The following is a 56,466-nucleotide window of genomic DNA, read 5'->3' as shown; positions in this document are numbered from 1 at the left end:
CCGCACGCGTAAGGACCCCCATGAAGTCATTCCACCAGACCCTGTTGTGTGCCCCGCTGGCCGGCCTGCTGCTGGCCGGCGCCCTGCTTGCCCCGCCTGCGCACGCGGCCGACGGCAAAGGCGTTTTCATGACCGAATGCGCCGAATGCCACAGCGCCGCCCAGGGCAAGAACAAGAAGGGCCCGTCGATGTTCGGCGTGGCCGGGCGCCCGGCCGCCAGCCTGGCCGACTACAGCAATTACTCCGATGCGCTCAAGGCAAGCAAGTGGCAGTGGACGCCTGCCCAGCTCAAGACCTATCTGTCGCAGTCGTCCTCCAAGGCCTTGCCGGGCACCAAGATGAAGTACGAAGGCCTGGAAGATCAAAAGGAACTCGACGCGCTGATCGCCTACCTCAACACCCTGCACTGATCGACACCGGCGCGCTGCCGGTTGGCATCCGGAAGCGCGCTCGCCGGCGCATACCGGCACAGGTGCGCGTTGCCTGTGCCGGTTCCTTCGCGTATACGGACGGAACAACCGCCGTCGCAGCGGTCTCGTCTTGCGTGATGGGTCACTATCGCGCCCCTGTTCCATGTAGACGCCTACCCCATTGCCGAATGCCTTGACTGCCAGGCCCTACCCGCTCCGGACGCGACGCAGCTGCGCCTGCGACGGGCAGCCGTGGCTCGCGAGCGGCCACTGGGCGGGCCGGCGACGCTGCCACACGCCCCGGGGCATGCCGCACTGCCGGCATGCCCAAGCCGCACGCCGACGCGCCGCGTTGCGCCACTGCCTGCTGCTGGCCCTGGTGTTGGGCCCGGGCAACGCCATCGCCGGCACGGTCGGCGGCGCGGTGGCGCTGACCTCGCAGTTGATCGACCGCGGCATCTCGATCGCGCCCAACAAGGCCACCCTGCAGACCGCCGGCTACTGGCTGCCCGCACCGGGCTGGTCGATGTCGGCGTCGGTCGCGCTGCAATCGCCCTCGCTGAGCAGGCCGGTGGCGGTGACCGCCCAGGCCGCACGCGCCTGGATGCTGGGCGACCGCTGGCAGATGCAGGCCAGCGCGCTGTATTACGGCTACCCCACCAACCAGGCCACGCGCACCTTCGACCGCCAGGAGGCCAGCCTGGCCTGGTCCTATCGCGACGTGCTGACCTTCTCGGTGTCGACCTTCAATTTCCCGCGCGCCGACCAGTCGCCGTGGAATATCGCCATCGACGTCACCGCCAATGTCCCGCTGCGCGACGACCTCAGCCTGACGGTCGGCGCCGGCTCATCACGTTTCCCGGCGATGGCCTACGGCGCCGCCCGGTCCGGCCGCTATCAGTATGGGCAATTCGGCCTGCGCTGGAGTCGGGACCGATGGACGCTGAAGCTGGAACGCATCGTCACCAGCGACAACACCCCACGCCTGCAGGGCGGCCCCGGCGAAACGCCCTGGCTGAGTACCGCGTCGGTCACCTTCTGATCCCCACGCAACCTTTTGCCCGCCCGCGTGCACTGACATGCGTCCTAAGCCGTGCCTGCCTCGATGAATGATTCCGACACCCTGGGTGATGCCACCGATCGCATGCTGCTGCGCCGCATGGCGGCGGGCGATCGCGCCGCGTTGTCCACCATGTACACCAGCTATCACGGCCGGCTGTGCCGCTTCCTGTCGCGCCTGACCCGGCGCCCGGACATCATCGAAGAAGCCATCAACGACTGTTTCTGGATCGCCTGGCAGAAGGCCGGCGACTTCCGCGGCGATTCGCAGGTTTCGACCTGGATCATGGGCATTGCCTATCGCTGCGGCCTCAAATGCCTGCGCCAGCACGACGGCGAGGCCATCGACGATACCGCGGTGGTGGAAGACCACGCCCCCAGCGCCGACGACAACGACGACCGCGAGCTGCGCGACTGGCTCGACAAGGGCATGGAACGGCTGTCGCCGGACCAGCGCCTGGTGATCGAACTGGTCTACGGCGTCGGCCACAAGCTGGAAGAAGTCGCCGAGATCATGCAGTGCCCGGTAGGCACCATCAAGGCCCGGCTGTTCCATGCGCGGGTCAAATTACGCAATGTGCTGCCCGGCCTGGCCGGCAGCGCCCCCTATACGGAGACCATGCAATGAAGACGTTTTTCATCGCGCCTGGCAAGGAATGCTCGCACGCCTGGGAACTGATGCCCGCGGTCCTGCTCGACAGCGCCACCGAGGAAGAGAACACCTGGCTGATCGCGCACGTGGCCAAGTGCGCCTCGTGCAGTGCCGAGTTCGCCCAGCAGAACCGCCTGCGCCAGGCGCTGGCGCTGCCGTCTGCGGTAAAGCTGGACGCCAACGCCGGCCTGCAGCGTCTGCTCGGCCGCCTGGACGCGCCGGAGCAGGCCAGCGCGCCCGCGCCGCCGGCAGCGCGCCGCTCCGGTAGCTGGACGGTGCGCGCGTTGGCGGCCGCGGCGCTGGTGCAGGCGATCGGCCTGGGCGTCATGGGCGTCAGGCTGGCCGCGCCTGCGCCCTCGCACGACTACCGCACGCTCAGCAGCGCCACCGCCCAGCCGGTGCCGCAAGGCGCCATCCGGGTGGTGCCGGACGCCAAGATGACCGTGGCCGACTGGGACCGCCTGCTGCATGCACAGCAGTTGCAGGTGATCGGCGGGCCCAACGAGATGGGCGCCTACACCGTGGTGCCGGCCCAGCCGCAACCGCCGGCCCAGCCGCAGCAGACCGTGCAGCAACTGCGCGCCAACCCGGGCATCCGCATGGCCGAGATCGTGTCCGCACCATGAAGCGCCTGCTCGCCATCGGCATCATCGCCGCCTGCATCGGCCTCGCTACGCAGGCCAGCGCGCAGGAGCCGGCACCCGTCGCCGCCAGCACCAGCACGCCACCGGCGGCCGATGCGCACACGCCCGACAGCAGCCGCGACATCCTGCTGGCGGTGGCCAATCCGCTCAGCGCACCGCCGGCCCGCGCCGGGTCCAGCCTGATCGGCTACGCCTCCAGCTATTACGGCGCCGGTCAGAAGGCCGCCGTGCGCATGGAAGCACTCAAGCAGCGCTACAAGCTGCGCGAAGTCTCCGGCTGGCCGATCACCTCGCTGGGCCTGTATTGCGCCGTGCTGCAGCCGCCGCCGGGCGTGTCGCGCGACGAACTGGTCAGCGCGCTGGCCGACGACGACGGCGTGGAGCTGGTGCAACCGGTGCAGGATTTCTCGGTGTTTTCCGCCGACGCATCGGAAAAGACCACCGCGCTGTCCGGCTACAACGACCCCTATGTGGATCTGCAGCGCGGCTTCATCGCCACCGATGCGGCCAGCGCGCAGACCGTCACCCAGGGCCGCGGCGTGGTGGTGGCGGTGGTCGACACCGGCGTGGACACCACGCATGCCGACCTGAAGGCGCGCATCCGCGACGTGCACGACCTGGTCGACGATTCGCCGGTGATGACCAGCAGCGACTCGCACGGCACCGAGGTGGCCGGCATCATCGCCGCCGGCAGCAACAACCATCAAGGCATCGTCGGCATGGCGCCCAAGGCCATGCTGAGCATCTACAAGGCCTGCTGGTATGCGCCCACGGTCGGCGCCACCGCACGCTGCAACACCTTCACCCTGGCCAAGGCGCTGGCGGCGATCAACAACAGCTCCGCGCGCGTGATCAACCTGAGCCTGGGCGGCCCAGCCGACCCGCTGCTGAGCAAGATGCTGCAGCACCTGGTGCAGCAGGGCCGCATCGTGGTCGCCGCGATGCCGCCCAACGGCCGGCTGGACGGTTTTCCCAACGATGTGCCGGGCGTGCTGGTGGTACGCAGCAGCAGCCCCACCGCGGCCATGCCCGGCGTGCTCAGCGCGCCCGGCAAGGACATCCTGACCACCCAGCCGAACGGCCGCTACGACTTCACCTCTGGCTCCTCGATGGCCACCGCGCATGTCAGCGGCGTGGTCGCGTTGCTGTTGTCGCTGTCGCCGTCGCTGGACGCCACCGCATTGCGCGAGCTGATGCAGCGCACCAGCAAGCTCTCCGACGGCCAGTTGCAGGTCAACGCCGGTGCCGCCGTGCAGGCGCTGGCGCCTCCCGCCAGACATTCCAACTGACGACACCGGCATGGCCAAGTGGATTCCCTTGTGGCTGCACAGACTCAGCTCGCCGCCGACCTTCTATCGCGTGGCCGGACGCGTGCGTCCGTGGGCGTTGGGCCTGGCGTTGTTGCTTGGTGCGGTGGCCGCCTACGGTGGGCTGGTGCTGGCGCCGCCGGATTACCAGCAGCACGATGCCTACCGCATCATCTTCATCCACGTGCCCAGCGGCTGGATGAGCCTGTTCATCTACGCGGCGATGGGCGTATCCGCGTTCATCGCACTGGTCTGGCGGATCAAGCTGGCCGAGGTGGTGACCATGGCCTCGGCGCCGATCGGCGCGGCCTTCACCTTCATCACCTTGTGCACCGGCTCGCTGTGGGGCAAGCCGATGTGGGGCACCTGGTGGACCTGGGATGCGCGGCTGACCTCCGAGTTGCTGCTGTTGTTCCTGTATCTAGGCGTGCTCGGCCTGTACCACGCGGTGGAAGACCGCCGCCAGGCAATGCGTGCGGCCGGCTTGCTGGCATTGGTGGGCCTGGTGAATCTGCCGATCGTGCATTACTCGGTGGTGTGGTGGAACACGTTGCACCAGGGCTCCACCGTGCGCCTGCTCGGCCCCTCCACGATGAGCGCGGACATGCTGTGGCCGCTGCTGACGATGACGCTGGCGACCAAGTGCTATTACCTGGCCAGCCTGTTCGGCCGCGTGCGCGTGGACCTGCTCGCCCTGGAAAGCGGCAAGGACTGGGCGCGCCGCATCGTGCTGACGGAGCGCACCGCATGACGACCCTGCTGGCGATGGGCGGTTACGGGCAATACGTGTGGACCGCATACGCGCTGTTCGTGTTGGTGCTGCTGGCCGACCTGGCATCGCCATGGTTGCGTCGCCGCCGCCTGCCGCGCGAGCTGCGCGGCCAGCTGCAACGGCAAACGCCGCGGCGCACGCGCGAATTGTCGGCAACAGCGCCGCTGGAGCGTGACGCCCCATGAACGCCACCCGCAAGCAACGCCTGTGGCTGGTGATCGGCGCACTCGCCGCTGCGGCATTGGCGGTCACACTGATCGTGCTCGCGCTGCAGCGGAACATGAGCTACCTGTTCACGCCCAGCCAGGTGCATGCCGGCGAGGCGGCCGGCTATCGGCAATTCCGCCTCGGCGGCATGGTCAAGGCCGGCTCGATCCAGCGCGCCAGCGACAGCCTCACCGTCCACTTCACCGTGATCGACAAGCACGCCGCGACGCAGGTCGAGTACACCGGCATTCTTCCGGACCTGTTCCGCGACAACCAGTCGGTGATCGCCAACGGGCGCATGCAGGGCGGGCGCTTCGTCGCCAACGAAGTGCTGGCCAAGCACGACGAAACCTATATGCCGAAGGAACTGAAGGATGCGATGGCCGAAGGCCATGTCGGCAAGCCGATTCCCGCCGCTGCGGTGCCGCTGCCTGCGCCGCGCTGATGCGGCGCGCAGCTTGTTCCTTCCCTCGATGATGCCTCTTCGCTGCAACGATGCGATTCGCCCATGACGCCTGAACTCGGCCAGATCGCACTGATCCTGGCGTTACTGCTCTCGCTCGCCCAGGGCGTGCTGCCGCTGATCGGCGCCTGGCGCGGCAATGGCGCGTTGATGGGCATTGCGCGGCCTGCCGCGGTCGGTCAGGCGCTGTTCGTGTGGATGGCGTTCAGCCTGCTCGTCTGGTCGCTGCTGTCGCTGGATTTTTCGGTGCGCCATGTCGCCGACAACGCCAACATCGCCCTGCCCTGGTACTACCGCTTTGCCGCGGTGTGGGGCGCGCACGAAGGCTCGTTGCTGCTGTGGATCGCGATCCTGTCGACCTGGACGCTGTTGCTGGCCGCCTTCAGCCGGCATCTGCCGCAGCATTTTGCCGCGCGCGTGCTGGCGGTGCTGGGGCTGGTGTCGGTGGGCTTTCTGGCCTTCATCCTGCTGACCTCCAATCCGTTCGCGCGGCTGTCGCCGATTCCGCTGGATGGTAACGAACTCAATCCGGTGCTGCAGGACCCGGGCATGACCTTCCACCCGCCGGTGCTGTACACCGGCTATGTCGGCTTCTCGGTGGCGTTTGCGTTCGCGGTGGCGGCCTTGCTGGGTGGCGAACTGGAGCAGGCCTGGGTGCGCTGGGCGCGGCCGTGGACCAATGTGGCCTGGGCCTGCCTCACCGCCGGTATCGTCGCCGGCAGCTGGTGGGCGTACGCGGAACTGGGCTGGGGCGGCTGGTGGTTCTGGGACCCGGTGGAAAACGCCAGCTTCATGCCGTGGCTGGTCGGCACCGCGCTGATCCACACCCAGGCGGTCACCGAAAAACGCGGCAGCCTGCGCGCCTGGACCATCCTGCTGTCGATCCTGGCGTTCTCGCTGTCGTTGCTGGGCACCTTCCTGGTGCGCTCGGGCGTGCTGACCTCGGTGCACGCCTTCGCCGCCGATCCGCGCCGCGGCCTGTACATCCTGATCTTTTTAATCGCGGTGGTCGGCGGCTCGTTGCTGCTGTACGCGCTGCGCGCGCCCCGGATCGCCAGCGGCAAACCGTTCGCCGCCGCCTCGCGCGAGACCGCCATCCTGATCGGCAACCTGCTGCTCACCGTGGCGGCGGCGATGGTGCTGCTGGGCACCTTGTTTCCGCTGGTGGCCGATGCCTTCGGCCTGGGCAAGGTGTCGGTGGGGCCGCCCTACTTCGGCTTGCTGTTCCCGCTGCTGATGTTGCCGGTGATGCTGTTGCTGCCGTTCGGCCCGTACCTGCGCTGGGGCAAGGCCGAGGCGGCGCCGTTGCAGGCACTGGGCACGCGCGCCGGCATCGCCGCGGTCGCCTGTGCGCTGGTCGGCAGCCTGTTTGCCGAGGGCCAGCCCAGGGCGATCGCCGGCATCGGCGTCGCCGCATGGGTGGCGGCCGGCACCGCGCTGTACATGTACAAGCGCTGGCGCGAGATGCCGCGCGGCCGGCGGTTTCCGGCGGAAATGGCCGGCATGCTGCTCGCGCATGCGGGCGTGGCGGTGTTCGTGGCCGGCGTGCTGGTGTCGGAAAGCCTGTCGGTCGAACGCGACGTGCGTCTGTCGCCCGGGCAGACCGCCGAGATCGCCGGTTACGCCTTCCGCTTCGACGGCGTGCAACTGATCGACGGGCCGAACTGGAAGGCCGAACAAGGCAGCGTGCAGGTCAGCCGCGATGGCCAGTTGGTCGCGCAACTGCATCCGCAAAAACGCCTGTACAGCAGCGAGCGCATCCAGACCGAATCGGCGATCGACCCCGGTATCACCCGCGATCTGTATGTCGCCCTCGGCGAGCCGCTGGACGATCAGCACATCGAATACGACTGGACGTTGCGGCTGTACTACAAACCCTTCATCCGCTGGATCTGGGCCGGCGGCCTGCTGATGATGCTGGGCGGCTTCGTCAGCGCCTGTGCCCGCCGGTTCCGTGCGCCGGCGCTCGCCACGACGGCGGCCACGGCACCGGCACACGGCACCAGTGTCACTGCGCAGGAATCGCACGCATGAACCGTCTGCTGCCCTTGCTGGGTTTTCTGTTGCTGGCGGCGCTGTTCGGCTTCGGCATTTACTGGACGATGCAGCACAACCCGCGCGATGTGCCCTCGCCGTTGATCGGCAAGCCGGCACCGGCGTTCTCGCTGCCGCGGCTGGATCGGCCCGAGCAACGCGTCAGCCGCGATCAGCTGCTGGGCAAGCCCTATGTCCTCAACGTGTTCGGCAGCTGGTGCGCCGAATGTGTGCACGAACATCCGGTGCTGATGGCGCAGGCCAGCCGGCTCGGGGTGGCGTTGATCGGCTACAACTACAAGGACGCGCCTGCCGACGCCACGGCCTGGCTTGCGCAGTACGGCAATCCGTATGCGTTGGTGATTGCCGACGAAGCCGGCCAGACCGCGATCGATTTCGGTGTCTACGGTGCGCCGGAGAGTTTCCTGATCGATGCGCAAGGCGTGATCCGCTACAAGCACATCGGCGTGCTCACGCCCGCGGTCATCAACGACGAGCTGCTGCCCGCCATCGCCGCACTGCCCGGGGGCACGCGCTGATGGCGGCGCGCTGGGTTTGGCGCTGGTACCGGCGCATGCACGGCCGGCAACTGCGTCTGCTGCTGGTGCTGCTGCTGGGCGTGCTGCTTGCGCCGCCGCTGGCGGCGCAGGCGGTGGACCCGCTGCCTTTCAAGAACCGCAGCGACGAAGCGCGTTATCAGCGCCTGACCGCGCAGTTGCGCTGCCTGGTGTGCCAGAACGAGAACCTGGCCGACTCCAATGCCGAGCTCGCGCGCGATCTGCGCCACCAGGTGTTCGCGCAGTTGCAGGCCGGCAGGAGCGATGCGCAGATCAAGCAGTACATGGTCGATCGCTATTCGGACTTCGTGCTGTACGACCCGCCGGTCAAGCGCGGCACCTGGCTGCTGTGGTTCGGTCCGTTGCTGCTGCTGGGTGCCGGTGCGGGCGTGGTGATCCATACCGTGCGCAAACGTGCGCGCGCCGGTACGCCGGTGGCGCCGCAACCGGAGGAAGAATGGTGATGACCGGTTTCTATATCGCAAGCGCCGCGCTGGTGGTCGTCGCCTTGCTGTTGATACTGGCGCCGTTGCTGCGCCAGCCCGCGCGCAAGGGCAATGCACGCTACAGCCTGCCGATTGTGCTGGTGCTCGGCTTGCCGATCGCCACGGCCGGCTTGTATCGGCTGGTCGGCGCGCCGGACGCGATCGCACGGCGTGTCTACGCGACGGCACAGCCGCCGCCGCAACCGGCAGACGCGCCTGCCGCCGCCGCGGGTGAGCAAGCCCGGGCCGCAGAGGCTAACGCCGACGCTGCGCAGGAGCAGGCGCTGGAGTCGTGGATGCAGCAAGCCAGGACCCACGAGCAGGACAACCGCCCCGCCGATGCGCGTGAGGCCTATGCGCAAGCGCTCAAAATCGCGCCGGATCTCAGCGCCGCCATCGTCGGCTGGGTGGCCGCGGACATGGCCACGCGCAGCGATTTCGCCATCGACGCCAACTCACGCAGCCGCCTGCAACAGGTGGTCGCACGCGAGCCGGACCATCAGCGCGGCCTGTGGCTGCTGGGCATCAGCGACTTTCAGCAGCAGGACTACCGCGCTGCCAGCGAGCACTGGCGGCATCTGCATGGCTTGCTCGACGCCGGCTCGCCGATGCAGAAGGCGGTGGCCGACAAGATCGCCGTGGCCGAGTCGCTGGCCAGCGCGCGGCAATCCGGGCGCGCAGCGCCCTGACGCCAACCTTGGACTGCACCCGCCTTCAAGGACACCACCACACCAGCCGATGGCAGCACCGTCGTAGTGTCAGGCGCGATTGACCGCGCACCCCGATCAGGCCGACGGCCCCAACACCTCGTGCAGCTTTCCGCTGAACTCGCCCAGCGTAAACGGCTTGGCGATCATGCTCATGCCGTCGGCAAGAAACTCGCCGCGATCGCGCGCGGTTTCCGCATAGCCGGTCATGAAGATCACCGGCAGATCCCGCCGCGACTGCCGCGCGATCTCCGCCAACTGGCGCCCGTTGAGCCCGGGCAGGCCCACGTCGGTCACCAGCAGATCGATGCGCCGTTGCGAAGCCAGGATCGGCAGCGCCGCATCGGCGTCGGCCACCACATCGGCTTCATAGCCCAACTCATTGAGCAGTTCGGTGACCAGCAGCCGCACCTGTTCGTCATCTTCCACCACCAGCACCTGCTGGCCGCGTCCGGACACCACGGCACCGGCTTGCGGTTGCGGCGACAGCGCCTGCGGATGGAGACCGGCGGGCAGATACAGGCTCACCGTGGTGCCCTTGCCCAGCTCGGACTCCACCCACACCTGCCCGTTGGACTGCTGCATGAAGCCGTAGATCATCGACATGCCCAGGCCGGTGCCCTGCCCGATCGGCTTGGTGGTGTAGAACGGTTCGAACACACGCTCCAGCACGTCGGCCGGCATACCCGCGCCGCTGTCGGTCACCGACACCACCACGTAATTGCCCGGCGCCAGCGTCACCCCGCGCCCGAGTTCCAGCGGCTGCGCTTGGACCTGCAACTGCCGGGTGGCGATGCGCAACTGCCCGCCGTCGGGCATGGCGTCGCGGGCATTGATCGCCAGATTGAGCAGCGCGCTTTCCAGCTGGTTTTCGTCGACATACGCCTGCGGCAGGTCGGCCTGCAGATCGGTTTCCAGATGCACCGATTCGCCCAGCGTGCGCGCCAGCAATTCCTGCAGCGATACCACCAGGTCGTTCAGATGCAGATGCCGCGCTTCCAGCGATTGCCGTCGCGAGAACGCCAGCAGCCGTTGCGTCAGTGCGGCCGCGCGCAGGGCCGAGGCCGACGCCACATCCAGAAAGCGGCCCAGCCCTTCGGTGCGGCCCTGGTCGATGCGCAGGCGCGCCAGATCCAGCGCCGACAGGATGCCGGTCAGCATGTTGTTGAAGTCGTGTGCGATGCCGCCGGTGAGCTGGCCTACCGCTTCCATCTTCTGCGCCTGGCGCAATGCCGCTTCGCTGGACTCGCGTGCCAGCATCTGCTGCTGCAGCTCGGCGGTGCGTTCGGCCACCTTGACCTCGAGCAGGCTGGCCTGCTGCTGGATCGATTCCAGCGCCAGCGCGCGCGCAGTGATGTCGGTGGCAAACACATGAAAGCCGTCCACCTGGCCGTCCGCATCCAGGCGCGGCATGTAGCGGATCTCCGCATCGCGCCGGCGTCCGTCGGTGTGCGGCCAACTGGCCTCCACCGTCAACGCCTGCCCGGCCAGTGCGGCCTCGATCCAGGCGCGGCGCTGCTGCACCATCGCCGGTCCCACCACATCCACCATGGACCGCCCGATCACCTCGGCAGGCGGGATGCCGATCCAGTCTTCATACGAGCGGTTGGCGAAGCGGTACACCAGATCCTTGTCGATGAAGGCAATCAGCACCGGCAGTGCGTCGGTGACGCGACGCAGCTCGGCCTCGCTCGACATCAGGGCCGTCTTGCTTTCGGCCAACTGCGCCATCTGGTCGCGAATCACGAACTGCTTCTGGCGCGAGCGCAACGCAGTGGAGATCGCGCTCAACAACGACGGCGAGCTCAGCGGCCGTTCCAATTCGATGACGTTGGTCACTTCCGCCGGCAGCGTGGCCTGGCGCCCGTTGTGGCTGCCGCGCGGCGCACGCAGCAGCACGAACGGAATATCCGACCAGGCGGCCTGGCTCTGCAGGGCATGCGAGAACTGACGCAGATCCCCGCCCACCGCTTCCTCGGTCAACACCACCACGCCGGAGGCATCGAGCAGGTCGTCCGCCAGCGCAGCCAGCGACCCGTACACCCGGCGCGTCAGTCCGCGCTGACCGACGATGCCGGCAATGCTCTCCGCATCGCGGCCGAACGGCGCGATGACGTGGACGATGGACCCATCCGGGTCACAGGTAGTCAAGTGGACGATCCAGCAACGGCGTGTCGTCCCCAACGAAATGCGGAGTACCGGTCAGCACGCCGTGGAATTTCTCCAGCGGCTCGCTCAGATGGATACCGCCCGTCCCGATGCGCAACTCGCGGATCGAATCCTCATGCGCGCCGCTGCGGTTCTTGATCACCGACACGGCCTTACGGATGCGCCCCTGCGCCTCGAAGAAGCGGAACAGGATGACGGTGTCGGCCATGTAGGAGATGTTGAGGTTGCCGGTGGACATGGTGCCGACCAGGCCGTGCTGCGGATTGACCAGGAACGTGGTCACGCCGCTCTGGTTGAGGTAGGACAGCAGCTCGTGCATCTGCAGCATCAGCTGCTTTTCCTGCGGCATCGAGGTGAGATAGCCGTTGAGGCTGTCGATCACCAGCACGCGGCAGTTGCGCTGTTCCACACTGGCGCGCACCGCCCAGGCGAACTCGCCCGGGGTCAGCTCGGCCGGGTCCATCTGATGCAGTTCCAGCAGGCCCGCGTCCAGATACTTGCGCAGATCCATGCCCAGGCTCTCGGCCCGCGTCAGCAAAGTGCCGGTGCGCTCGTCGAACTCCAGAATGCAGCAATGCTCGCCGCGCTCGCAGGCGGCGGTCACATACTGCAGCGCGATATTGGTCTTGCCCGAACCGGCAGGCCCGGTGAGCAGGGTGCTGGTGCCGCGCAGCGGCCCCCCGTGCAGCAGCGCATCGACACGCGCCACGCCACTGGACACCGCATCGCCGATGAACGGCACATGGTGATCGGAGGCGATCAGCCGCGGAAAGATCCGCATGCCGCCGGTGGTGATGGTGATGTCGTGGTAGCCGGCGATGAAATCCACGCCGCGCAACTTCTGCACCTGCATGCGCCGCCGCGCCGCGCCGAAATCCAGCGTCATGCGTTCCAGCGAAATCACCCCATGGCACAGGCTGTGCAGATGCGCATCGCGTTCGCCGTTCTCGCCGGTGAGGTCATCGACCAGGAACACGGTGATGTTGCGCGGCGCAAAGAACTGCTTGAGCGCCAACACCTGACGCCGGTAGCGCAGCGAATCCTGCGCCAGCAGGCGCAACTCGGACAACGAGTCGAACACCACACGCGTCGGCTTGACCCGGTCCACCTCGGCCTGGATCAGCTTGATGGTGCCGTCCAGCTCCATTTCCCACGGATGCAGGATGGACTGCTGGCGTCCATCGCCCAGAAACGCTTCGGCCGATGCCAGCTCGAAGATATGCAGCGCCTCCAGCGACCAGTTGTGCGAGGCGGCCACTTCGTTGAGCTCGTCGATGGTTTCCGACAAGGTCACGTACAGGCAGCTCTCGCCCTTGGCAGCGCCATCGAGCAGGAACTGCAGCGATGCGGTGGTCTTGCCCGAGCCCGGCTGGCCCTCCAGCAGGTACAGGCGATTGGGCGGCAGGCCGCCGCGCAGGATGGTGTCAAGCCCCGTCGTACCAGTCGTAATGCGGTTTGCGATCATCGGCTTCAGATTTTCCATAGGCTTAAATTTATCACGGGCGCATCACTGCCCGCTGCGCACCACTGAATCGATCAGCTTGCTTGGCGCGAGCTGAGCCCCCGCGATATCGGTAGCGTGCTGTGACCTGCGCCGCGCTTTATGACAGTTCCGACACGTTCGTCACGCGCGTGGGCCTAGCGTTGCACCTGAAGTGCATCGCATGGTTGCGATCGCTCGAGGACTGCGGTGAACCACGCATCATGTAACGCCCGTATCTTGCTGGTCGAAGACGACGATGCCATTCGTGCGATGACCGCAGATATCCTGGGTGACGAGGGCTACCAGGTCATCGTGTCGCCAGACGCCGAGCAGGCGCTGGAGCAGCTCAACCAGGCGCGTCCGTTCGATCTGCTGCTCTCCGATATCTGCCTGCCCGGTATGAACGGGCGCGACCTCGCCGACAATGCGCGCCGTCTGTATCCCGCCCTGCCCATCGTGTTCATGACCGGCTATGCCGGGTCCATCGCCAAGCGTGCGGATTTTCTCGATACCGGCATGCGTCTGTTGACCAAGCCGTTTTCGTTGCGCGACCTGCTGGGCATCGTGCAGACCGCGCTGTAAGCAACCCCGACCGAATCATCGCCAAGCCTGCACGCAGGCCTCAGTGCGATTTGCGTTCCAGCAACTGCGCCACGCGACGTTCCAGGTCCACGGCCAGAAACGGCTTGGTCAGCACCTCCATGCCGTCCTCCAATTGCCCGGCGCCCACCGCCGCGGTTGCCGCGTAGCCGGTGACGAACAGCACCGGCAGCGTCGGCCGCGACTGCCGCCCCGCGTCGGCGACCTGACGTCCGTTCAATCCACCGGTCAGCCCGACGTCGGTCACCAGCAGATCGATCGTCTCCTGCGAGCGCAGCCGCTCCACTGCGGCGCTGCCTTCGGCGGTCTCGATGACGCGGTAGCCCGCTTCGCTCAGCACTTCGGACATCAGCACGCGGATCGCGGTTTCGTCTTCCACCAGCAGTACCGTGCAGCTTGGCGCGGTCGAGCGCAGCGGTTGCTCGGTCGCCGGCACTGCCTCGTCCTGCGCCAGCACGCCATCGAAGCGCGGCAGGTACAGCGCCATGGTCGTGCCGACGCCCACCTCCGAATCGATGCGCACGTGGCCGCCGGACTGGCGGGTGAATCCGTAGATCATCGACAAGCCCAGACCGGTGCCCTGCCCGATCGGCTTGGTGGTGAAGAACGGCTCGAACACCTTGGACATCACGTCGGCGCTCATGCCGGTGCCGGTGTCCTGCACGCTCAGGCACACGTACTCGCCGATCGGCAGGTCCAGCTGCTGGGCGGCGCCGGCGTCCAGCACCCGGTTGGCGACGGCGATGGTGAGCTCGCCGCCATCGGGCATCGCGTCGCGCGCGTTGATGCACAGGTTCAATAGCGCGTTTTCCAGCTGCGGCGCATCCACCAGCACTTTCCACGGGTCGGCTGCAGGGCGCAGCTGCAAGGCGATCGAAGGCCCCAGCGTGCGCGCGATGATGTCGTGCATGCCCTGCACCAGCGCCTGTACCTCCAGCGCGGTGGGCGCCAGGGTCTGCCGGCGCGAAAACGCCAGCAGCCGCTGGGTCAGTGCGGTGGCGCGCGCGGCGCTGGACTGCGCCATTTCCACATAGCGCTCCAGGCGGTCGTACTTGCCCTGTTCGATGCGCGTCTGCAACAGCTCCAGACCGACGCTGATCGCCGTCAGCAGATTGTTGAAGTCGTGCGCCAGCCCGCCGGTCAGCTGGCCGACCGCCTCCATCTTCTGGCTCTGGCGCAGCTTTTCCTCGGCCAGCAGCAGCGCCGCGCTGCGTTCGCGCACGCGCTCTTCCAGCGTTTCGGTCAGCTGGCGCAGCTGCTGCTCGGCCAGCCGCTTGTCGGTGATGTCGGCCGCGGTGCCGAACCACTCCACGATCTGCTCGCCCTCGTCCAGCAAGGGGATCGCGCGCATCAGGGTCCAGCCCATCCGCTGATTGGCATCCAGCACGCGGTATTCCACGTCCAGCCCGGTCTTGTTGACGATCGAATGCGCAATGGCCTCGGCCAGCCGCGCGCGATCGTCCGGGTGCACCATCTCCAGCTGCCAGTTCAAGCTTGCCGAGAGCGCATCGCTCAGCGCCCCCTCGCCAACCAGTTGGCGAAGCTCGCGCCAGTCGGCGCTGGCCGAGAAGATCGACTGCGAGGACGCGCGCACCAGCGCATCCAGCCGACGCTCGCTCTCGCGCAGGGCTTCGCTGGCCAGCCGCTCGGCGGTGCGGTCGCGCAACACCTTGACAAATCCGATCGCCGCACCGGTTTCGTCGCGCAGCACCATCAGCGACCCGTTCGCCCAGAAACGCTGGCCGGACTTGCGCACATGCCAGCGCTCGTCCATGCCGCTGCCACTTTCCAGCGCCGCCGCCGCCTCGATCAGGATCTGCCGGCGCTCCACATCTTCCGGGGTGAAGGTGCGCTCCAGGGTCTGGCCCAGCATGTCGGCCTCGCTCCAGCCCAGAATGCGCTGCGCGCCCTCGTTCCAGGACGTGACCAGGCCGTGCAGGTCGGTGGCGATGATCGCGTAGTCCATCACGCTGTCCAGGATCTGCCGGTTGCGCACTTCCGCCTCGCGCACCGCGCGTTCCAGGCCGATGCGGTCGGTGATGTCCAGGCCCTGCACGAAGATGCCGGAGACGGTGCCATCGGCACCGGCGATCGGCTGGTAGACCAGATCCAGCAGGCGTCGCTCCACCGGGCCGCCCGGCTCGGCCTGCACGTTGTAGGCCAGCGCATTGGCCGCATAGGCGCGCCCGGACTGGTACACCTCGTCCAGGCGATGCAGATGCCCCTGCTCGACCAGATCCGGCAGGGCCTCGGCCAGCGGCTTGCCGATCACGTCGCGGTGCCCGATCAATCGCGAATAGCACGGGTTGGCGAACTCCACCCGATGCTGCGGACCGCTCAGAAACGCCATGAACATCGGCGCCTGCTCGAACAACCGGATCAGCCGCTCGTGCTCATCGGCAAGCCGGTTTTGCGCCACCTTGCGGTCGGTGACTTCGTTGGTGACGCAGAACGCGCCGCCCACACGCCCATCGTCCAGATAGATCGGCGAGAACGAGAATGTCCACCAGGTGTCTTCCGGCGTGCCGTAGCGGTTCATGCCGATCGGCACTTCCTCGAAGCGCGAGGCGCGCCCCGCGAACGCGGCCTCGATCGGCGCACGTACCGCCTCCCAGGCATCGGCCCACAATTCCCGCAGCGGCGCACCCAGCGCATGCGGCTGCCGCGGCCCAAGGATCGGCGTATAGGCATCGTTGTAGAAAAAGGTCAGCGCATCGCCCCACACCACATACATGCTTTCCGGCGAGCTGAGCATCAGGCTGACCGCATTGCGCAGCGGCGACGGCCACTGCGTGGTCGGCCCCAGCGGTGTTGCGGCCCAGTCGTAGGCGCGCACGGCCTGCGCCATGGCGCTGTCGCCATACGGAAACGGCGCGCTCACGTGGTGCCCAGGCGCGCTGCCGCCCAGCGGCAGTCGTCATGCGGACAATACGCAACGCGGTGCGCGGACGGCTTACCAATCACCCAAACAAGCATCTTTGACGAACCATTGAAGAAGAACCAGGATCAAACGCCGCGCAGCGCCGGCAGGCAGGAACGGAACGGGCCGAGATGCCGGCCGCACCTGCCAACGCCATCCGGCGTTGCCGGTGGCGCCCTGCAAGGCGTGCAGCGCCCGCCTACGTTACAACACTCAGGTGACGATGCCTGCCGACTGCGCGCCGGGCCCACCATGGCGCGCTGCCGCGGCAACCGGCATGGATGCCGCGCCGCGGCGCGCCGGCGATGCCCGGTGGTGCGCGTGCCCGGATAAAATCGCGAAATGGCCCAACGGCGTGGCACGATGACGCAAATGCAGGATCGCGATGCACTCATTCACCCGCTGGCTGCGGTGGCCCCGGGGTATCTGGCCAACCATGCTGCACGGGTCTTCAACCGTCTGGTGGATGCGCAACTGCGCCCGCATGGCATGTCGCTGGCACTGCTCGGGCCGATCATGCTGCTGTCCTGGAAAGGGCCGATGCTGCAACGCGACCTGGTGATCGACTCGGCGGTGAAGCAGCCGGCAATGGTGGCCCTGCTGGACAAGCTGGAGGGCCTGCAGCTGATCGAGCGCGCCCCGGCGCCGCAGGACCGCCGCGCCGCAGTGGTCTCGCTCACGCCGCGCGGGCGCAAGATCGCCGAGATCGGCGGCAAGATACTGATCGATCTCAATGCCGATGCGCTGAAGGACTTCTCCCCCGAGGAGGCGCAGCAGACTGTCGCGTTCATGCAGCGCCTGATCGCCAACCTGGAGCAGCGCGACCAGGGCATGTAATATCACTTCTGATATTTCTTCTTTCGGGTGATCTGTCATGCCGCGTCGCATCCTCATCACCGGCGCAAGCGTCGCCGGCAACACCGTGGCCTGGGCGCTCGCCCGGCAGGGATTCGACGTCAGCGTCGTCGAGCAGGCCGCGCAGTTTCGCGATGGCGGCCAGAACATCGACGTGCGCGGGGTCGGCCGCGAGGTCCTGCAGCGCATGGGCCTGGAGCAGGCCGCACTCGATCATGGCACCGGCGAGGAAGGTACTGCCTGGGTCGACGACCACGGCCATGCGGTGGCGACCTTCACGACCGACGACATCGATGGCGATGGCCCGACCGCAGAACTGGAAATCCTGCGCGGCGATCTCGCCCGCCTGCTCTACGACGCCGCACGCCAGACGGCCGAGTACCGGTTCGGCGACCGCATCGCCAGCATCGACGACGACGGCGAGGCTGCCACCGTCCGCTTCCAGAGCGGACGCAGCGACCACTTCGATGCCGTCATCGTCGCCGAAGGCGTCGGCTCGGCCACACGCGAGCTGGTGTTTCCCGGCGAGAACGACCCGCGCTGGATGGATCTGACCATTGCCTACTTCACCATCGCACGCACCGCCGACGACGACCGCCTGTGGCGTTGGTATCACACCACCGGCGGGCGCAGCATCTCGTTGCGCCCGGACCAGCACGGCACCACACGCGCGATGCTGTCGCTGCAGAAAGCCCCCGAGGGCGAGCAGGACTGGGACCTGGCAACCCAGAAGGCCTATCTGCGCGAACGCTTCGCCGACGCCGGCTGGCAGGCTGCGCGGGTACTGGACGGCATGGACACCACCGACGATTTCTACTTCGATGCCTTGCGGCAGGTGCGCATGCCGCGCTGGCACGCCGGCCGCGTCGTGCTGACCGGCGACGCCGCCTGGTGCGCAACCCCGCTGGCCGGCATCGGCGCCACTCTTGCGGTCACCGGCGGCTACGTGCTGGCCAACGAGATCGCACGTGCCGCGACACTGGAACAGGCCCTCACCGCCTACGCCGACGCCATGCGGCCGATGGTGGAACAGGGCCAGGGCGTGCCGAAGATCGGCCCGCGCCTGATGAATCCGCACAGCCGGCTCGGCATCCAGCTGCTGCACGGCGCACTGAAATTCGCCAGCCAGCCCAGCGTCCAGAACATTGCCGCCAAGCTGATGACGCCGTCGATGAAGGCGCCGGATCTGTCGCGCTATGACTGAGGCCGCCTGGATGGCGGCCGTGCTGCGGTGGCGGCACGATGCATGCCGATCGACGCCTGCCATCGGCCGCAGCACCGGCGCCGCGGCCGTCTCCACGCCTCGGTCACTTGCCGCGCCTGAATCCGCTTCTGCCCCCCGGCGCTGACCGGTACCAAAGCGCTGCGCTGGGGCCGCGACCGCTGGCTTGCGTTCTGATCGCCATGGCTGACGGCATTGCGAAGCCAACCGTGGATGAATCCTGCCACCGCCGGCGGTTTCATTTCCGCTGACGCAGGCCGCTAACGAACAGGTCGAGACATCCTTCGTGCAGCGGCAACGCTGCCGACCCCATCGGTGTCCCGGGCGCATCGCCTCCCAGCTGTTGCTGGGATTCTCCCCCGCTCTTCCGCTCGCCGGATCACCGATCAAACTCCCTATGTCCCTGCTTTCGAATCTGCGCATCGGTCAGCGCCTGGCCCTCGGCTTCCTCGCGATCATTGTCCTGATGGTGATCCTCACCGTCGTCGGCATCCAGCGCGTACGCAGCATCGACCAGCAGCTCACCGCCATCAACGAAGTGAACAGCGTCAAGCAACGCTATGCGATCAATTTCCGCGGCAGCGTGCACGACCGCGCGATCGCCCTGCGCGATGTCGTGCTGCTGGACGACCCGGCAGAGCGGCACACGGCAGAGCAATCGATCGACAAGCTCGCCGCGGACTACGCCCGCTCCGCCAAGCCACTGGACGACATGATCGCGGCCTCCACGGACGCGGAAGAAAAGGCCATCCTCCAGCGGATCAAGGCCATCGAGCAGCGCACCATGCCGTTGATCGCGCAGGTGCGCGCGTTCCGCGATGGCGCCGACAAGCCGCATGCCGAACAACGCCTGCTGCAGCAGGCGCGCCCTGCTTTCGTCGCCTGGCTGGCCAGCATCAACGCCTTCATCGACCTGCAGGAAGCCAAGAACCGCGCGGCCGCCAAGGACGCGGTGACCACCGCGCGCGGCTTTGCAATGCTGATGGTGGTCTCCACCGTCATCGCCTTGCTGCTGGGCGCCACCATTGCGTGGTTGCTGACCCGCAGCGTGGTGCTGCCCTTGCGCCAATCGCTGCGGTTGGCCGAGCGCATCAACGACGGCGACCTGCGCAGCCAGGACCTGCCCACCAGCAAGGACGAATCCGGCCAGTTGCTGCGCGCCATGCAACAGATGCAGCGCCGCCTGCAGGATGTGATCTCCGCCCAACGCAACATGGCGGCCCGCCACGATGCCGGCGAGATCAGCTACCGCACCGACGCCCAGCAGTTCCCCGGCGAATACGGGCACATGGTGCAGGACACCAACGCCCTGGTGCATGCGCACGTGCAGACCCAGCTGCGCATGACCGAGGTCATGGGCAGCTACGCCATCGGCGACCTGGCTCCCGAAATCGAGCAATACCCCGGCGAAAAGGCCGCCATCACCGCCACCATGCAGCAGGTCAAGCAGAACCTGCGCGCCATCAACGCGCAGATCCAGCAGCTCACCCAGGCTGCCTGCGCCGGCAACTTCGCGCTGCGCGGCCAGCCGGAAAAGTTCGAACACGACTTCCGCCTGATGGTCGAAAACCTCAACACCATGATGGCCACCTCCGACACCAACCTGGCCAGGTTTTCCGACCTGCTGCGGTGCATCGCCGATGGCGACCTGACCGTGCGCATGACCGGCAACTTCCACGGCGTGTTCGCCTCCATGCGCGACGATGCCAACAGCACCGTGCATCGCCTCACCGACATCGTCACGCATATCCAGACCACCTCCAACAGCATCGGTTTTGCCGCCGAAGACATCGCCAGCGGCAACCAGGAACTGTCCCGCCGCAGCGAACAACAGGCCGCCAGCCTGGAAGAAACCGCCGCCTCGATGGAAGAGCTGACCTCCACCGTCAAGCAGAATGCCGAGCACGCCGGCCGTGCCAATCAGCTCGCGCTGGGCGCCGCCGCCATCGCCTCGGAGGGACGCGACGTGGTTGGCCAGGTCATCGAACAGATGTCCGGCATCGAAGCCTCGTCCAGGCGCATCGCCGACATCATCTCGGTCATCGACGGCATCGCCTTCCAGACCAACATCCTCGCGCTCAATGCCGCCGTCGAGGCCGCACGCGCCGGCGAACAAGGCCGCGGTTTTGCCGTGGTGGCCTCGGAAGTGCGCACTCTCTCGCACCGCTCATCGGACGCCGCCAAGGAGATCAAACGCCTGATCGACGACTCCGTGCAGCGCGTCGCCGACGGTGCAACGCTGGTGCACAAGGCCGGCACCACCATGGGCGAGGTCGTCACCAGCGTCCAGCATGTCACCGACATCATGGGCCACATCTCCGCCGCCTCGCAAGAACAGGCCGGCGGCATCGAACAGGTCAACCTGACCATCGCCCAGATGGACGAAACCACCCAGCAGAACGTCAGCCTGGTCGAAGCCGCGAGCACGGCAGCCCGTTCGCTGGAAGCGCATTCGACCCAGCTGACGCAGGCGGTCGAGGTGTTCAAGGTCAATGCCTCGGTGATCTGACCGGCCGGGTAGTGCGATCCTTAGTGACTGGCCGTGTTGCTGCCTGCGCTCGCGCAATGCTGCGCACTTGCGCGAGCGCGTCACGGCGAAGTGACGCTGCATCGCATTGATGTGGTCGCTACATCCGCACAGCGCACCGAAGACATCAGCTTGCATCTCCACAACACACGGGCATGATTGCCGCAATGGAACGCCTCCGCCCCTTCCGCACGCTGATGCTTGCAACGCTTCTGGTCGCCTGGCTTGCCGCGTGCGCGGCAGCTGGGTCCATCACCAGCCAGCCCATCGAAGGCCCGGTGCGGCTGGGAGAAATCGCGGCGGTCGATGGCCCCAAGGTACGTCCCGACCGCGTCATCGAAGACAGCCGTTGCCCGGCCGAGGTGCAGTGCGTCGTGGCGGGCCGGCTGATCGTCAGGGCAACCGTGCTCGGCGGCGGCTGGTCCAAACAGATCGATCTCACGCTTGGCGTTCCGGTGGCTGTGGCCGATGGCCAGTTGACGTTGGTCGACGCCACTGCCCCACCAGCAGACTCGGCAACGGCCGCCGCGTCGAACATGCGCTTCACCTTCCGCTTTCAGGGTGGGCGTTGATCAAAGTGCTTCAGGCCCGGGGCGATGCAGCACGGACGCGATGCCCTGCAGGCGCCCACACGTCATCCAGTGCTGCTCGTAGCCGTTGAACCGAGGCATACGCTTGTTCTCGCGTTGCAAAGCCTGAGAATCCCATCAGCAAACCGCCCGACGATGAGGGGCGCATTCGCCACCTGCTCAATGCCTGGAGTGGCAGTCCGTGTGCTTGGGCGGCCTGCGCCAGCAGCGCATCGCTTTGCCCGGTGCTGGGGTAGGCCAACACCTGGAGTCCGCCTGCCTGGGGCTGGATCGCCATGCGGGAGCCAAAGATATCGCTGAGCGCATCGACCAAATAGCTGCGCCGCTGACTGTAGAGCACGCGCATCCTGCGCAAGTGACGGGAGAAGTGCCCTTGCTCCATGAACTCGGCGACCGTGGCCTGTGACACGAAGGATCCCACGCCGCCAAGCTGCCCGGCTGCATCGGTGAAACGTTCGGTCTTTGCCTTGGGGACGACCAGATAGGCCAGGCGTAGACCAGGGAAAAGCACCTTGCTGAAAGACCCCGTATCCGGCTCGCGCTGCCCCCTGTCACTCATGCCCTACTCGAATCTTCAATTCTTGCCCCATCCAGCCGGGACATCAGTCTCCTAAAGTAGGCGTTGTCGCACAAGATGCGGCTGAAGTTCCGCCGGGCACCCGAACATTGCTCGCCGCTCATCCCTGTTCTGCGGCCTCATTGGTGCAACGGCAGCATCAGCGGGTTTGCCCTCCGATCAACGGCTGCTTGCTGCCACTGACTCAAGACTGGATTCTGCGTGAACACACTTCGTTTGCCTTACCAAACCCTATCTCCAGATGCCTATAAGGGATTTGGCATCACCAAGAAGGCGCTGGAAAAGAGCAGCCTCGGCAAGCCCTTGATTGAACTTGTCTACCTGCGCGTTTCGCAACTCAATGGCGCGCCTTCTGCCTGGAAATGCACGCCGCTGCGTTACGCGCCGGCGGCATGCCCGACGCCAAGTTGGACAGCCTGGCAGGGTGGCGGGTGAGTCCGCATTTCAGCGACCGTGAGCGCGTGGCCCTGGGGTGGACCGAGTCATTGACAGATATCGCAAACAGCCGAGCCCCTGACGATGACTTTGCTCTTCTAAAAGCCCATTTCAGTGACGCCGAGATTGCTGACCTGAGTTTTGCCATCGCGCTGATGGCTGCATTCAATCGTTTGGCGATTGGCATGCGTCAGTAAGCTCCAGCACGTCGATGCAGACTGCCCGCTCTGTACGGCCGGCTAGCGTCCGGCGCCAGCACGCAGCATTGCTGGCGGCTGCTCATTGTTGCCTTCGCTGATCCAGGCGCGGCGTATGACTACGCTACGCACTGGATGGCCAGGTGCCGTGCATCGAGCGGGATGGCAAGCGCTGCCTTGCAGTAGCCCAGGCTAGGATTGCCCTCTGGCCTGGGGAAAACAGCGCTCCATTCGATCCGTCCACGCTGCCAACTGCTCAAGCGTATACGCCTCGATCGGCTTTGCCATTGTCGAGGAGGCCTTGTGTTGCGAAACGGTCGCAACCAAGGAGGAGGAAAGGCGATCCCAACAACGCATCAGCAGCACCGGGGATGGATGCGAAGCAACCAGGGCCTCAAGCACCGCGCCCTGCGCCACCCTTGCTGCCTGCAGGTCGCTCAAGGCATCCACAACCGCTGTCATCCATTGCTCGTTCAACTGCTCCATACCTTTCAACAACGCTGTGGGAAGCGCATAGCGTATCCGGATCCACATGTCCTTGGTGGTGCGTTTTGCCAGTCGGCGCAAACACAGCTGAACAAGCAAGGTGATGCCGAGTTCAAGCAGAGCACTGCATGACAGACGTCAGCGGTTACCACTAGCTAACCTAGTTTCTGCAACGTAGAACCATGGCTTGAAGAGATGCATGCCAGGACGAAACCACGCTGGTTGGTCGATGATCGATACCAGCTGACGTTGAGCCCGGCAATCAATGCTCAAGCTGTGATCAGGCAACTCAAGCCGGATGGCGAAGGCACCAAGGACATCGTCACTTCGAAGCGATGTGCAGTCCAACCTGAAACGAATCCCCAGCCACCACCAGAAAATGAAATGAGAGCGTGGAGCAGCTGCCAACTGAAAACTGGGCTGATGCAGACATTGCTTGAACTCAATGCAAACCATCAGTGATGAATATTGAAATCAGCCGCTGCCAGCAGCGTCTTCACCGCACACGGCGACATCGGCCGGCCCCACTTCAATGTGCGGATCACGGTCGAGCGCCTGAAACAGCGCATGTCTTTCCATCGTCGCAGTCAGCAACCCATGCCCTCTGGCACAGGACGCTTGCCGCTCCCGTGGTTACCGTTCGAGGACCCACTCGATCCTTCGTCCAGCATGTTTCAACAAGGCTCCTCAAGCGCACATCCCCGCCCGGGCATTCCTGCACTGGGACATCCTCTGGCACGCATCGCAGCAATCGCCGTCATCCTCGCACTGGCGCACTACCGCTGGGTGCAGTTTCCCTGGCGGATGCCGCTTGTCGGCATTCTAGGGATTGTCCTGGTCTGGCTGGAAACGCGCTCGCTGAGTGCCTGCGGATTAAAGCCTCAGTCGTCTCGCGCCTTGCTCGGCTGGACGCTGCTGCTGCTCGCGCTGGTCATCGGCGTCATCAATCCGTTCGTGCAACCGCTGATCGATGCGCTGACCGGGACCAAGGCCGACTACAGCGGCTACGGCGCACTGCTTGGCAACGTCAACGCGGCCGCCCACCTGGCAGGCGGCGCCTGGCTCAGCGCGGCGCTTGGCGAGGAACTGGTCTTCCGTGCGTTCCTGATGCACCACCTCGATCACCTGCTGGGCCGCCATCGTGGCGGACGCGTGATGGCGGCAGTGGCAGGGGGAGCCCTGTTTGGCGCGATGCACCTGACCCAAGGCATCTCGGGGGTGCTGCTGACCGGGCTTGTCGGCGTGTTGTTCGGCTATGTCTACCTGCGATCACGGCGCAACCTCTGGGCGATGATCCTGGCGCATGGCTTGGTCGACACCTGGGGCATTGCGACGCTGTATCTGGGTTGGTATTAGCAAGTACCTACCAGGACCCCGCTTGCTTCGGTGTGCCTCACTGCCAACAAATCCTTGTCACGTCATCCACGGATGCTGGACGATAGCGCCTTGCCCTCCGCTGCATGAGCAGACTGTCCAGACATGACCACCGATAGCCTGCTCTCGATCGTTCAAGCGCAGCTAGACGCCTACAACGCCAAGGATATCGACGCCTTGCTGGCCACCTATGCTGACGATGCCGAGCATTACACCTTGCACGGACCACAGCTGGCCAAGGGACATGCCATGCTTCGCGAGCGGTTTCTGGCCCGCTTTCAAGAGCCGGACCTGCATGCGCAGCTGTTGTCGCGGACCGTCGTCGGCAACATCGTCGCCGACGCAGAGCGCATCACCCGCAACTTTCCTGACGGGATCGGCCTTGTTGAGATGCTATGCCTCTACGAGGTGGTCGACGGAAAAATCCAGAGAGCCTCATTCGCGACCGGCGCACGCATCGACACCGCACCTGCTCGATGAAACATTTCAGGCGATCGGCCTAGACCGGGCGCCTTTTCAGGCCGAGCGTAGAAAAGCCATTGAACGCATTCTGGTTTCCAGTGCACCGCCCTGCTTGCCGGCATTACCAGGTCACAGGGCGGCACTGGCTACACGCGTTATGCAGCCAATGCGAGCTTCGTCTTGCCGGAGGCGCTGCGTGAGCTGTTGGCAACACTCTCCACCAACGCCGTCGCCTGATCCTCAAGTGCGCGGGCCGACGATGCCATGGTGTCAACCAGAGCGGAGTTTTGCTGGGTCGCTGCATCCATCTGCGAGATGGTTTGATTGATCTGCTCGATGCCAGCGCTCTGCTCATGACTGGCCGCGGCAATGCCGCTCATGATGTCGTTGACCTGCCGCACCGAGGAAAGCAGTTCTTCCATGGCCTTGCCCGCCACGTTGACCTGCTCCGCGCCCTGCCCCACCTTCGCACCCGAATCGGCGATCAGGTCGCGGATCTCCTTGGCCGCCATGGTGCAGCGCTGCGCGAGGCTGCGTACCTCGGACGCGACGACCGCAAAGCCACGCCCCTGCTCGCCAGCCCGCGCCGCTTCCACGGCAGCGTTCAAGGCAAGGATATTGGTCTGGAACGCGATGCCATCGATGACGGTGATGATTTCGCCGATCTTCCGCGACGACGCCTGGATTGCCGCCATGGTGCTGACGACACCATTGACCAGCTCACCGCCATGCAACGCGGTCTCTGCGGCCTTGCTCGCCAGCGAATTGGCCTGACGCGCACCTTCGGCGTTCTTGCGAACGATGCTGGTCATCTCCTCCATGGAGCTTGCAGTCTCCTCGAGCGCCGCCGCCTGCTGCTCCGTGCGCCGCGACAGGTCATCGTTGCTGCGCACGATATCGCCTGCCGCACTGCTGAGCGTATTTGCCACCTCGCCCAGCTGACGCCCGGCTTCCACGTCCATCAATGCTCCAACCGCGCGCAACGGCGTGCCATCGGCAGCGCGCTTGGTCAGGCCGCGTGCGCGGAACCAGCGGTACTGGCCGTTCTTGAGCTGCAGGCGATACTCGATATCGAAGTTGGTGCGGCCACTGCGGTCGTTCAAATGCGCCGCGAACGCGTTCAAAGAACGCTCCTTGTCTTCCGGGTGCAGCCGTGACGCCCAGCTATCGAGCACGTTGGGGAAGTCCTGCTCGGACTCGAAGCCGAGCAGATGGCGGAACTGCTGCGACCACCAGAATTCGTTGTTCGGATTGATCGGGTCACCCGCGATCACGCTCATGTCCCACAAGCCGTCGCTGAGCATCTGCGAGCCGAGCTCGAAGCGCGTCAGCGTGATGTCGAGGAACTGCTCCCGCGCGCGACGCTCGGTGATGTCGGTGAGCGAACCCGCCACCCGGAGCGGCAAGCCCTGTGCATCGCGCTCGGTAGTGCCAAATGCGCGGAACCAGCGATATTCGCCGGACTTCAGACGCAGGCGGTTTTCCACGTCGTAAGGGGTTCGACCGCTGCGATCGGCAAGGTGCGCCGCAAAGGCATCCAGCGTCGGCTGCTTGTCATCCGGGTGCAGGCATGCGACCCAACTGTCCAGGACATTGGGAAAATCCTGTTCAGAGGCAAAGCCCAGCAGCCGACGCATCTGCGGCGACCACCACACCGGGCTGTCGGGGTGGCTGGGATCCCCGGCAATGACACCAATATCCCAGAGCCCGTCGGTCGTACCACTGGCGACCAGATCGAAACGGCCCTCCAGATGGCGCAACGCGGTGGTCGCGTCTTCCGCCTCGGCCTTGGCCAGGTCACGCTCCTGCTGGGCCGCATACAAACGCTCAGCCATTTTCTTGAGCAGCAGAGCCGATCCGTTGTTGGGCCACTGCGCACTGCCACCTTTCAACGTGGCATCAACCGCCTTGGTCAGTGCGTCCACCTTGTGGCTGTCGGAGAAAAACATAGCGGCCTCTGCTGCTTGCGTTGGGGATGCGTCCCTAGCGGCAGCGATCGGTCGTTCTTGATGGTCCTTTCCCGATCCATCACCCTGGGTGAGTCGAGCATTCAGCTAGACAGCAGCAGTCCCGGTGGATCGAGTCCGCTTCTGCTACTCCTCGCCAAACGCAGCGGCGGTCACCCTGGCATGCCACGCGAGTCGACGCAGTCGCTCAACGACTGATCAAAATCCTCGCCTGGCAGCTGCGATCCAGGGGCACTCCGGCCCCCCGGATACAGGCGTGCTGCACGACACGGGCACGCAGCAGGAGCAGCTAGACGCCAGTCGGTTCATGGATCGGGCAGCGATTGAACTCGGAGCGGAATCGGCGCGAGGCTGCCATCACGATACGGCGCGCCCGGTTGATGGCGCCCAGCGGCCGGTGAGCGGCCAAGGCATGCCACGGCGAGAAGGCGATGCGGTCTTCCAGCTGCTGCGAGTTCTCTCCGTCCCAACCGGCCTGGCGCTCGACCACCACGCGCGCGACCGCCACAAAGGGGCTGATGGATTGCGGCCACTCTATCGACGCATCTTCGACCGGCATCTTTTCCACATCCCGGCACAGCTGCACGCGCAACTCCCACTCGGCCGGGCTGTCCAGGGTGCTGATGGCGTGATGGACGGCCTCGCGCTGCGCATCCGGCGAGTCGCCAACTTCCTGCCCATCGAGTTCAACGAGATTGCTGGACACCGGCGCCAGCGAGAACTTGGCGATGTAACGCCCGTAGAGGTACGGCACCTGCGAGAAAAACGTCTCGCCCAGCGGATGAACCTGCGGCTGTCCGCCCATCTGCTTGATGCTGCCGCTTCCCCCACCGATCTTTTCAAGCGTGTGTTCGACACCCCGAAGCACTTTTGAAAGCGCCGCCTTGGCGCCCGGCGCCTTTTCCGTGGTCGTCGCCAGCACCCGGAAATTACGCAAGAACCCGTCGGGACCGGGGGTGGCGAAGGAAGGGCCATTGACCATCAAGAAATCCTGGCTGTGCTTCTCGTCTCCGCCCTCGACGCGCTCGCCGCTGACACCCAACACCTTCAACGCCAGGGCACGCGGAGTCGACACAGCATCGCTCAGTTGTTCTGCAGGTGGCGATGACAGGCGGATGTAAGCATCGTATTGCCCAGGCCCTGCGAACAGGCCTTGTCGCAGCTCTTCAGGCAGATCGTTGAATACGCTAAAGCCTGGCGGTAAACAGGCCCTGCCCTTTCGCATGGACTGCGCGGTGCGCGTGCCCTTCCTTTTCCGCCACGGTTGTTGCCATGTCGACGAACAGCGCTTCCAGCGAGCGAATGGTTTCCTGCTCACTGACGCTGGGCGTTTCCAGATCGGGGCGATATTCGACGGGCGCGTTCATGGGGTTCCTGGCTTTATGGCTGGTCAGGCCAATGTGCTACACCCGCTGTTTACGCTCCGTCGAAGCCGTAGGCAGTCACTCGTCGAGGGCCGCACGCCTACTCTGGCCTGCCGTTGCAATGGCAATGGCTAATAGACGGGCGATGCAGCCCACGCCCGGCATTCCTTTCGCTTTTCTGGCCGAAGCTGCCGCTTCGTTGGAGAAACCCGCGGCAGTCCTCGCAGGCGGCTGATCTTGCTCATTTCATGAACAATTTATAGCCAGTCCACGCCCCTGATGTTTTTCCTCGTTCGCTGCCGCAAGGCTTAACTCCCATCAGCACACCAACACACAGTAATCACCGTTTGAAAGACGGCGGTGTTGTCGCACTGGCAGCCTGCACCTGCACCGAGGTCAGGGCACTCGCTCAAACGACACCATATCGCGTTGACCATGCAAGAGCAGCGAAAGCACGGCGCTGCCATCCGGACCCATCTGCATCCTGGCTTGGCTGTCGCTGAGCCCCCGGCAGTAGCCTCCATTGTTGGCACCGATCCAGGCAGTCAAAGCACCTGCCTCATGCCAGCATAGCGCAATTCCACTTGGCAGTCCCGAGGAGCGCCATAGCGCAGGCGACCGACCACATCACCCGGCCGGACCGCCGTCGCCACCAGGTCCAGCTGCGCCGACGTCAGGCCGTTTGAGCGCCAGCGCCCTGCTTCGGTCAACGCTGCATCGGCCTTCTGGTCCAGGGCAATGACAAGCGGCGCCTCGCGACCCAGCAGCGTGAGCTGAATGCCTGATGCCATCCCATCCCCTGCCTGGAGCTGGGCACGCCCGCCGGAGAGCGCATCGCAGAACTTGCCACCATTGCGCGACTGCAGCGCGTAATCGTCTGCTTGCGCACGCAGCTCCAGTGCGCAATTGAACGGGGGCCCGAATCGCAGGTCCGCACCCTGCATGCCATCGGCTCCTGCTGCACGCGCTCTCAGAACGACATAAGCCGGCCCGGTGCCGCCGCGGGTGGACAGGATTCCGCGCCAATCCCCAGGCGGAATGCTGTCAGCCGCAGCAGCCGGTGCTGCAGGCAGCACCAGGCAAAGCGCGAGCGCCGAAATCATGCGAAAGATGCGACGCAGACGATGATGTCGAGCAGACATTGGAAGCCCCCATGGCGAATTTGACCAAGTGAAAAGGCCGTCCCGGCGCTACCCGGCAATGGCCGCAGCGATCGCGGGGACGGCGAGCAGATGATGGCCATAAATCAGCTGCTGCGCCGAGACAGACGGCAGAGATTTGCACACGCGTTGGCCGCATCGGTTGGCGGCTGCCCCGCGCCTGATTCATACGATGGGCATGAACGTCGCTGATCGCCGCCCGGCGATCGGATGACACACACTTCAAGCCCCAACACACGCGAGCAGGCATCAACACACCGCAGTGCCCTGAAGAAACCCTCCGGCTGTCCACGGCTCGACAACTCAGTGACCGCGATGACGAAAAGACCGCGGCGCCGAGTATGGGACAGGAGATGGGACGAATCGGCGGGTCTTGAAAAAATCGGGCGCCTTAGTGCTCCAGCGACGTATGGCGGAGAGAGTGGGATTCGAACCCACGGAAGGTTTGACCCTTCGCCGGTTTTCAAGACCGGTGCCTTAAACCGCTCGGCCATCTCTCCGATGCTGCCTTGCGTGACCGCCGAAGGTGTCGGGTGATCACGCCTGCGCCACGCGCGATGCGGGTGACGCATGTCGATGGACGCCGCATTGCGCGCTGCCATCGACCCGGGATTGCTCCCGGGCGCGCATTCTCGCATGCCCGGACGCGCTTTGCTAAGCGCTGCGTCTTGCCGAGCTGCCAGGCTTTGCAAAGCGGTTCCGCTTGCCAGGTACGCAGCGTTCCCGACGACGCGGCCTTGCCAGGCGGCGCAGCGCTGATGTGCCAACGTCGACAACCAGGACCTCGACGACCAGGCGCAGCGCTTGGCCGGCTTCAGCCACGAACAGGCAAAGCGCTCAGCCGGCTTCCGCCACGGCCAGGCGCGGTGCGGTCGCGGCCGCACGCTTGAGCTTTTCGGCCAGCTCGGCGCAGTTGCCGCCGCAATCAAGGCGCGAACGCTCAATTTCCTGCGGCAGGTGCTCGGCCAGGAAGTCGATGAACACCCGCACCGCCGGCAGCAGGCCGCGGCGCGAGGCGAACACCGCGTGGCAGATGCCTTGCGGCAGCGACCAGTGCGGCAGCACCACTTCCAGCTCGCCGCTGCGCACTGCCTGGGCGCACACGGTTTCCGGCAGCATGGTGATGCCGAAGCCATCGCGCGCCATCGACTGCAGCAACGGGAAATCGAAGCCGGCCAGACGCGGCTGCAGGTCCACGCGGCGCATCTCGCCGTTGGGGCCGTGCAGTTCCCAGCGCTGGTGCGCTTCGTCTTCGCTGGTGCTCATGGTGGTGTGGTTGGCCAGCTCGCTCGGGTCCTTGGGACGCCCGGCGCGGTCCAGGTATTTGGGGCTGGCCACCAGCAACTCCTGCACCTGGCCAAAGCTGCGCATCACCAGGCTGCCGTCGTCGTCCAGGCGCGATCGCACGCGCAGCGCGATGTCGTAGCCCTCGTTGATGACGTCGACGCGGCGATTGCTGATGTTGAGCTGCAGCCGCACCTTGGGGTACTTGGCCAGGAATTCCGGCAACAGCTTGGGCAGCTGGATCTGCGCCAGCGAGACCGGAACGCTCACACGTACAAGACCGCGCGGCTCGGCACTGAGACGATCCACCACCTCGCGCGCGGCCTGGGCTTCGGCCAGCATGGTCTGCGCGTGCCGATGCACGCTGGTGCCGACGTCGGTGACCGCAAAGCGGCGCGTGGAGCGCTGCAGCAGGCGCACGCCAAGATCCGTTTCGAGCTGGCTGATACGACGGCTCAGGCGCGACTTGGGGATCCCGAGCGCACGCTCGGCCGCGGCGAAGCCGCCGTGGTCCACCACCATCGCGAAGTAGTACAGGTCATTCAGGTCGTGCATGGCGCAGGCATCCATGGATAGAACGATAAGTGACATTTAATCACCTTTATTCCAGCAGAGCAACGACCTGATACATCAGAAATGTAGTTCCTTGCAGCCAGACCATCGAACTCTTGCGCATGGAGCTTCATCTTTTTTACCAAAGCGACGCCAAGCACCCGGCACAGATGTCGGCAGGTAGCGCTCGCTAGATCCGCCGGGGTCTTCCAGGCGCCGCAACAGGCCATGCTCCATGAAAATGCAAACGGGGCCAGTGACGGCCCCGTTCTTGATCAATATGTCTAACAGCTACGCCATCGCAACCTGGGCAGCTGAGCGGCCGCGCGAGCAACACGCTCAACAAGGCTGACGAGCGAGCCGGAGCTGGCAGTCGCCAGTCGAGGCTGCCTGCCTGCCCGAAATCGCGCATGAAGATACACGCCCATTCCAGGCATCGGCCGCGCCCGCCTGGACACCGCGCAGCCGGAGCCTCCGCCGCTCTTATCCGATCCGCTCGAGCCCGCCCATGTATGGACGCAGCACCTCGGGCACATCGATCGAGCCGTCGGCGTTCTGGTAGTTCTCCATCACCGCGATCATCGCGCGTCCCACGGCAGTGCCGGAGCCGTTGAGTGTGTGCAGCAGCTCCGGCTTGCCGCTGGCCGGGTTGCGCCAGCGCGCATGCATGCGCCGCGCCTGGAAATCGCCGCAGTTCGAGCACGACGAAATCTCGCGGTAGGTGTCCTGCGACGGCAGCCACACCTCCAGATCGTAGGTCTTGATCGCCGAGAAGCCCATGTCGCCGGTGCACAGCAGCACCTTGCGATACGGCAGGCCGAGTTTTTCCAGCACCACTTCGGCGCAGCGGGTCATGCGCTGATGCTCGGCATCGCTGTGTTCCGGTGCGCAGGCGGTGACCAGTTCGACTTTTTCGAACTGGTGCTGGCGGATCATGCCGCGCGTGTCGCGGCCACCGCTGCCGGCTTCGGCGCGGAAGCACATCGAATGCGCGGTCATGCGCAATGGCAGACGCTCGGCATCGACGATTTCGTCGCGCACGATATTGGTCAGCGGCACTTCCGAGGTGGGGATCAGATAGCGGCGCGACTCGCCCACTTCGGTCTGAAACAGGTCGTCCTCGAATTTGGGCAGTTGCCCGGTGCCGCGCATCGATTCGGCATTGACCAGCAGCGGCACGTTGGTTTCTTCATAGCCATGCTCGCCGACATGCAGGTCGAGCATGAATTGCGCCAGCGCGCGGTGCAGCCGCGCGACCGGCCCGCGCAGCACAGTGAAACGCGCACCCGACAGCTTGGCGGCAGTCTCGCCGTCCAACCAGCCGTGCGGTGCACCGAGTTCCACATGGTCCTTGACTGGGAAGTCGAACTGGCGCGGCGTGCCCCAGCGCGACTGCTCGACATTCTCGCTCTCGTCCTTGCCCTGCGGCACGTCGTCGGCCGGCAGATTGGGCAGGCCCAGCGCGATGGTCTCCAGCTTGGCGCGAATCACCTCCAACGCGTCTTCGGAGGCCTTGAGCTCATCGCCGAAACCGGCCACTTCGGCCATCAGCGCAGTGACATCCTCGCCCTTGGCCTTGGCCTGCCCGATCGCCTTGGACTTGGAGTTGCGCTGACTCTGCAACTCCTGCGTGCGCACCTGGATGCGCTTGCGCTCGCTTTCCAGCGACTCCAGTTCCGCGGTGTCCAGGGAGAAACTGCGCGTGCTGCGCAGGCGCTCGGCAAGGTCGGCGGGATGTTGGCGAAGCAGGGCCGGATCTAGCATCGGGAGTCTGTGTGTCGGTAGGAAGCGCGAGATTATCGCCTGTTCCGCCACCTGCTGCGATCGATTCACCGCCGCTATGCCAGAATTGGCCCGATCCTTCAGGTGAGCCCTATGCCCGCGCCCCGCCCTGCGTCCGATCGGCAGATTGTCCTGCGACTGCCCCGCCACACCCTGAAAATTGCCGGTATCGCCTTCGTTGCCGGCCTGCTGCTGTTCCTGCTGGTGTGGGCCACCGGCCGCAAGGACGACTTCTACAAGGCCTCGCCGGCGCAACCGGCTGCGGGTGCGCAGGCCGACGACAACATCCAGCCGCTGCCCGCGCCGCTGCCGGCCCAGGACGGCGCCAGCGACATGCCACAGGCCAAACCACCCGAAGAAACCCCGACACTGGTGGAAACTGCACCGCCAGCCCCGCCCGCGCCGACGCCCTTGCCGGAGGACGCGGTTCCCGGCGCGCCGGGCGCAGCACCGGCAAACACCGCGGCGGCTGCAGGCGGAGATCGCCCGGTGCCGATGCAGGGCCAGATGCCGCCGCCGCGCTATCCCTCGGCTGCCCTGCGTCGCGGCGATGCCGGCGATGTGGTGGTGCGGGTGGACGTGGACGCGGCGGGCAATCCGGGCGGGGTGACGCTGGTGCAACGCAGCGGCTCGCGCGATCTGGACCGCGCCGCGATGGAAGCGGTGCGTCACTGGCGCTTCCATCCGGCGCAGCGCAACGGCCAGCCGATTGCCGGCAGTCTGGATATCCCGTTCGAGTTCAAGCCGGCGCAGTAAGCCCCGCCGATACGCCGCGTCGTGCGCACCGCACACGACGGCGGCCAGACTGCCGCAATCGACGAACACCACTGCGCGTTAACCGGACAAGGCGGGGCGAACCAGCCCCCGACTCGGCTTGACCAAGCTGAATGTCTACCGCCGTTTAAACCTTCCCGAGCGCCCTGCCTTAGCTGGCCCTCAGGCAAGGCCGACCAGACTGGCCACGTCATCCCAAAGATGCGCCAGGAGGCCGGCCATGTCCTTCATCTCCAATCCTTCGTCACACCCTACCCAGGCACTGCCGCAGCGCCCCGTGCATGCGCAAGACCGCGTGGGCGACGACACGGCCGACGGCGCCTCGCCATGGCTGTGGGCGACCCTGCTGGCGTTGCTGGTGGTGGTGCCGACCTGGTGGTGGGCCCGCCATAGCGATGAATCGTTTGCGACCGACACGCGCCCCGCGCCTGCGGCCAGTCGCCAGATCCTGCCGACCTCGGAGGGTCCGCGTGCGATGACCATGATCGCGCACCAACCCGCGCGCGCGGCGATCAGCACCCAAGAAGCGATTCCGCTGCCGGGCAATGCGGTGCCGAGCTACCCGTCGGACATCGCGCAGGCCGGGATCGCAGGCAGCCGCACCGCGCGACTGCAGCTGGACGTGCAAGGCCGGGTGAGCGATGTGAGCATCGTCGATCGCAGCGGCAGCAATGACCCGCGCCTGGATGCAGCGGTGATGGACAGCTTGCGTCAGTGGCGTTTCGAGCCAGCCACCCGCGATGGCCACGCCGTCGTCAGCAGCGTGCAGGTGCCGGTGGAGTTCACCGCCGAGCACTGAGCGGGATCATCAACCAAGTCGGATCGCAGTGGCGCCGTGCTGGCTGTAATGCGGTATCCAAGCGTCGACTGACAGGCGTTACGACGCCTTTGGTCGACCGCTCCTCATCCGAAGAGCAGTCCTCAACCAGCAAGAGAACTGCCGTCTTTCCTACCGAAGCCGTTTCACTACTCACGCCGTTTCAAGCCCGAAACCGGCGCCCCGCGCCAGGCTGTCGAAGCCCGGAAACGAGGTTGCGACATTGGCCACGTCATTGACCCGCACACTGCCGGTGGACAGCTGCCCGGCAATGGCAAACGCCATCGCGATGCGGTGGTCGCCATGGCTTTCGATCACGCCGCTGCCGACGCTGCCGCCGTGAATGGTGGCGCCATCCGGGGTTTCGTCCACACGCACGCCCAGCGCGCGCAGCCCGGTGGCCATGGCTGCAAGGCGGTCGGACTCCTTGACCCGCAGTTCGGCAGCGCCGGTGACCACCGTCTGCCCGGTTGCGGCAGCGGCGGCCACGAACAGCGCCGGGAATTCGTCGATCATGTCCGGCACCAGCGCTTCGGGAATCTGTGCGCCCCGCAACGGCGCGTAGCGCACGCGCAGATCGGCCACCGGCTCGCCACCATGTTCGGCATGACGTTCTTCGGCGATATCCGCGCCCATCAGCCGCAGTGCCGCCAGCAACCCGGTGCGACGTGGATTCAGGCCCACCGCACGCAGCAGCACGTCCGAACCGGGAATGATGCTGGCTGCCACGATGAAGAACGCCGCCGATGAAAAATCCGCAGGCACCGCGATATCGGTGGCGCGCAGACGCTGACCACCGCGCAACCGCGCCTTGCCGGGCGAGAAATCGATTTCCACACCAAACGCAGACAACATGCGCTCGGTGTAATCGCGGGTGGGATGCGGCTCGCTGACCGACGTCTCTCCCTGCGCATACAGGCCCGCCAGCAACACCGCGGATTTGACCTGCGCACTGGCCACCGGCGAGACGAAGTCAATGCCATGCAAGGCCTGACCACCATGCACACGCAGAGGCGGGGTGCCGTCGTCCTCGGTGTCGATGCGCGCGCCCATTTGTGCCAGCGGGCCGGTCACGCGCCGCATCGGGCGCTTGGACAGCGACGCATCGCCGACCAACTCGCTATCGAAAAGCTGCGCCGCCAGCAGGCCGGCGAGCAGACGCATGCCGGTGCCGGCGTTGCCACAGTCCAGCGCCTGGCTGGGCGGCTGCAGGCCATCCACGCCGACGCCGTGCACGATGCGCTGCGACGCCGACGGCGTGTCGATGCGCACACCGAGCTGGGCGAAAATGGCCGCGGTAGAGCGCGTGTCTTCGCCTTCGAGAAAGCCGTCGATCTGCGAGACGCCATCGGCCAGCGCGGCGAACATCACCGCGCGGTGCGAGACCGACTTGTCGCCGGGAATGGCCAGGCTGCCCTGCAATGCGCTGCCCTGCCGGGCGATCCAGTGGTGCGTGCTGCTGCTCATGCGTGTGATCCGATTGCTGCGGCATCGCCCTGTGCGGCGATGCGCGTTGAAGAGTGTCGTGGCGCTGCCGTCACCTCGGCCGGTGACGACGCGCCTGTCAGGACGGCGCTGGCGTGACGCCCGGCGCTCAGGGAATGGCGACCGGGTACGAGCCCAGCACCTTGATCTGCGCCGAGTGCACTTCCAGTTCGGCCAGCGCCTGCTTCATCGCCTCGTCTTCCACGTGGCCGGCCAGGTCGATGAAGAAGCCGTATTCCCACTTGGCCTGGTGCGAGGGACGCGACTCGATGCGGTTCATGCTGATGCCATGCCGCGCGAACGGGCTGAGCACGTCGAACAACGCACCTGGCTTGTCGTGGATGAACACCAGCACCGAGGTGCGGTCATGCCCGGAGGTGGGGAAGATCTGCCGGCCGATCACCAGAAAACGCGTGGTGTTGTCGTCGTCGTCTTCGATCGACTTCATGATGACTTTCTTCAAGCCATACACATGCGCGGCGCTCTCGCCGCCGATCGCCGCGGCATCCTCGGCATTGCGGGCGCGGCGTGCGCCTTCGGCATTGCTGGAGACGGCGATCTTCTCGACCTTAGGCAGGTGCGAACGCAGCCAACCGGCGGTCTGCGCAAACGACTGCGAATGCGCGTAGATGCGCTCGATGTCTTCCAGCCGGCCGTTGCGCGAGAGCAGGTACTGATGCACGCGCAGCTCGACTTCGCCACAGATTTTCAGGTTGGAAGTCAGGAACATGTCCAGGGTGACCTGGATGGTGCCCTGGCCGGAATTTTCCACCGGCACCACGCCGAAATCGGCATTGCCGGCTTCCACTTCCTGGAACACTTCCTCGATGGTTGCCATCGGCAGGCCGACTGCCGAACGGCCGAAGTGCTTGAGCACCGCCTGCTGGCTGAAGGTGCCTTCCGGGCCGAGATAGCCGATCTTCAACGGCTCCTGCTGGGCCAGGCACGCGGACATGATTTCGCGGTACACGTGCACCAGCACTTCATCGCTGAGCGGGCCCTCGTTGCGGTCCACCACCATGCGCAGCACCTGCGCCTCGCGCTCGGGCCGGTAGTAATCCACCGCTGCGGCGAGCTTGCCCTTGGCCTTGCCGACCTGGTGGGCAAAGTTGGCGCGTTCGGCGATCAACGCCTGGATGGTGCGGTCGATCTCGTCGATCTTGGCGCGCACATCGGCCAGCACCGGCGCAGCCGTGGCCGGCTTGGTCGCGCGCTTGTCTGAGGCGTTGGCCGCGGACTTGGCGGCGGACTTGCCTGCCGGTTTGGTCTTGCCGCCGGTGGCGGCACTGGGCTTGCTGGACTTGGGAGCCATCGCTCGGCATTCCTTGAAATTGCGGCGCATGCGCCTGCGCGGCACGCGCCGCGGTCGAATGAAAGACTCAGCCGTGACGCTGCTGGAAGTCGTGCATGAAGCTCGCCAGCGCCTGCGCGCCCGCCACCGGCATCGCGTTGTACAAGGACGCGCGAATGCCGCCGACCGCCTTGTGCCCCTTCAGCGCCAACAGACCGGCTGCCTTGGATTCGCTGACGAACAACGCATCCAGCTGCTCGTCGGCCAGGAAGAACGGGATGTTCATGCGCGAACGCACCGCCGGCTTGACCAGGTTGCGATAGAACCCGCCGGAGCCGTCGATCGCGCCATACACCAGCGCGGCCTTTTCGGCGTTGCGGCGGGCGAACTCGTCCACCCCGCCCTGCTCCAGCATCCACTTCACGGTGAGTCCGAGCAGATACCAGTTCCAGGTCGGCGGCGTGTTGAGCATCGAATCGCGGGCGGCATGCGAGGCGTAGTTGAAGATGTCCGCGCGCGGCTGGCCGGCGCGTTCGAGTAACTCGCGCCGCACGATCAGCACCGAGATCCCGACCGGGCCCAGATTCTTCTGCGCGCCGGCATAGATCAGACCGTAGCGCGAGACATCCAGTGGCTCGGAGGCGATCGACGAACTGAAATCGGCGAACAGCGGCAGCGTGCCCACTGCCGGGGTGTCGCGGAACTCGACGCCGTGGATGGTTTCGTTGGCGGTGATGTGTACGTAGGCCGAGTGCGGCGACAAGGTCCAGCTGGCCACCGGCGGAATGTCGGTGAAGCCGCCCGCCTGGCCGTCTGCGGCAATGCGCGCATCCACATAGGTGGCCGCCTGCTTGATCGCGGTCTTGCCCCAGTGGCCGGTGATCACGTAGTCGGCGGCCTGGCCGGGTGCGGCGAAATTCAGCGGCAGCAGCGCCTGGATGGTGGTGGCGCCACCGGCGGTGAACAGCACCGCGTAATCGTCGGGAATCGACAACAGGGTGCGCAGATCGGCTTCGGCCGCGGCCGCCACGGCCATGAAATCGGCGCTGCGGTGGCTGATTTCCACGATCGAGGCGCCGACGCCGTTCCACTCGACCATCTCTTCCTGCGCCTGGCGCAGGACCGATTCCGGCAATGTCGCAGGGCCGGCACTGAAATTGAACGCGCGTGTCATGGCACACCTTGGCGAGCTAGCCTTCTAGTATGCCGCAGCGCACCGGCCTTGGCAGCGTTGCAGAAAAGTTGCATGTGCATCCTTCTCACCCATGGCGACGTATGGTTTGCGTAGGCCATCGGCAGCGTCATCACCATGGTCCGGTATTCTCATCAGTAGCCACTGTCAGGAGCGAGCCATGTCCCTTCGCGATGTCTTGAAGACGCCGTCCAGCGAGATCACCCATGAGGCCGTCTACCGCGACCGACGCCGGCTGCTGCAGCTGTTTGCGCTGACCCCGGCGCTGGGCGTGGCCGGCTGCGCCGAGGCCGATCCGCCGCCTCCGCCCAAGACCGTGGTGACCCCGGCGCAGGCGCGCAGCGGCTTCCGTACCGCCGAGGAACTGACCCGGCTGGAAGACGTCACCAGCTACAACAACTTCTACGAGTTCGGCACCGACAAGACCGACCCGTCCAAAGCCGCCAAGACCCTGAAGCTGTCGCCGTGGTCGGTGAAGGTCAGCGGCGAATGCGAAAAGCCCGGCAGTCTGTCGCTGGACGAGTTGCTCAAGGGCATCAGCGCGGAGGAACGCATCTACCGGCTGCGCTGCGTGGAAGGCTGGTCGATGGTGATTCCGTGGACGGGCGTGCCGCTCGGCGAGGTGCTCAAGCGCTTCGCGCCGACCTCCAAGGCCAAGTACGTGGCATTCACCACGCTGGCTGATCCGCAGCAGATGCCCGGCGTGCGCTACCGCTCGATCAACTGGCCGTACCGCGAGGGCCTGCGCATCGACGAAGCGATGCATCCGCTGACCCTGCTGGCCACCGGCCTGTACGGCAAGCCGCTGCCGCAGCAGAACGGCGCGCCGCTGCGGCTGGTGGTGCCGTGGAAGTACGGCTTCAAAAGCATCAAGTCGATCGTGGAAATCCGCTTTGTCGAGAAGATGCCCGAAACCGCGTGGCACGATCTGCAGCCGTCCGAGTACGGCTTCTTTTCCAACGTCAATCCGGCGGTGGATCACCCACGCTGGAGCCAGAAGACCGAGCGCCGGATCGCCGGCACCGCGAGCAAGTTGTTCGCCGAGCGCATCGCGACCAAGCCGTTCAACGGCTATGCGGACCAGGTCGCCTCGCTGTACGCGGGGATGGACCTGAAGAAGTGGTTCTAGGCAGTGATGTCCCCCGCGTAGGAGCGCACCCGGGCGCGACGGGCGTTACCAGGAATGCCAGTCGCGCCCGGGTGCGCTCCTACGATGTATGTTGATGCCCGCGCGGCATCGCTCCCTTCTTCGAGATCGCATGGCCAAGACCTCCGCATCCCTGATCGCCGCCAAGACCCTGGTGCATGTCGCCGCGCTGACCCCGATCGCCTTGCTCGGCTGGCAGTTCTGGCAGGTATGGCAAACCGGCAGCGATGCGCTGGGCGCCGATCCGGTGGCCGAAATCGAGCACCGCACCGGGCTGTGGGCGCTGCGCTTCCTGTTGATCACCCTGGCGATCACGCCGCTGCGCCAGCTCACCGGCCAGGCGACGCTGATCCGATTCCGGCGCATGCTCGGGCTGTACGCATTCTTCTACGCCAGCGTGCATCTGGCGGCCTACCTGAGCCTGGATCTGCGCGGCTTCTGGACGCAGATCTTCGAGGAGATCCTCAAGCGCCCCTACATCACGGTCGGCTTTGCGGCATGGCTGCTGCTGGTGCCGCTGGCGATCACCTCCACCCAGGGCTGGATGCGGCGGCTCAAGCGCAACTGGGGCCGCCTGCACATGCTGATCTACCCGATCGGCTTGCTGGCGGTACTGCATTTCTGGTGGCTGGTGAAATCCGACATCCGCGAACCGGCGCTATATGCCGGCATTCTGGCGGTGCTGTTGGGCTGGCGGATCTGGAAGAAACTCAGCGCGCGCCGAACCACAGCAAGGCGCTCAACGCCGCCGCCAGCAACACCGCGCTGAGCAGCAGCCACGGCCAGCGCGCCACTTTGACAGGCGCACGTGCCGGTTCGCCGGGCGCGCGTGGTGGCGGCAACGGCTCCGACTCGGGAAGGTCCCAGGTGGTGCCGTGATGGGTGCGCGGCACCTCCACGACAAAGCGATGGCGGGCATCAAACACCACCTGGTCGCCGGCCTGCAGCCAGCCGTCGCGCACCTGCACGCCGTTGATCCAGCTGCCTTCTTCCGAACCCAGGTCGCGGATCAGCACGCGGTCGCCGTGGCGTTCCAGACGCGCGTGCTGCGCGGCGAAGGCTGGGTCGTCGATGACGATGTCCGCCGCCGGGTCGCTGCCGACCAGGCGTGAGCGGTCCAGGGTGAAGCTGCGCCCGTGATGGCGTCCGCCCAGCCCGCGTAACAACAGGCAGACCTCGCTCAGGCCGGCATCGTCGTCTGCAACGTCGTTGGCCGGCGCGCTCGACGGCGCACTGCGCAGCAGCATCTCCACGCCGTCGGCGTAGATCGCATCGCCGGGGCGCAACAGCGCCATGCGCCGCACCGGACGTCCGTTGACGTGGATGCCGCGGATCCCGTTGGCCACCTGCAGCCAAAGCCCGCGCTGGTCCAGGCAGAACTGCGCCAACAGCAACGCTCCCTGCGCATCGGCAACCACCCGCACACTGCCAGAGGCATGGCGGACGATCCGGTGGACGCCGGGCTTGAGGGAATGATCCGGCTGCTGCCGGTGGGTGAAATGAACTTGCAGATCGCGCACCCGCCGCAGCCTAGCAGGTTTGCCCCGCGCCGCGGCCAACAATGTGACCGGCGTCCGGCCGACGCAGGTACGGCACCGAGGTGCGTCGCTGCTCGGCCACACGCGCGCCGCACTTGGAGCCTGGCTCGCGCATGCGCACAATGCACGCTTCTTTCGTCTTCCCCATGGAACCCATGTCCAGCATCGATATCCGCCACGACCATGCCTTGTCGCCGGCCCAGGCCCGCGCAGCGATCGACGCGGCGGCGCGCAAGTTGACCGATCGCTATGGCGTCGCCTCGCACTGGGAAGGCGATACCTTGCGCATCGCGCGGGCTGGCGTGGATGGGGCAATCACCCTGCTGCCGCAGCAGGTACATGTCACCGCCGAGCTCGGCTTCCTGTTGTCGGCGATGCAGCCGATGGTGGAGTCGGAGATCCGTCGCCTGCTGGCCGAAAAACTCGCCTGAGCATGCCGTGTCGCTGGTCCGGGCCTGATCGCCTTGCCAGAGCCCGACCGCACCGGTGCTTCAGCGACAAGTCACCCGCACGGCCCTTGGCAGGCGGATGCTCTGGACGTGCTTCACCTGCTCGATGCAGTGCCGGGACTAGGGTGAAGGCAACGTCACTTTGGCAACCCACAGGAGCATTCCATGACGACCGGATACGATCAGAACGGCAAGCGCGACGATGCGGCGCACGGCTTCCAGGCGCAGGCGGAACAGATTTCGCGCCGGCTCGGCGAATCGGCGCAGACGGTGTGGCTAGCCGGGCTCGGTGCGCTGGGAAGGGTGCAGAGCGAGGGTGGCAAGTTGTTCGATTCGCTTGTGCGCGAAGGCGCAGCCTACGAGCGCAGCGGCCAGCGCAAGGCGGCCGAAAGCGTCGATGAGCTGCGCGAAGAGGTGGAAACCCAGTTCGAACAGGCACGCGACACTGCGGTGCGCGGCTGGGACAAGCTGGGCAAGGCCTTCGACGAACGCGTCAAGGGCGTGCTGCGCACGCTCAACATCCCCGAGCAGGACGAACTGGAAAACCTGCGTCGCGAGGTGGAATCGCTCAAGGCCCAGGTGCGCGCCAATACTGCCGCGACCAAGCGCGCCAACCGCACCGCCAATCAGGCCGCACAGGCTGCCAGCAGCGAAACCACCGGCGCGGGCTCGGCCGGCGGCAGCTCCAGTCCCAACAATGCTGCATTCGATGGTGAATAAGCCGGCCCGATGATGTTGCAAAGCAGCATGATTTTTTAGACAATCGGGAAGGACCCGCCAGTCCTGTAATACGAAGTCCGTTTGCTCCCCTCCCCTCACGGCTTCGGACTGGCGGGTCTTTCGCTATCTGGATCACGGTGCGTGGTATCGCCGCTCGCGATCCATTGACGAATCTGCGGCGAAAGATTCTTCTAGGCGTACCGCTTCGTCATACGTTCCATACCTTCGCTTGATGCTCATGCCTTCCTGGATTGTGGCGCTTGTGGCTTCCCTGCTGCTCTGGCTGGGAGTGTGTGCGTATGTGTGGCTGGTGCGCCGCCGTGCCAACGAAACCAGCGAGGGCGTGCGTGCCTTGGCGGCGATGCACTGGCGCGACTTTTCCGCCGTGGTGCAGCGCATGCTGCAGGAGCAACGCGGCTGGCAACCCACGCAGGTGCCGCAGGACGGCCTGCCGACGGCCGACTTCATGATGCAGACCGAGCACGGCACGCGCCTGGTGGCCTGCAAGCACGGGCGCGGCTACCGCATCGGCGTGGCAGCGGTGAACGAGCTGGGGGCGATGGCGCGGCTGGCCGGCGCGGGCGGCGGCGTGATGGTGACCGAGGGCCGCATGGAACGCGAAGGCCTGGCGGCCGCCGAGAAGCAGTCCATCGAAGTGCTGGATGGCGTGCGCCTGTGGCCCTTGCTCAAACCGTATCTGCCGGGCGATGTGGAAACCGGCGTGGTCGGCATGGCGCGCCGTCGCGCGATCCGTCACAGCCTTATTGCCGGTGCAGCGCTGGCGACCCTGGCGCTAGTCGCGGTGCTGGCCTTGCAACCGGTGCAGCCACCTGCGCCTGCGCAGCAGGCAGCGGTGGTGGCCGCCCCAGGCGCTGCCGCAGCGGTCGCCGCAACACCCCCACAGCAGGGCACAAGCTCGCCGCAGGCCGCGCCGCCATCAGCGGCGCCGCCTGCATCGACGCCACTGGCAGGCGATGCCGAACCGGATGCGGCAACCATGCAGGGCTATCAGCGCGAGGTGTCCAAGGCGCTGGCACAGACGCCCGGCCTGGTGCGCGGCATCTGGATCACCCAGGCAACGCTGGCGGTGGATCGCTCGGTTGACGATGCGGCGGCGTGGCCGTTGATCTGCCGCGAACTGCAGCGCTATCCCTACCTGCGCACCGTGCGCGTGCAACTCAATCCGCGCCCCGGCGTGGACGAAGCGGTGCGCTGGCGGCAGTGCACGACGATCTGATTCACGCATCGCCCCATGCGCCTGCGCGCGAGGCTTGAGGGTCAGCGCATTCCCGGTGCGAACCGCGCAACCAGGTCGTAGGATCCGCCCAGGAACAGCTGCCGCACATAGGTGACCGGCTGGTCGCCGCGCCAGGTGTGGCGGTCGATGACCAGGCAGGCCGCGCCATCGTCCACCTGCAGGCGTTCGGCTTGCGCGGCGTCCGCATTGACGGCGCTGATGCGGTGCTCGGCGCGCGTCCACGGCACGTTGCGCAACAACCAACTGCCCGGCGCCACGTCGGTGAACGCCTGCAGCAATGCCTCGGACACGGTGGTGATGTCGATCACCCGCTGCTCCAGCGCGAACGGGCGGCCGTCTGCCAGGTGCACGCTTTCCAGCGCCAGCACCTTGCCGCTGCTGCCCAGGGCGCGCTCCTGCGGCACGCGCAGGCGCGGGCTGCGCAGTCGACGCGACAGCAGCGCGAACCGGTAGAGGTGGCCGCGCGCGGTCATCTCCACTTCGATGTCGGGGATCGACAACGCGACCTGCTCCAGATGCGGATGCGGGCGCGCCACGAACGAGCCGGTGCGGCGCCGGCGTTCGATCATGCCGGCATCGGCAAGCAGGCCGAGTACCTTGTTCACGGTCATGCGCGAACAGCCGTATTGCGCCATCAGCTCGTGCTCGGGCGGCACCCGGTGACCGGGCGGCCAGTCGCCACTGTGGATGCGGCGTTCCAGATCCTGCCGGATGCGTTGATGCAGGGTGCCGGGCGCGGCGGTGGGGGTGGCGGTCAAAACAGGTCTCCGGTCAGACCCGCATTGTGCGCGCATCCACTCATTTGCTCAGCAGCGATCGCAGAACCCCGGCAAAACGCGCGGCAATCCGCGCGCGATCCACATGGCGCCCGTCGCGCACGACCGGTTGCCCGGCGCGCCAGACGGTGCGCACCGCACCGCCGCGCGCGGCGAACAGCCAACTGTCCAGCAGCGCATCGTCGTTGCGGGCCAGCAGCGCCGGATGGGTCGGGTCCAGTTCGAGCAGATCGGCCGATGCGCCGACCCGGATGCCGCTGCGCGCAATGCCCAGGGCCTGCGCCGCACCCTCGCCCGCCTGCTCGAACAACCAACGCCCGCTGGAGGCACCCGCCTGCGCCAGCACATTGCGTGCCTGCAGCTTCAGACGCTGGCCGTATTCGAGCAGGCGCAGTTCTTCGGCCGCGTCAATCAACACATTCGAATCCGAGCCGACACCAAAGCGCCCACCCGCAGCGGCAAATGCCTGCATCGGGAACAAGCCGTCGCCCAGATTCGCCTCGGTGATCGGGCACAGCCCGACCACCGCGCCGCTGCCGACGATGCCCTGCAGCTCGCTCGCGTCCACATGCGTGGCATGCACCAGGCACCAGCGCGCATCCACCGGCGCATTGGCCAGCAGCCACTGCAGCGGGCGCTGGCCGGACCAGGCCAGGCAGGCATGGACCTCGCGCTGCTGCTCGGCGATATGGATATGGATCGGGCCATCGGTGAGCGGCACCAACGCCGCCAACTGCTCCGGCGTGACCGCGCGCAGGCTGTGTGGCGCCAGCCCGAGCACGGCATCCGGCAATGGTTTCAGGCTGCCCTTGCAGTCGTCCAGCAACCGCGCGAAACCGTCGAGGTCGTGGATCAAACGACGCTGCGCTGCGCTGGGCGCGACGCCACCGAAATCCGCATGCGCATAGAACACCGGCAACAGCGTCAGCCCGATGCCGGTGTTGGCGGCGGCAGCAGCGATGCGCCCGGACATTTCGCCGGCCTGCGCATACGCCGCGCCGCCGGGGCTGTGGTGCAGGTAATGGAATTCGCCGACGCGGGTGAAGCCGCTTTCGAGCATTTCCACATAGGCCTGTTCGGCAATCGCCTGCAGGCTGTCCGGGTCCAGCCGGTCGACGAAGCGGTACATCAACTCGCGCCAGCTCCAGAAACTGTCGCCGCTGCGCCCGCCCACTTCGGTCAGCCCGGCCATGCCGCGCTGGAATGCGTGGCTATGCAGGTTGCCCAGCCCGGGCAGCAGCCGCTCGACCCGGCTGTCGCCGGCAGCGGGTGCGGTGCCGGGCTGCACCGAGGCGATGCGCCCCTGCGCCAGCGTGATCCGCACGTCGCCCGCCCAGCCATCGGGCAGGAGAGCCCGCGCCGTCCACAACGCCTGCACCTGTTGGTCTGCCACTGGACACCCTCGATTGCCGGTTCTATTGTATATACATATCAGACACCACGAGCCTGCGCCATGCATTGCGACGTCCTCTGGCACAACGCACAGCTGATGACCCTGGACGCAGCAGACGGTGGCCTGGGCATCGTGGACGATGGCGTTCTGGCCTGCCAGGACGGCCGCATCACCTACGCCGGCCCGGCCGCGCAGGCCCCGGCGGTGACGCCGGACGTTGCGCACGATTGCCGGCGCCGCTGGATCAGCCCCGGCCTGATCGATTGCCATACCCATCTGGTGTATGCAGGCAATCGCGCCAACGAATTCGAGCAACGCCTGCGCGGTGCCAGTTATGCCGAGATTGCCGCAGCCGGCGGCGGCATCGTGGCCACGGTGCGCGCCACCCGCGCCGCCGACGACGCAGCGCTGCTGGCCGCCAGCCTGCCGCGCCTGGACGCCATGCTCGCCGAAGGCGTGACCACGCTGGAAATCAAATCCGGCTACGGGCTGACGCTGGAGGACGAAACCAAGCAGCTGCGCGTGGCACGCCAGCTCGCGGCACTGCGCAAGGTCGAAGTGGTTCCGACCTTCCTCGGTGCGCATGCGGTGCCGCCGGGCGGCGATGCGCAGAGCTATATCGACGCCGTTTGCACGCAGATGATTCCGGCGATCGCCGCGCAAGGGCTTGCCGAGGCGGTGGACGTGTTCTGCGAGCATCTGGCGTTCTCGCCCGCGCAGGCCGAACAGGTCTTCCGTGCCGCGCAGGCACATGGCCTGGACATCAAGATCCATGCCGAGCAACTGAGCAATCAGCATGGCGCGCAACTGGCCGCACGCCATGGCGCGTTGTCGGCCGATCACATCGAATACCTGGATGACGCCGGCATTGCGGCGATGGCCGGCGCCGGCACCGTCGCGGTGCTGTTGCCGGGCGCGTTCTATTTCACCCGCGACACCCAGCTGCCGCCGATCGCGGCGTTGCGCGCCGCCGGCGTGCCGCTGGCCTTGGCCACCGACTGCAACCCGGGCACCTCGCCGCTGACCAGCCCGCTGCTGGCGATGAACATGGCCGCCACGCTGTTCCGCATGACCGTGGACGAGTGCATCGCCGGGTTCACCCGCGAAGCCGCACGCGCACTCGGGCGCGGCGAGCGACTGGGCCGGCTGCGCGCCGGCCTGCACTGCGACCTGGCGATCTGGGACATCGATGCGCCGGCCGACCTGGTCTACCGCATGGGCTTCAACCCTCTTCATGCCCGCGTCTGGCGCGGGCATTCCTGCTGAATCCGGAGTCGTCATGAGTGCTTCTATTGTCTTGCAGCCCGGCCAGGTCACGCTGGCGCAGTGGCGTGCGCTGTATCGCGGCGCCGACGTCGTGCTGGACGACGCCTGCGCGGCCGCGGTGCTGCGCAGCGCGCAGACGGTGGAGGCCATCGTGGCGCGCGGCGAGCCGGTGTATGGGGTCAATACCGGCTTCGGCAAGCTGGCCAGCGTGCGCATCGAACGCGAGGACCTGCAGACCCTGCAGCGCAATATCGTGCTCTCGCACGCCGCCGGCGTCGGCGAGCCCACGCCGGTGCCGGTGGTGCGGCTGATGATGGCGCTCAAGCTCACCAGCCTGGCCCAGGGTGCTTCCGGGGTACAGCCGCAGACGCTGGCATTGCTGGACGCGATGCTGCGCCTGGGCATCACACCGGTGGTGCCGTGCCAGGGCTCGGTCGGTGCCTCCGGCGATCTGGCACCGCTTTCGCACCTGGCCGCGGTGATGATCGGCGTCGGCGAAGCCTTCGTCGGCGGGCAACGCCTGCCTGCCGCCGACGCGCTGGCGCAGGCGCAGCTGCAGCCGCGCGTGCTGGGCGCCAAGGAAGGCCTGGCGCTGCTCAACGGCACCCAGTTCTCCACCGCCTGCGCCTTGGCCGGCCTGTTCGAGATCGAAACCGTGTTGCAGGCCGCGTTGGTCACCGGCGCGCTGTCGGTGGAAGCGGCCAAGGGCTCGGACACGCCGTTCGATGCGCGCATCCATGCCTTGCGTGGCCAGCCGGGGCAGATCGCCACCGCTGCCGCGCTGCGCGCGCTGATGGCCGATTCGAGCATCCGCGAATCGCACCGGCTCGGCGATGTGCGCGTGCAGGATCCGTACTGCCTGCGCTGCCAGCCGCAGGTGATGGGCGCGGCGCTGGACATCATGCGTCAGGCCGCACGCACGCTGGAGATTGAGGCCAATGGTGTCTCGGATAACCCGCTGGTGTTCAGCGATACCGGCGAGGCCTTGTCCGGCGGCAACTTCCACGCCGAGCCGGTGGCCTTCGCAGCCGACATGCTGGCGATGGCGGTCTGCGAAATCGGCTCGATCAGCGAACGCCGCACCGCGATGCTGGTCGACCCGGCCTTGTCGGGCCTGCCGGCGTTCCTCACCCCGCGCCCGGGCCTGAATTCCGGCTTCATGATTCCGCAGGTCACCGCTGCGGCCCTGGTGTCGGAAAACAAGCAACGCGCGTATCCGGCCAGTGTCGATTCGATTCCGACCTCGGCCAATCAGGAAGATCATGTGTCGATGGCCGCGCATGGCGCGCGGCGTCTGCTGGCGATGGCCGAGAACGCCGCGCACGTGATCGGCATCGAATTGCTGGCGGCCGTGCAAGGCTGCGACTTCCATGCGCCGCTGCGCTCCAGCGCCGCGCTGGAAGCCGCGCGCGCCCTGCTGCGCGCGCAGGTGCCGACCCTGCAGGACGACCGCTATTTCCATCCCGACATGCTGGCGGCCAGTGCGTTGGTGCGTTCGGGCGCGCTCGCGCAGGCGGTCGCCATTGCCTTGCCAGGCGTGGAGCAGCACGCATGACGCGCCACGTCGCAGCTGCTGGAATGACCTCGGCAGCGTGGTGTCCGCACGCGCAAGGTCTCGCGTCACCGCCGAGCGCGCATCTGCGCGACGACCATGCACTGCGGCCGATACGCGCGCGCGGACTGCTTGCGCGTCAGGCCGTGGTGCGCGCCGGCCGGACGCAGGCGCGACATCGTCGCGCCTTGACGATCGCACCAGCACAAGGCGCACCGCGATGAGCGCCCTGCCCTGGCTCGAGATCCACCGCGGCGATGCGCCGCTGATCCTCAGCTTCCCGCATACCGGCACCGAGCTGCCCGAGGAGATGGTCGACCAGTTCGTCTCGCCCTGGCTGGCACGCCGCGATGCCGATTGGTGGGTGCATCAGCTGTACGACTTCGCGCAATCGCTCGGCGCCACCACCGTGCGCACCGCGATCTCGCGCTCGGTGATCGACGTCAACCGCGACCCCAGCGGAGCGTCCCTGTACCCGGGCCAGAACACCACCGGCCTGTGTCCGCTGACCACCTTCGACAACCAGCCGCTGTATGCCGACGGCGCCGAACCCGACCAAGCGCAGATCGCCTGGCGCCGCACGCAGTGGTTCGACCCTTATCACGCTGCGCTCGCTGCCGAGATCGCGCGCCTGCGCACGCAGCACGCCAGCATCGTGGTCTACGACGCGCATTCGATCCGCTCGCATATTCCGCATCTGTTCGATGGCGAGCTGCCGCAGTTCAACATCGGCAGCAACGACGACCGCAGTTGCGATCCGGCCCTGGCCGATGCCGTGGAGCAGCTATGCCGCAGCAGCGGCTCGAGCACCGTGCGCAACGGGCGCTTCAAGGGCGGCTGGATCACCCGCCATTACGCGCAGCCCGGGCATGGCGTGCATACGCTGCAGATGGAGCTGGCGTGCCGCGGCTACATGCGCGAGCCGGACACCATCACCCCGCAGAACTGGCCCACGCCCTGGCTCCCCGCGCATGCGGTCGCACTACGCGCGGTGCTGCGTCACGTGCTGCTGGCCTGCCTGCAGTTTGCCAATACCACCGCTCACTCCTCCGCCACCACGCCGCCTGCGGCGCACCGTTGATTGCAAGGAAACCGGCATGACCCGTCACGATGCAACCCGCGTCATCCGCGCCGCCACCGGCACCACGCTCACCGCAAAAAGCTGGCTCACCGAAGCGCCGCTGCGCATGCTGATGAACAACCTGGACCCGGACGTGGCCGAGCGCCCGCAGGAACTGGTGGTCTATGGCGGGATCGGCCGCGCCGCGCGCGACTGGGAATCCTTCGATGCGATCGTCGCCGCGCTAACGCGCCTGGACGACGACCAGACCCTGCTGGTGCAGTCCGGCAAGCCGGTCGGGGTGTTCCGCACGCATGCCGATGCGCCGCGCGTGCTGATCGCCAACTCCAACCTGGTGCCGCGCTGGGCCAGCTGGGAGCATTTCAACGAACTCGATCGCAAGGGCCTGGCGATGTACGGCCAGATGACCGCCGGCAGCTGGATCTACATCGGCGCGCAGGGCATCGTGCAAGGCACCTACGAAACCTTCGTGGAAATGGGCCGCCAGCATTACGGCGGCAGCCTGGCCGGCAAGTGGCTGTTTACCGGTGGCCTGGGCGGCATGGGCGGCGCGCAGCCGCTGGCCGCGGTAATGGCCGGCGCCTCGTGCCTGGCGGTGGAATGCCGCCGTTCCAGCATCGACATGCGCCTGCGCACCGGCTACCTGGACACCTGGACCGACGACCTGGACGAAGCGCTGCGCCTGATCGAGGAATCGTGCACGGCGAAGAAGCCGCTGTCGGTCGGCCTGCTCGGCAATGTCGCAGACGTGCTGGACGAGCTGCTGCTACGCGGGGTCAAGCCGGACCTGCTGACCGACCAGACCTCCGCGCACGACCCGATCAACGGCTACCTGCCGCAGGGCTGGACGGTGGAGGAATGGGACGCGAAACGCGTGAGCGCACCGAAAGAAGTGGAAGCGGCCGCGCGCGACTCGATGGCCAACCACATCCGCGCCATGCTCACCTTCCACGCACTCGGCGTGCCCACCGTCGATTACGGCAACAACCTGCGCCAGATGGCGCTGGAAGCAGGCGTCGACAATGCGTTCGACTTCCCCGGCTTCGTGCCCGCCTACATCCGGCCGCTGTTCTGCCGCGGTATCGGTCCGTTTCGCTGGGTCGCGCTCAGTGGCGATCCGGACGACATCGCCAAGACCGATGCCAAGGTCAAGGAGCTCATTCCCGACGATGCGCATCTGCATCGCTGGCTGGACATGGCTGCCGAAAAGATCGCCTTCCAGGGCCTGCCTGCACGGATCTGCTGGGTCGGTCTGGGCGACCGCCATCGGCTCGGCCTGGCCTTCAATGCGATGGTGCGCAGCGGTGAATTGAAGGCGCCGGTGGTGATCGGCCGCGATCATCTGGATTCGGGCAGCGTCGCCTCGCCCAACCGCGAAACCGAGGCCATGGCCGACGGCTCGGATGCGGTCTCCGACTGGCCGCTGCTCAATGCCCTGCTCAACACCGCGTCCGGTGCGACCTGGGTGTCGCTGCATCACGGCGGCGGCGTCGGCATGGGCTTCTCGCAGCACGCCGGCATGGTCATCGTCTGCGACGGCAGCGAGGCAGCCGACAGACGCCTGGAGCGCGTGCTCTGGAACGACCCGGCCACCGGCGTGATGCGCCACGCCGATGCCGGCTACGCCATCGCCACCGACTGCGCGAAGCAAAAAGGCCTGGATTTGCCCGGCATTCTCGGCTGAGGATTCTCGGCCCCGGCTGTTTCGCCGACCGCGTGCACGCCGTATGCGGTCGGCATGCAGCACGCGGACATCACCGGTTGTGGGCGCAGCGTCCGCAGCAGGCGACGACGATCCGCCGCGTTCTGCCGGCGGCTTCCAGCTCCATCACGGTCTACTTGCAGGCCGATGCAGCAGCGGCCAGCAATGCGTTGTCATCGAGCACCGGTGCCGCCCCGCTTGCGGGATAGGCCGCTGCGATCGCCTTCGCCGCGCGATCGGCGTCCGCCTGGATATACCACTGCGACGACGGCGGCAGCAAACGCCCGCGCACCGCCTGCTCGAAGCGATACTGTCCCCAGTAGACCGCCAACGGCTCTTCCAGCGCGTTGAGCGGATTACGCAAGGTAGCCGCACCCGGACACAGCCGCACAAAGTTGGCAGCGAGCATGCGTTTGCGCGCCGATGGCTGCCCCGCAGACAGGTAGTGACTCAATTCATGCAACACGATCGGCGCCCAGTCCATCGAGGCCGTGCCGGCACGCGCATCATGCTGCGAATACAGCAGCATGGTGCGTCCGCGCACCTTGGCCTGGGTGGTGTCCGGCTCCGGCCACCAGACGAATCTTGCCTGGAATACCGCAGGCTCCGGCACTGCAAAGAACGCCCGCATCTGCGCTGCCAACCGCGAGACGGCGGGGTTGGACAGTTCTTCGCCCAGCTCGCGCGCCTGTTGCTCGAAACGCGGTGCAACGGCGACCAGCCGCCTGGCGCGCGGAACGAAGCGGGCAAAATACGCGCGCAACATCGCCTGGTCGTCTGCCGACTGCTCGGTAATGGCGGCGTCCGCTGAGGCCTCGAATCCCGCATTCCCGAGGAAATGCCGGGAAAAAGGATCCACCTCACGGGTGGCATCTGGCGCAAACACACGGTCGAGCACCTCCAGATCGTCGTCCTTTGCCAGCCCCGAGGTGCGCCGACGGAAATCTGCGTAGGCCACAAGTGCTGCACGATCGGCCGGGTCCAGCCCACCATGGGTTTCGAAATAGCTGCGATACACGGGCGCCGTATAGCCCGGCAACCAGTCCGACAGGTTATCCAGCAGGTTGAACAGGTCCGTGGCCTCGCTGTAATCCACCTGCACGGGTGCCGATGACGGCATGGCTGGCACGGCTGGCGCGGCATGCACGGTGGCACACATCACGACCCAGATCAGTCCGGCGGAGCGGACGCGCCGCAGCGTTGGCGGCCAGCGATCGATCCATCTGCGCATGCAAGGCTCCGGGCTGGCGAGTGCGCTGATTCGAGCATGCCGGGATACCGCCCGCCACGTGCCTTTGGTCAGGGGGCGCGAAAGCTTCCGGCTTCGGGTTGCAAGCGAGGACATCGTTGCCCATCACATTCTCGGCGATTGCCCTCAAGTCCGCCGCGTGCGGGCCGACAAGGTATGCAACGTTTCGAGGACTCTCCATGGGCATCTTGATCTACCTGGTGCCTGCATTCGCGCTCTGGGCGCTGATTGCCACCGTGCTGGCGTTCGTGCGTGGCAGGCAGCTGCGCGCCGAATCCGGCCAGCTCGCCAGCACCCAGGACAGCCTTGCCCGCTACCAGGCCGCGCTCTCGCAGGCGAAGGCGCGTGCGGCCGCCAGCTTGCTGGAACTGGAATCGCTGCAGCGCAGCTACACCGTCCTCAAGCAATCGCTGGAGCAGCAGGAACAAACCGCCGCCGAACAGGCGCCGGCTGCCGACAGCCAGGTGATTCCGATGGTGATGGTGCAGCGGCTGGATATCGCCAACGAGATCGGCACGTTGTTCGCGCACGTCGCACGGGTGGCACGCAGCCTGCGCCGCTACAGCGCCTACAGCCGCGGCCACACTGCGCCGGAACCGGCCACCGCCCGTTACGACCTGCACTGGCTGGCCGATTGCCTGCACAGCTTCGACCAGATCGGCTATGCCCTGTTGCGCGGCAACGTCGCGGCGCTGATCACCGCCTGCCAGGATCTGCTGTCGATGTACGACCACTATCTGAAGGACGGGTCTGGCTACAACAGCCGCGACACCTTCCAGCGCCTGAGCAGCGATGTGCCGCTGTCGGATGCCACCGATGCCATCCGTTCGATCATCGTCAAGGCGACGCTGGCGCAGGATGTGCGCGATGCGGTGATGGAGGATGCGGTTGCGGCTAATGTTGGGTGAGTCGGGAATCGGGAATCGGGAATCGGGAATCGGGAATCGGGAATCGCAAGAGCGTGGGTGCGGGGTTCTGTTAGGTCAACGGGTAATTGACCGCTACTCGGTGCAGGGTGTTTGGCGAGTGCTGTGATGCGATTGCCCATAAAAAAAGCGCACCGCTTGGGGTGCGCTTTTTCGTTTCAGGCCTCGGGAATGGCCGGCTTGCCTTGGTTGGCGAGCTTGGTCCCTGCCTGCGTCATGGTGCCTGCTGCGGCAGCGCGTAGGCCACCACGGCATCGCCTGCGGGCGTTTCCATGAAGTGGTGCCCGCCGGCCATGATCACCAGATACTCGCGGCCGTTGTAGGCGTAGACCATCGGGTTGGCCTGGCCGCCGGCCGGCAGCTTGGCATGCCACAGCTCCTTGCCGGTGGCCAGATCGATGGCGCGGATCAGGTCGTCGGTGGCTGCGGCAATGAAGATCAAGCCACTGGCCGTCACCACCGAACCGCCGTTGTTGGGCGTGCCAATCTCGATCGGCAGACCCGAGCGGATGCCGAACGGACCATTGCCGCGTGCGCTGCCGAACGGGCGGTCCCAAAGGGTCTTGCCGCTGGCCAGATCGATCGCACGGATGCCGCCATACGGCGGCTGCTTGCACAGCAGCTTGGTGAACGGCAGGCGCCAGCCGGCGTTGACGTTGATCGCATACGGCGTACCGGCCTGCGGATCGCCCGCACCTTCCGCGCCACCTGCATCGCCGCGCGCTTCATCGCGCGGTGCCCAGCCCAGTTTGTCGGCCTTGGCGCGCGGCACCAGCAGGTTGTAGTTGGGCATGTCGTTGTAGTTGGCCACGATCACGCCGTGCTGCGGATCCACCGACACGCTGCCCCAGTCCGAACCACCGTTGTAGCCGGGGTATTCGATCGAATGGCGGTCGGCTTCCGGCGGCGTGTAGATGCCCTTGTAGCTGGCCTTGCGGAACTGGATACGGCAGACCAGCTGATCGATCGGCGTCATCCCCCACATGTCGCGCTCGGTCAGATCCGGCTTGCGCAGCGTGTGGTACAGCGAAAACGGCTGCGTCTTGGCACGCATCTGCGGCTCCACGCCACCGCCTGGCACTGCGCGTTCTTCCACGCCCACCAGCGGCTTGCCGGTACGCCGATCCAGCACGTACAACTCGCCCTGCTTGCTCGGCAACAACACTGCCGGCACGTTGACGCCGTTCTTGGGGAAGTCGATCAGGCTCGGCTGCGAGCCCAGGTCGTAATCCCACGCATCGATATGCGTGGTCTGGAAATTCCACACCGGCTTGCCGGTGGTGACATCCAGCGCCACCAGCGAGGTCGCGTAGCGATTCTCCTGCGGCGTGCGCGAGCTGCTCCAGTAATCGGCGGTGGAGTTGCCCATCGGCAGATACACATAGCCCAGCTGTTCGTCGGCCGCGGCGGTGGTCCACATGTTCGGCGTGCCACGCGTCCAGGTCTGGCCCGGCGGCGGTGCGCCGTTCCAGTCCGGATGGGTCATATCCCAGGCCCAGCGCAATTGGCCGGTCACCGCATCGAAGCCCTCGATCACACCGGACGGCTCGTAACGCTTCTGCCCGTCCAGCACCTGATGGCCGGTGACCACCACCCCGCGCACGATGGCGGGCGGCGAATTGATCGACACATAGCCCGGCGGCGTCTGCCCCATGCCGACGGTGATGTCGACCTGGCCGTTGTTGCCGAAATCCGTGCACGGCTTGCCGCTACGCGCATCCAGCGCGATCAGGCGGCCATCCAGCGTGCCTTCGATGATGCGCGTGCGGCACAGCGGCGCCCCCTCCGCTGCCACTGCTGCGGCGGCGTCGTTGGCCGCCACCGGCACCTGGTAGTACGACACACCACGGCAGGCGGCCGTATACGGAATCGCCTCGTCCTTGACCTTGGGATCGTAACGCCAACGCTCCTTGCCACTGGCGGCATCCAGCGCGATCACCTGATTGCGCGCAGTACACAGATACAGGCTGTCGCCCACCTTCAGCGGCGTGGTTTCCGCACCCCAGCGCTTGCTCGGCAGGTCGCCGGTGTGGAAGACCCAGGCCTGCTTCAATTGCGCAACGTTGTCGCGGTTGATCTGCTGCAGCGGCGAATAGCGCTGCCCGGCCTGGCTGCGTCCATATGCGGCCCAGTCGTCGTCGGCAGGCGCATTGCCCGGCTGCCCGTCGGCGGCGGCCGGCGCTGCAGACGCGCTGCGCTTGACCAGGCCCGCGGCCATGCCGGCGGCGTGTGCCAGCGCGCCATCGGCCTCGGTCACCCCAAACGGCACGAAGGCGAGCGCGAAGGCCACCACGAACACCGCCGCCAGAACGCCGGCCACGCTGCGCGACATCGCACGCGACACCGGGCGCTCCAGCTTAGGCAGCAGCAGCGCCAGCACGAATGCCAAGCCGACGATCAAGCCTAGCCGCGGTACCCAACGCCAGTAGTCGCTGCCCGATTCCCACCACGTCCACGGCAACGTCGCCGCCACCACTGCGGCAAACCACCACGCGCCCGCATTGCGACCGCGAAACAGCAATACGCCGGCGATCAGCAAGGCCACGC

52 protein-coding genes, 1 tRNA gene and 1 pseudogene (1 of these 54 running past the window's edge) are annotated in these 56,466 nt (G+C 66.4%); 34 read left to right on the top strand and 20 right to left on the bottom strand.

Going from position 1 to position 56,466, the window contains the following annotated elements; genetic code table 11:
* Positions 1–20 precede the first annotated feature (20 nt).
* From DYQ94_RS02960 to DYQ94_RS02905, 12 genes are all read left to right on the top strand, one after another.
* Entirely contained in the window at positions 21–410 is a 390-nt protein-coding gene (locus DYQ94_RS02960; RefSeq protein ID WP_016902092.1) for a c-type cytochrome, read from the top strand.
* A 307-nt stretch (positions 411–717) separates the two neighbouring features.
* Positions 718–1,452, top strand: a complete 735-nt coding sequence (locus DYQ94_RS02955) for a hypothetical protein (RefSeq protein WP_160954975.1) — start codon at positions 718–720, stop codon at positions 1,450–1,452.
* A 63-nt stretch (positions 1,453–1,515) separates the two neighbouring features.
* Positions 1,516–2,097 carry a sigma-70 family RNA polymerase sigma factor gene (locus tag DYQ94_RS02950; RefSeq protein WP_065032352.1) on the top strand — a complete coding sequence of 194 codons (582 nt, stop codon included), beginning with the start codon at positions 1,516–1,518 and terminating at the stop codon, positions 2,095–2,097.
* Complete coding sequence (locus DYQ94_RS02945) at positions 2,094–2,747, top strand: zf-HC2 domain-containing protein (RefSeq protein WP_024940346.1); 654 nt, start codon at positions 2,094–2,096, stop codon at positions 2,745–2,747. The genes DYQ94_RS02950 and DYQ94_RS02945 overlap by 4 nt, the downstream gene beginning before the upstream one ends.
* On the top strand, positions 2,744–4,054 hold the full coding sequence (locus DYQ94_RS02940; RefSeq protein WP_104575163.1) for a S8 family serine peptidase: 1,311 nt from the start codon (positions 2,744–2,746) through the stop codon (positions 4,052–4,054). The genes DYQ94_RS02945 and DYQ94_RS02940 overlap by 4 nt, the downstream gene beginning before the upstream one ends.
* Positions 4,055–4,064: 10 nt before the next feature.
* Entirely contained in the window at positions 4,065–4,823 is a 759-nt protein-coding gene (gene ccmC / locus DYQ94_RS02935) for a heme ABC transporter permease CcmC (RefSeq protein ID WP_160954976.1), read from the top strand.
* Entirely contained in the window at positions 4,820–5,029 is a 210-nt protein-coding gene (ccmD, locus tag DYQ94_RS02930; protein WP_024940343.1) for a heme exporter protein CcmD, read from the top strand. The genes ccmC and ccmD overlap by 4 nt, the downstream gene beginning before the upstream one ends.
* Positions 5,026–5,496 carry a cytochrome c maturation protein CcmE gene (gene ccmE / locus DYQ94_RS02925; protein WP_160954977.1) on the top strand — a complete coding sequence of 157 codons (471 nt, stop codon included), beginning with the start codon at positions 5,026–5,028 and terminating at the stop codon, positions 5,494–5,496. The genes ccmD and ccmE overlap by 4 nt, the downstream gene beginning before the upstream one ends.
* Positions 5,497–5,559: 63 nt before the next feature.
* Complete coding sequence (locus tag DYQ94_RS02920; RefSeq protein WP_160954978.1) at positions 5,560–7,548, top strand: heme lyase CcmF/NrfE family subunit; 1,989 nt, start codon at positions 5,560–5,562, stop codon at positions 7,546–7,548.
* Positions 7,545–8,087 (top strand): DsbE family thiol:disulfide interchange protein, encoded by a 543-nt coding sequence (locus tag DYQ94_RS02915; protein WP_065049065.1) that lies wholly within the window; start codon positions 7,545–7,547, stop codon positions 8,085–8,087. Before DYQ94_RS02920 ends, DYQ94_RS02915 begins: the two co-directional genes overlap by 4 nt.
* Positions 8,087–8,569: a cytochrome c-type biogenesis protein gene (locus DYQ94_RS02910; RefSeq protein WP_047125549.1), complete on the top strand. Its 483-nt coding sequence runs from the start codon at positions 8,087–8,089 to the stop codon at positions 8,567–8,569. The genes DYQ94_RS02915 and DYQ94_RS02910 overlap by 1 nt, the downstream gene beginning before the upstream one ends.
* Complete coding sequence (locus tag DYQ94_RS02905; protein WP_164738879.1) at positions 8,563–9,279, top strand: tetratricopeptide repeat protein; 717 nt, start codon at positions 8,563–8,565, stop codon at positions 9,277–9,279. The genes DYQ94_RS02910 and DYQ94_RS02905 overlap by 7 nt, the downstream gene beginning before the upstream one ends.
* Positions 9,280–9,375: 96 nt before the next feature.
* Here the strand turns inward: DYQ94_RS02905 and DYQ94_RS02900 are convergent, their stop codons facing one another.
* Both DYQ94_RS02900 and DYQ94_RS02895 read right to left on the bottom strand, forming a co-directional pair.
* Entirely contained in the window at positions 9,376–11,448 is a 2,073-nt protein-coding gene (locus DYQ94_RS02900; protein ID WP_126965636.1) for a PAS domain-containing hybrid sensor histidine kinase/response regulator family protein, read from the bottom strand.
* Entirely contained in the window at positions 11,435–12,949 is a 1,515-nt protein-coding gene (locus DYQ94_RS02895; protein ID WP_160954980.1) for an ATPase domain-containing protein, read from the bottom strand. Before DYQ94_RS02895 ends, DYQ94_RS02900 begins: the two co-directional genes overlap by 14 nt.
* Before the next feature lie 237 nt (positions 12,950–13,186).
* Between DYQ94_RS02895 and DYQ94_RS02890 the strand changes: the two genes are divergently transcribed.
* Complete coding sequence (locus DYQ94_RS02890; protein ID WP_102252252.1) at positions 13,187–13,531, top strand: response regulator; 345 nt, start codon at positions 13,187–13,189, stop codon at positions 13,529–13,531.
* 40 nt (positions 13,532–13,571) lie between these two features.
* Here DYQ94_RS02890 and DYQ94_RS02885 read toward each other — a convergent pair whose 3' ends face one another.
* Complete coding sequence (locus DYQ94_RS02885) at positions 13,572–16,397, bottom strand: PAS domain-containing hybrid sensor histidine kinase/response regulator (RefSeq protein WP_202397524.1); 2,826 nt, start codon at positions 16,395–16,397, stop codon at positions 13,572–13,574.
* 444 nt (positions 16,398–16,841) lie between these two features.
* Between DYQ94_RS02885 and DYQ94_RS02880 the strand changes: the two genes are divergently transcribed.
* The 4 genes from DYQ94_RS02880 (at position 16,842) to DYQ94_RS02865 (ending at position 21,645) form a co-directional block, all read left to right on the top strand.
* On the top strand, positions 16,842–17,306 hold the full coding sequence (locus DYQ94_RS02880; protein ID WP_102580913.1) for a MarR family winged helix-turn-helix transcriptional regulator: 465 nt from the start codon (positions 16,842–16,844) through the stop codon (positions 17,304–17,306).
* 37 nt (positions 17,307–17,343) lie between these two features.
* Positions 17,344–18,528 carry an FAD-dependent monooxygenase gene (locus DYQ94_RS02875; RefSeq protein ID WP_126965634.1) on the top strand — a complete coding sequence of 395 codons (1,185 nt, stop codon included), beginning with the start codon at positions 17,344–17,346 and terminating at the stop codon, positions 18,526–18,528.
* Between the two features lie 415 nt (positions 18,529–18,943).
* Positions 18,944–21,055, top strand: a complete 2,112-nt coding sequence (locus DYQ94_RS02870; RefSeq protein WP_054592772.1) for a methyl-accepting chemotaxis protein — start codon at positions 18,944–18,946, stop codon at positions 21,053–21,055.
* Between the two features lie 185 nt (positions 21,056–21,240).
* Positions 21,241–21,645, top strand: coding sequence for a hypothetical protein (locus tag DYQ94_RS02865; RefSeq protein ID WP_425518998.1), 405 nt, complete (start codon positions 21,241–21,243; stop codon positions 21,643–21,645).
* Positions 21,646–21,655: 10 nt separating this feature from the next.
* Here DYQ94_RS02865 and DYQ94_RS02860 read toward each other — a convergent pair whose 3' ends face one another.
* On the bottom strand, positions 21,656–22,222 hold the full coding sequence (locus DYQ94_RS02860) for an aminotransferase class I/II-fold pyridoxal phosphate-dependent enzyme (RefSeq protein ID WP_184429161.1): 567 nt from the start codon (positions 22,220–22,222) through the stop codon (positions 21,656–21,658).
* A 219-nt stretch (positions 22,223–22,441) separates the two neighbouring features.
* Here DYQ94_RS02860 and DYQ94_RS02855 point away from each other — a divergent pair, with 219 nt between their 5' ends.
* Complete coding sequence (locus tag DYQ94_RS02855) at positions 22,442–22,675, top strand: carboxymuconolactone decarboxylase family protein (RefSeq protein ID WP_215825200.1); 234 nt, start codon at positions 22,442–22,444, stop codon at positions 22,673–22,675.
* The gene (locus DYQ94_RS02850; protein ID WP_215825199.1) at positions 22,603–22,872 is read left to right on the top strand and encodes a carboxymuconolactone decarboxylase family protein; all 270 of its coding nucleotides are present in this window, start codon (positions 22,603–22,605) and stop codon (positions 22,870–22,872) included. The genes DYQ94_RS02855 and DYQ94_RS02850 overlap by 73 nt, the downstream gene beginning before the upstream one ends.
* A gap of 192 nt (positions 22,873–23,064) precedes the next feature.
* On the opposite strand, the gene DYQ94_RS02845 is transcribed toward DYQ94_RS02850, so the two are convergent.
* Positions 23,065–23,457 carry a hypothetical protein gene (locus tag DYQ94_RS02845; RefSeq protein ID WP_374057720.1) on the bottom strand — a complete coding sequence of 131 codons (393 nt, stop codon included), beginning with the start codon at positions 23,455–23,457 and terminating at the stop codon, positions 23,065–23,067.
* Between the two features lie 150 nt (positions 23,458–23,607).
* On the opposite strand from DYQ94_RS02845, the gene DYQ94_RS02840 reads away from it, so the two are divergent.
* The 3 genes from DYQ94_RS02840 (at position 23,608) to DYQ94_RS02830 (ending at position 25,212) form a co-directional block, all read left to right on the top strand.
* On the top strand, positions 23,608–23,820 hold the full coding sequence (locus DYQ94_RS02840) for a hypothetical protein (RefSeq protein ID WP_167762737.1): 213 nt from the start codon (positions 23,608–23,610) through the stop codon (positions 23,818–23,820).
* Between the two features lie 342 nt (positions 23,821–24,162).
* The gene (locus DYQ94_RS02835) at positions 24,163–24,714 is read left to right on the top strand and encodes a CPBP family intramembrane glutamic endopeptidase (RefSeq protein WP_126965662.1); all 552 of its coding nucleotides are present in this window, start codon (positions 24,163–24,165) and stop codon (positions 24,712–24,714) included.
* A 123-nt stretch (positions 24,715–24,837) separates the two neighbouring features.
* The gene (locus tag DYQ94_RS02830; protein WP_126965631.1) at positions 24,838–25,212 is read left to right on the top strand and encodes a nuclear transport factor 2 family protein; all 375 of its coding nucleotides are present in this window, start codon (positions 24,838–24,840) and stop codon (positions 25,210–25,212) included.
* Between the two features lie 137 nt (positions 25,213–25,349).
* Here DYQ94_RS02830 and DYQ94_RS02825 read toward each other — a convergent pair whose 3' ends face one another.
* The 7 genes and pseudogenes from DYQ94_RS02825 to serS all read right to left on the bottom strand — a co-directional run bounded on the left by DYQ94_RS02825 (position 25,350) and on the right by serS (position 33,285).
* On the bottom strand, positions 25,350–27,143 hold the full coding sequence (locus tag DYQ94_RS02825) for a methyl-accepting chemotaxis protein (protein WP_024940175.1): 1,794 nt from the start codon (positions 27,141–27,143) through the stop codon (positions 25,350–25,352).
* 307 nt (positions 27,144–27,450) lie between these two features.
* A complete protein-coding gene (locus DYQ94_RS02820; protein ID WP_237474940.1) occupies positions 27,451–28,236 on the bottom strand; it encodes a catalase family protein in 786 nt (261 codons plus the stop codon).
* 112 nt (positions 28,237–28,348) lie between these two features.
* Positions 28,349–28,528, bottom strand: coding sequence for a hypothetical protein (locus DYQ94_RS02815; protein ID WP_237474941.1), 180 nt, complete (start codon positions 28,526–28,528; stop codon positions 28,349–28,351).
* Positions 28,529–28,921: 393 nt separating this feature from the next.
* Positions 28,922–29,667, bottom strand: a pseudogene (locus tag DYQ94_RS02810) (hypothetical protein).
* 428 nt (positions 29,668–30,095) lie between these two features.
* Positions 30,096–30,185, bottom strand: a tRNA-Ser gene (locus tag DYQ94_RS02805).
* A 337-nt stretch (positions 30,186–30,522) separates the two neighbouring features.
* Positions 30,523–31,539 (bottom strand): LysR family transcriptional regulator, encoded by a 1,017-nt coding sequence (locus DYQ94_RS02800; RefSeq protein WP_016903391.1) that lies wholly within the window; start codon positions 31,537–31,539, stop codon positions 30,523–30,525.
* Positions 31,540–32,004: 465 nt separating this feature from the next.
* Positions 32,005–33,285 carry a serine--tRNA ligase gene (serS, locus tag DYQ94_RS02795; protein WP_102252232.1) on the bottom strand — a complete coding sequence of 427 codons (1,281 nt, stop codon included), beginning with the start codon at positions 33,283–33,285 and terminating at the stop codon, positions 32,005–32,007.
* 111 nt (positions 33,286–33,396) lie between these two features.
* Here serS and DYQ94_RS02790 point away from each other — a divergent pair, with 111 nt between their 5' ends.
* Positions 33,397–34,059 carry an energy transducer TonB gene (locus DYQ94_RS02790; RefSeq protein WP_039520685.1) on the top strand — a complete coding sequence of 221 codons (663 nt, stop codon included), beginning with the start codon at positions 33,397–33,399 and terminating at the stop codon, positions 34,057–34,059.
* A 349-nt stretch (positions 34,060–34,408) separates the two neighbouring features.
* A complete protein-coding gene (locus tag DYQ94_RS02785) occupies positions 34,409–34,876 on the top strand; it encodes an energy transducer TonB (protein WP_065032393.1) in 468 nt (155 codons plus the stop codon).
* Between the two features lie 171 nt (positions 34,877–35,047).
* Here the strand turns inward: DYQ94_RS02785 and aroA are convergent, their stop codons facing one another.
* The 3 genes from aroA to serC form a co-directional block, all read right to left on the bottom strand.
* Positions 35,048–36,361: a 3-phosphoshikimate 1-carboxyvinyltransferase gene (gene aroA / locus DYQ94_RS02780; protein WP_126965608.1), complete on the bottom strand. Its 1,314-nt coding sequence runs from the start codon at positions 36,359–36,361 to the stop codon at positions 35,048–35,050.
* A 127-nt stretch (positions 36,362–36,488) separates the two neighbouring features.
* Positions 36,489–37,691, bottom strand: a complete 1,203-nt coding sequence (gene pheA, locus DYQ94_RS02775; protein ID WP_126965607.1) for a prephenate dehydratase — start codon at positions 37,689–37,691, stop codon at positions 36,489–36,491.
* A 67-nt stretch (positions 37,692–37,758) separates the two neighbouring features.
* Positions 37,759–38,844 (bottom strand): phosphoserine transaminase, encoded by a 1,086-nt coding sequence (gene serC / locus DYQ94_RS02770; protein ID WP_039514318.1) that lies wholly within the window; start codon positions 38,842–38,844, stop codon positions 37,759–37,761.
* A 178-nt stretch (positions 38,845–39,022) separates the two neighbouring features.
* Here serC and msrP point away from each other — a divergent pair, with 178 nt between their 5' ends.
* A complete protein-coding gene (gene msrP, locus DYQ94_RS02765) occupies positions 39,023–39,991 on the top strand; it encodes a protein-methionine-sulfoxide reductase catalytic subunit MsrP (protein ID WP_160954985.1) in 969 nt (322 codons plus the stop codon).
* A 130-nt stretch (positions 39,992–40,121) separates the two neighbouring features.
* Positions 40,122–40,778 carry a protein-methionine-sulfoxide reductase heme-binding subunit MsrQ gene (gene msrQ, locus DYQ94_RS02760; protein ID WP_065032370.1) on the top strand — a complete coding sequence of 219 codons (657 nt, stop codon included), beginning with the start codon at positions 40,122–40,124 and terminating at the stop codon, positions 40,776–40,778.
* Here the strand turns inward: msrQ and DYQ94_RS02755 are convergent.
* Positions 40,720–41,529 carry an FHA domain-containing protein gene (locus DYQ94_RS02755; protein ID WP_065032371.1) on the bottom strand — a complete coding sequence of 270 codons (810 nt, stop codon included), beginning with the start codon at positions 41,527–41,529 and terminating at the stop codon, positions 40,720–40,722. The two genes, msrQ and DYQ94_RS02755, sit on opposite strands and share 59 nt — an antisense overlap.
* A gap of 173 nt (positions 41,530–41,702) precedes the next feature.
* Between DYQ94_RS02755 and DYQ94_RS02750 the strand changes: the two genes are divergently transcribed.
* The 3 genes from DYQ94_RS02750 (at position 41,703) to DYQ94_RS02740 (ending at position 43,953) form a co-directional block, all read left to right on the top strand.
* Entirely contained in the window at positions 41,703–41,978 is a 276-nt protein-coding gene (locus DYQ94_RS02750) for a polyhydroxyalkanoic acid system family protein (RefSeq protein ID WP_026064847.1), read from the top strand.
* A gap of 183 nt (positions 41,979–42,161) precedes the next feature.
* Positions 42,162–42,716, top strand: a complete 555-nt coding sequence (locus DYQ94_RS02745; protein WP_126965606.1) for a phasin family protein — start codon at positions 42,162–42,164, stop codon at positions 42,714–42,716.
* A 232-nt stretch (positions 42,717–42,948) separates the two neighbouring features.
* Entirely contained in the window at positions 42,949–43,953 is a 1,005-nt protein-coding gene (locus tag DYQ94_RS02740; protein ID WP_160954986.1) for a restriction endonuclease, read from the top strand.
* Positions 43,954–43,994: 41 nt separating this feature from the next.
* Here the strand turns inward: DYQ94_RS02740 and hutC are convergent, their stop codons facing one another.
* Positions 43,995–44,768, bottom strand: a complete 774-nt coding sequence (gene hutC, locus DYQ94_RS02735) for a histidine utilization transcriptional repressor HutC (RefSeq protein WP_164738875.1) — start codon at positions 44,766–44,768, stop codon at positions 43,995–43,997.
* 4 nt (positions 44,769–44,772) lie between these two features.
* On the bottom strand, positions 44,773–46,143 hold the full coding sequence (locus DYQ94_RS02730) for a formimidoylglutamate deiminase (RefSeq protein WP_160954988.1): 1,371 nt from the start codon (positions 46,141–46,143) through the stop codon (positions 44,773–44,775).
* Between the two features lie 60 nt (positions 46,144–46,203).
* Here DYQ94_RS02730 and hutI point away from each other — a divergent pair, with 60 nt between their 5' ends.
* The 4 genes from hutI (at position 46,204) to hutU (ending at position 51,726) form a co-directional block, all read left to right on the top strand.
* A complete protein-coding gene (gene hutI / locus DYQ94_RS02725) occupies positions 46,204–47,409 on the top strand; it encodes an imidazolonepropionase (protein ID WP_126965604.1) in 1,206 nt (401 codons plus the stop codon).
* Between the two features lie 13 nt (positions 47,410–47,422).
* Positions 47,423–48,964: a histidine ammonia-lyase gene (hutH, locus tag DYQ94_RS02720; protein ID WP_047124979.1), complete on the top strand. Its 1,542-nt coding sequence runs from the start codon at positions 47,423–47,425 to the stop codon at positions 48,962–48,964.
* 217 nt (positions 48,965–49,181) lie between these two features.
* Positions 49,182–50,042, top strand: a complete 861-nt coding sequence (gene hutG / locus DYQ94_RS02715) for an N-formylglutamate deformylase (RefSeq protein ID WP_054592817.1) — start codon at positions 49,182–49,184, stop codon at positions 50,040–50,042.
* A gap of 16 nt (positions 50,043–50,058) precedes the next feature.
* A complete protein-coding gene (hutU, locus tag DYQ94_RS02710) occupies positions 50,059–51,726 on the top strand; it encodes a urocanate hydratase (protein WP_039527941.1) in 1,668 nt (555 codons plus the stop codon).
* Between the two features lie 151 nt (positions 51,727–51,877).
* Here the strand turns inward: hutU and DYQ94_RS02705 are convergent, their stop codons facing one another.
* A complete protein-coding gene (locus DYQ94_RS02705) occupies positions 51,878–52,975 on the bottom strand; it encodes a hypothetical protein (RefSeq protein WP_126965603.1) in 1,098 nt (365 codons plus the stop codon).
* A gap of 197 nt (positions 52,976–53,172) precedes the next feature.
* On the opposite strand from DYQ94_RS02705, the gene DYQ94_RS02700 reads away from it, so the two are divergent.
* Positions 53,173–53,901, top strand: coding sequence for a hypothetical protein (locus DYQ94_RS02700; protein WP_126965602.1), 729 nt, complete (start codon positions 53,173–53,175; stop codon positions 53,899–53,901).
* Positions 53,902–54,133: 232 nt separating this feature from the next.
* Here the strand turns inward: DYQ94_RS02700 and DYQ94_RS02695 are convergent, their stop codons facing one another.
* A protein-coding gene (locus DYQ94_RS02695; RefSeq protein ID WP_160954989.1) for a membrane-bound PQQ-dependent dehydrogenase, glucose/quinate/shikimate family crosses the window boundary here: on the bottom strand, positions 54,134–56,466 show its 3' portion. It continues 145 nt past the right edge of the window; only the last 2,333 of its 2,478 coding nucleotides appear in the window; its start codon lies beyond the right edge, outside the window; its stop codon occupies positions 54,134–54,136.

This window comes from Xanthomonas sp. LMG 8993, from assembly GCF_009835065.2.
Taxonomy (GTDB): domain Bacteria; phylum Pseudomonadota; class Gammaproteobacteria; order Xanthomonadales; family Xanthomonadaceae; genus Xanthomonas; species Xanthomonas arboricola.
This window is presented reverse-complemented; position numbering and strand designations above follow the sequence as displayed.

What these genes read in the sequence shown, in the direction of transcription:
- DYQ94_RS02960 (WP_016902092.1), top strand. Translation starts at nt 21, where the DNA reads ATGAAGTCATTCCACCAGACCCTGTTGTGTGCCCCGCTGGCCGGCCTG.
- DYQ94_RS02955 (WP_160954975.1), top strand. Translation starts at nt 718, where the DNA reads ATGCCGCACTGCCGGCATGCCCAAGCCGCACGCCGACGCGCCGCGTTG.
- DYQ94_RS02950 (WP_065032352.1), top strand. Translation starts at nt 1,516, where the DNA reads ATGAATGATTCCGACACCCTGGGTGATGCCACCGATCGCATGCTGCTG.
- DYQ94_RS02945 (WP_024940346.1), top strand. Translation starts at nt 2,094, where the DNA reads ATGAAGACGTTTTTCATCGCGCCTGGCAAGGAATGCTCGCACGCCTGG.
- DYQ94_RS02940 (WP_104575163.1), top strand. Translation starts at nt 2,744, where the DNA reads ATGAAGCGCCTGCTCGCCATCGGCATCATCGCCGCCTGCATCGGCCTC.
- ccmC (WP_160954976.1), top strand. Translation starts at nt 4,065, where the DNA reads ATGGCCAAGTGGATTCCCTTGTGGCTGCACAGACTCAGCTCGCCGCCG.
- ccmD (WP_024940343.1), top strand. Translation starts at nt 4,820, where the DNA reads ATGACGACCCTGCTGGCGATGGGCGGTTACGGGCAATACGTGTGGACC.
- ccmE (WP_160954977.1), top strand. Translation starts at nt 5,026, where the DNA reads ATGAACGCCACCCGCAAGCAACGCCTGTGGCTGGTGATCGGCGCACTC.
- DYQ94_RS02920 (WP_160954978.1), top strand. Translation starts at nt 5,560, where the DNA reads ATGACGCCTGAACTCGGCCAGATCGCACTGATCCTGGCGTTACTGCTC.
- DYQ94_RS02915 (WP_065049065.1), top strand. Translation starts at nt 7,545, where the DNA reads ATGAACCGTCTGCTGCCCTTGCTGGGTTTTCTGTTGCTGGCGGCGCTG.
- DYQ94_RS02910 (WP_047125549.1), top strand. Translation starts at nt 8,087, where the DNA reads ATGGCGGCGCGCTGGGTTTGGCGCTGGTACCGGCGCATGCACGGCCGG.
- DYQ94_RS02905 (WP_164738879.1), top strand. Translation starts at nt 8,563, where the DNA reads ATGGTGATGACCGGTTTCTATATCGCAAGCGCCGCGCTGGTGGTCGTC.
- DYQ94_RS02895 (WP_160954980.1), bottom strand. Translation starts at nt 12,949, where the DNA reads ATGGAAAATCTGAAGCCGATGATCGCAAACCGCATTACGACTGGTACG.
- DYQ94_RS02885 (WP_202397524.1), bottom strand. Translation starts at nt 16,397, where the DNA reads ATGGCGCAGGCCGTGCGCGCCTACGACTGGGCCGCAACACCGCTGGGG.
- DYQ94_RS02880 (WP_102580913.1), top strand. Translation starts at nt 16,842, where the DNA reads ATGCAGGATCGCGATGCACTCATTCACCCGCTGGCTGCGGTGGCCCCG.
- DYQ94_RS02875 (WP_126965634.1), top strand. Translation starts at nt 17,344, where the DNA reads ATGCCGCGTCGCATCCTCATCACCGGCGCAAGCGTCGCCGGCAACACC.
- DYQ94_RS02870 (WP_054592772.1), top strand. Translation starts at nt 18,944, where the DNA reads ATGTCCCTGCTTTCGAATCTGCGCATCGGTCAGCGCCTGGCCCTCGGC.
- DYQ94_RS02865 (WP_425518998.1), top strand. Translation starts at nt 21,241, where the DNA reads ATGGAACGCCTCCGCCCCTTCCGCACGCTGATGCTTGCAACGCTTCTG.
- DYQ94_RS02860 (WP_184429161.1), bottom strand. Translation starts at nt 22,222, where the DNA reads ATGAGTGACAGGGGGCAGCGCGAGCCGGATACGGGGTCTTTCAGCAAG.
- DYQ94_RS02850 (WP_215825199.1), top strand. Translation starts at nt 22,603, where the DNA reads ATGCACGCCGCTGCGTTACGCGCCGGCGGCATGCCCGACGCCAAGTTG.
- DYQ94_RS02835 (WP_126965662.1), top strand. Translation starts at nt 24,163, where the DNA reads ATGCCGCTTGTCGGCATTCTAGGGATTGTCCTGGTCTGGCTGGAAACG.
- DYQ94_RS02830 (WP_126965631.1), top strand. Translation starts at nt 24,838, where the DNA reads ATGACCACCGATAGCCTGCTCTCGATCGTTCAAGCGCAGCTAGACGCC.
- DYQ94_RS02825 (WP_024940175.1), bottom strand. Translation starts at nt 27,143, where the DNA reads ATGTTTTTCTCCGACAGCCACAAGGTGGACGCACTGACCAAGGCGGTT.
- DYQ94_RS02815 (WP_237474941.1), bottom strand. Translation starts at nt 28,528, where the DNA reads ATGAACGCGCCCGTCGAATATCGCCCCGATCTGGAAACGCCCAGCGTC.
- DYQ94_RS02800 (WP_016903391.1), bottom strand. Translation starts at nt 31,539, where the DNA reads ATGGATGCCTGCGCCATGCACGACCTGAATGACCTGTACTACTTCGCG.
- serS (WP_102252232.1), bottom strand. Translation starts at nt 33,285, where the DNA reads ATGCTAGATCCGGCCCTGCTTCGCCAACATCCCGCCGACCTTGCCGAG.
- DYQ94_RS02790 (WP_039520685.1), top strand. Translation starts at nt 33,397, where the DNA reads ATGCCCGCGCCCCGCCCTGCGTCCGATCGGCAGATTGTCCTGCGACTG.
- aroA (WP_126965608.1), bottom strand. Translation starts at nt 36,361, where the DNA reads ATGAGCAGCAGCACGCACCACTGGATCGCCCGGCAGGGCAGCGCATTG.
- pheA (WP_126965607.1), bottom strand. Translation starts at nt 37,691, where the DNA reads ATGGCTCCCAAGTCCAGCAAGCCCAGTGCCGCCACCGGCGGCAAGACC.
- serC (WP_039514318.1), bottom strand. Translation starts at nt 38,844, where the DNA reads ATGACACGCGCGTTCAATTTCAGTGCCGGCCCTGCGACATTGCCGGAA.
- msrP (WP_160954985.1), top strand. Translation starts at nt 39,023, where the DNA reads ATGTCCCTTCGCGATGTCTTGAAGACGCCGTCCAGCGAGATCACCCAT.
- msrQ (WP_065032370.1), top strand. Translation starts at nt 40,122, where the DNA reads ATGGCCAAGACCTCCGCATCCCTGATCGCCGCCAAGACCCTGGTGCAT.
- DYQ94_RS02750 (WP_026064847.1), top strand. Translation starts at nt 41,703, where the DNA reads ATGTCCAGCATCGATATCCGCCACGACCATGCCTTGTCGCCGGCCCAG.
- DYQ94_RS02745 (WP_126965606.1), top strand. Translation starts at nt 42,162, where the DNA reads ATGACGACCGGATACGATCAGAACGGCAAGCGCGACGATGCGGCGCAC.
- DYQ94_RS02740 (WP_160954986.1), top strand. Translation starts at nt 42,949, where the DNA reads ATGCTCATGCCTTCCTGGATTGTGGCGCTTGTGGCTTCCCTGCTGCTC.
- hutC (WP_164738875.1), bottom strand. Translation starts at nt 44,768, where the DNA reads ATGCGCGCACAATGCGGGTCTGACCGGAGACCTGTTTTGACCGCCACC.
- hutI (WP_126965604.1), top strand. Translation starts at nt 46,204, where the DNA reads ATGCATTGCGACGTCCTCTGGCACAACGCACAGCTGATGACCCTGGAC.
- hutH (WP_047124979.1), top strand. Translation starts at nt 47,423, where the DNA reads ATGAGTGCTTCTATTGTCTTGCAGCCCGGCCAGGTCACGCTGGCGCAG.
- hutG (WP_054592817.1), top strand. Translation starts at nt 49,182, where the DNA reads ATGAGCGCCCTGCCCTGGCTCGAGATCCACCGCGGCGATGCGCCGCTG.
- hutU (WP_039527941.1), top strand. Translation starts at nt 50,059, where the DNA reads ATGACCCGTCACGATGCAACCCGCGTCATCCGCGCCGCCACCGGCACC.
- DYQ94_RS02705 (WP_126965603.1), bottom strand. Translation starts at nt 52,975, where the DNA reads ATGCGCAGATGGATCGATCGCTGGCCGCCAACGCTGCGGCGCGTCCGC.
- DYQ94_RS02700 (WP_126965602.1), top strand. Translation starts at nt 53,173, where the DNA reads ATGGGCATCTTGATCTACCTGGTGCCTGCATTCGCGCTCTGGGCGCTG.